At 43.0% G+C, this 57671-nt stretch carries 44 protein-coding genes and 3 pseudogenes; 30 read left to right on the top strand and 17 right to left on the bottom strand.

Annotated elements, in window-relative coordinates; translation table 11 throughout:
• Positions 1 to 483: 483 nt before the first annotated feature.
• From F8R90_RS06710 to aepX, 4 genes and pseudogenes are all read left to right on the top strand, one after another.
• Positions 484 to 1083, top strand: a complete 600-nt coding sequence (locus F8R90_RS06710; RefSeq protein WP_196510101.1) for a helix-turn-helix transcriptional regulator — start codon at positions 484 to 486, stop codon at positions 1081 to 1083.
• Positions 1084 to 1237: 154 nt separating this feature from the next.
• Positions 1238 to 1420: pseudogene (locus F8R90_RS06705) on the top strand (IS4/Tn5 family transposase DNA-binding protein); the annotation flags it as partial.
• A gap of 380 nt (positions 1421 to 1800) precedes the next feature.
• Positions 1801 to 2556, top strand: coding sequence for a phosphocholine cytidylyltransferase family protein (locus tag F8R90_RS06700; RefSeq protein ID WP_196510100.1), 756 nt, complete (start codon positions 1801 to 1803; stop codon positions 2554 to 2556).
• A 42-nt stretch (positions 2557 to 2598) separates the two neighbouring features.
• Entirely contained in the window at positions 2599 to 4254 is a 1656-nt protein-coding gene (gene aepX, locus F8R90_RS06695; RefSeq protein WP_196510099.1) for a phosphoenolpyruvate mutase, read from the top strand.
• Between the two features lie 31 nt (positions 4255 to 4285).
• On the opposite strand, the gene F8R90_RS06690 is transcribed toward aepX, so the two are convergent.
• A complete protein-coding gene (locus F8R90_RS06690) occupies positions 4286 to 4549 on the bottom strand; it encodes a hypothetical protein (RefSeq protein ID WP_196510098.1) in 264 nt (87 codons plus the stop codon).
• Positions 4550 to 4611: 62 nt separating this feature from the next.
• On the opposite strand from F8R90_RS06690, the gene aepY reads away from it, so the two are divergent.
• Both aepY and F8R90_RS06680 read left to right on the top strand, forming a co-directional pair.
• Complete coding sequence (gene aepY, locus F8R90_RS06685; RefSeq protein ID WP_196510097.1) at positions 4612 to 5772, top strand: phosphonopyruvate decarboxylase; 1161 nt, start codon at positions 4612 to 4614, stop codon at positions 5770 to 5772.
• A gap of 78 nt (positions 5773 to 5850) precedes the next feature.
• Entirely contained in the window at positions 5851 to 6942 is a 1092-nt protein-coding gene (locus F8R90_RS06680; RefSeq protein WP_230966154.1) for a 2-aminoethylphosphonate aminotransferase, read from the top strand.
• Between the two features lie 124 nt (positions 6943 to 7066).
• On the opposite strand, the gene F8R90_RS06675 is transcribed toward F8R90_RS06680, so the two are convergent.
• Together F8R90_RS06675 and F8R90_RS06670 are read right to left on the bottom strand one after the other, a co-directional pair.
• A complete protein-coding gene (locus F8R90_RS06675; RefSeq protein WP_196510096.1) occupies positions 7067 to 8311 on the bottom strand; it encodes a cytochrome P450 in 1245 nt (414 codons plus the stop codon).
• Between the two features lie 192 nt (positions 8312 to 8503).
• Positions 8504 to 9391 (bottom strand): pirin family protein, encoded by an 888-nt coding sequence (locus tag F8R90_RS06670; RefSeq protein ID WP_196510095.1) that lies wholly within the window; start codon positions 9389 to 9391, stop codon positions 8504 to 8506.
• Positions 9392 to 10179: 788 nt separating this feature from the next.
• On the opposite strand from F8R90_RS06670, the gene kdpA reads away from it, so the two are divergent.
• The 5 genes and pseudogenes from kdpA to F8R90_RS33795 form a co-directional block, all read left to right on the top strand.
• Positions 10180 to 11946 (top strand): potassium-transporting ATPase subunit KdpA, encoded by a 1767-nt coding sequence (gene kdpA / locus F8R90_RS06665; protein WP_196510094.1) that lies wholly within the window; start codon positions 10180 to 10182, stop codon positions 11944 to 11946.
• 330 nt (positions 11947 to 12276) lie between these two features.
• A complete protein-coding gene (gene kdpB, locus F8R90_RS06660) occupies positions 12277 to 14418 on the top strand; it encodes a potassium-transporting ATPase subunit KdpB (RefSeq protein WP_196510093.1) in 2142 nt (713 codons plus the stop codon).
• Between the two features lie 6 nt (positions 14419 to 14424).
• Entirely contained in the window at positions 14425 to 14694 is a 270-nt protein-coding gene (locus F8R90_RS06655) for a potassium-transporting ATPase subunit F (protein WP_196510092.1), read from the top strand.
• Positions 14694 to 15332, top strand: coding sequence for a K(+)-transporting ATPase subunit C (kdpC, locus tag F8R90_RS06650; protein ID WP_196510091.1), 639 nt, complete (start codon positions 14694 to 14696; stop codon positions 15330 to 15332). Before F8R90_RS06655 ends, kdpC begins: the two co-directional genes overlap by 1 nt.
• Positions 15333 to 15347: 15 nt before the next feature.
• Positions 15348 to 15491, top strand: a pseudogene (locus F8R90_RS33795) (DUF7219 family protein); the annotation flags it as partial.
• On the opposite strand, the gene F8R90_RS06645 reads toward F8R90_RS33795, so the two are convergent.
• Positions 15490 to 17121, bottom strand: a complete 1632-nt coding sequence (locus F8R90_RS06645) for a DUF655 domain-containing protein (protein ID WP_196510090.1) — start codon at positions 17119 to 17121, stop codon at positions 15490 to 15492. The pseudogene F8R90_RS33795 and the gene F8R90_RS06645 overlap by 2 nt on opposite strands.
• Positions 17122 to 17338: 217 nt before the next feature.
• On the opposite strand from F8R90_RS06645, the gene F8R90_RS06640 reads away from it, so the two are divergent.
• From F8R90_RS06640 to F8R90_RS06605, 8 genes are all read left to right on the top strand, one after another.
• A complete protein-coding gene (locus tag F8R90_RS06640) occupies positions 17339 to 18529 on the top strand; it encodes a cysteine desulfurase family protein (protein WP_196510105.1) in 1191 nt (396 codons plus the stop codon).
• A gap of 351 nt (positions 18530 to 18880) precedes the next feature.
• Complete coding sequence (locus F8R90_RS06635; RefSeq protein WP_196510089.1) at positions 18881 to 19732, top strand: STAS domain-containing protein; 852 nt, start codon at positions 18881 to 18883, stop codon at positions 19730 to 19732.
• A 10-nt stretch (positions 19733 to 19742) separates the two neighbouring features.
• Complete coding sequence (locus tag F8R90_RS06630) at positions 19743 to 20156, top strand: STAS domain-containing protein (RefSeq protein ID WP_196510088.1); 414 nt, start codon at positions 19743 to 19745, stop codon at positions 20154 to 20156.
• On the top strand, positions 20143 to 20541 hold the full coding sequence (locus F8R90_RS06625; protein WP_196510087.1) for an anti-sigma regulatory factor: 399 nt from the start codon (positions 20143 to 20145) through the stop codon (positions 20539 to 20541). Before F8R90_RS06630 ends, F8R90_RS06625 begins: the two co-directional genes overlap by 14 nt.
• 1 nt (position 20542) lies before the next feature.
• Positions 20543 to 21553, top strand: a complete 1011-nt coding sequence (locus F8R90_RS06620) for an ATP-binding SpoIIE family protein phosphatase (protein WP_196510086.1) — start codon at positions 20543 to 20545, stop codon at positions 21551 to 21553.
• 62 nt (positions 21554 to 21615) lie between these two features.
• The gene (locus tag F8R90_RS06615) at positions 21616 to 23766 is read left to right on the top strand and encodes an ATP-binding protein (protein ID WP_196510085.1); all 2151 of its coding nucleotides are present in this window, start codon (positions 21616 to 21618) and stop codon (positions 23764 to 23766) included.
• A complete protein-coding gene (locus tag F8R90_RS06610) occupies positions 23759 to 25750 on the top strand; it encodes a hybrid sensor histidine kinase/response regulator (protein ID WP_196510084.1) in 1992 nt (663 codons plus the stop codon). The genes F8R90_RS06615 and F8R90_RS06610 overlap by 8 nt, the downstream gene beginning before the upstream one ends.
• A gap of 291 nt (positions 25751 to 26041) precedes the next feature.
• Positions 26042 to 26776: a DUF1995 family protein gene (locus F8R90_RS06605; RefSeq protein WP_196510083.1), complete on the top strand. Its 735-nt coding sequence runs from the start codon at positions 26042 to 26044 to the stop codon at positions 26774 to 26776.
• Positions 26777 to 26980: 204 nt separating this feature from the next.
• Here the strand turns inward: F8R90_RS06605 and F8R90_RS06600 are convergent, their stop codons facing one another.
• Entirely contained in the window at positions 26981 to 29992 is a 3012-nt protein-coding gene (locus F8R90_RS06600; RefSeq protein WP_196510082.1) for a zinc-dependent metalloprotease, read from the bottom strand.
• 533 nt (positions 29993 to 30525) lie between these two features.
• Here F8R90_RS06600 and F8R90_RS06595 point away from each other — a divergent pair.
• From F8R90_RS06595 to F8R90_RS06580, 4 genes are all read left to right on the top strand, one after another.
• The gene (locus F8R90_RS06595) at positions 30526 to 32295 is read left to right on the top strand and encodes a pentapeptide repeat-containing protein (RefSeq protein WP_196510081.1); all 1770 of its coding nucleotides are present in this window, start codon (positions 30526 to 30528) and stop codon (positions 32293 to 32295) included.
• A 446-nt stretch (positions 32296 to 32741) separates the two neighbouring features.
• Positions 32742 to 33812: an LOG family protein gene (locus F8R90_RS06590; protein ID WP_196510080.1), complete on the top strand. Its 1071-nt coding sequence runs from the start codon at positions 32742 to 32744 to the stop codon at positions 33810 to 33812.
• Between the two features lie 433 nt (positions 33813 to 34245).
• Positions 34246 to 35568 carry a D-alanyl-D-alanine carboxypeptidase gene (locus tag F8R90_RS06585; protein WP_196510079.1) on the top strand — a complete coding sequence of 441 codons (1323 nt, stop codon included), beginning with the start codon at positions 34246 to 34248 and terminating at the stop codon, positions 35566 to 35568.
• Positions 35569 to 35914: 346 nt separating this feature from the next.
• The gene (locus tag F8R90_RS06580) at positions 35915 to 37129 is read left to right on the top strand and encodes an HhoA/HhoB/HtrA family serine endopeptidase (RefSeq protein WP_196510078.1); all 1215 of its coding nucleotides are present in this window, start codon (positions 35915 to 35917) and stop codon (positions 37127 to 37129) included.
• A gap of 185 nt (positions 37130 to 37314) precedes the next feature.
• Here the strand turns inward: F8R90_RS06580 and F8R90_RS06575 are convergent, their stop codons facing one another.
• From F8R90_RS06575 to F8R90_RS06550, 6 genes are all read right to left on the bottom strand, one after another.
• Complete coding sequence (locus tag F8R90_RS06575; protein ID WP_196510077.1) at positions 37315 to 38217, bottom strand: MBL fold metallo-hydrolase; 903 nt, start codon at positions 38215 to 38217, stop codon at positions 37315 to 37317.
• An 11-nt stretch (positions 38218 to 38228) separates the two neighbouring features.
• A complete protein-coding gene (gene panD / locus F8R90_RS06570) occupies positions 38229 to 38612 on the bottom strand; it encodes an aspartate 1-decarboxylase (protein WP_190896252.1) in 384 nt (127 codons plus the stop codon).
• A gap of 113 nt (positions 38613 to 38725) precedes the next feature.
• Positions 38726 to 39238, bottom strand: coding sequence for an inorganic diphosphatase (locus F8R90_RS06565; protein ID WP_094349222.1), 513 nt, complete (start codon positions 39236 to 39238; stop codon positions 38726 to 38728).
• A 402-nt stretch (positions 39239 to 39640) separates the two neighbouring features.
• Positions 39641 to 39829, bottom strand: coding sequence for a hypothetical protein (locus F8R90_RS06560; protein WP_196510076.1), 189 nt, complete (start codon positions 39827 to 39829; stop codon positions 39641 to 39643).
• Positions 39830 to 40795: 966 nt separating this feature from the next.
• Positions 40796 to 41767 carry a DUF362 domain-containing protein gene (locus F8R90_RS06555; RefSeq protein WP_196510075.1) on the bottom strand — a complete coding sequence of 324 codons (972 nt, stop codon included), beginning with the start codon at positions 41765 to 41767 and terminating at the stop codon, positions 40796 to 40798.
• 73 nt (positions 41768 to 41840) lie between these two features.
• Positions 41841 to 42923, bottom strand: coding sequence for an ATP-binding protein (locus F8R90_RS06550; protein ID WP_196510074.1), 1083 nt, complete (start codon positions 42921 to 42923; stop codon positions 41841 to 41843).
• A gap of 177 nt (positions 42924 to 43100) precedes the next feature.
• Between F8R90_RS06550 and F8R90_RS06545 the strand changes: the two genes are divergently transcribed.
• Entirely contained in the window at positions 43101 to 45848 is a 2748-nt protein-coding gene (locus tag F8R90_RS06545) for a cation-translocating P-type ATPase (RefSeq protein ID WP_196510073.1), read from the top strand.
• A 129-nt stretch (positions 45849 to 45977) separates the two neighbouring features.
• On the opposite strand, the gene F8R90_RS06540 is transcribed toward F8R90_RS06545, so the two are convergent.
• The gene (locus F8R90_RS06540) at positions 45978 to 47393 is read right to left on the bottom strand and encodes an aspartate ammonia-lyase (protein WP_196510072.1); all 1416 of its coding nucleotides are present in this window, start codon (positions 47391 to 47393) and stop codon (positions 45978 to 45980) included.
• A 341-nt stretch (positions 47394 to 47734) separates the two neighbouring features.
• Complete coding sequence (locus tag F8R90_RS06535) at positions 47735 to 49546, bottom strand: calcium-binding protein (protein WP_196510071.1); 1812 nt, start codon at positions 49544 to 49546, stop codon at positions 47735 to 47737.
• A 316-nt stretch (positions 49547 to 49862) separates the two neighbouring features.
• Between F8R90_RS06535 and F8R90_RS06530 the strand changes: the two genes are divergently transcribed.
• The 4 genes from F8R90_RS06530 to F8R90_RS06515 all read left to right on the top strand — a co-directional run bounded on the left by F8R90_RS06530 (position 49863) and on the right by F8R90_RS06515 (position 53629).
• A complete protein-coding gene (locus F8R90_RS06530) occupies positions 49863 to 50993 on the top strand; it encodes a helix-turn-helix transcriptional regulator (protein ID WP_196510070.1) in 1131 nt (376 codons plus the stop codon).
• A gap of 201 nt (positions 50994 to 51194) precedes the next feature.
• Positions 51195 to 51722, top strand: a complete 528-nt coding sequence (gene pgsA, locus F8R90_RS06525; RefSeq protein WP_196510069.1) for a CDP-diacylglycerol--glycerol-3-phosphate 3-phosphatidyltransferase — start codon at positions 51195 to 51197, stop codon at positions 51720 to 51722.
• A gap of 36 nt (positions 51723 to 51758) precedes the next feature.
• Positions 51759 to 52664 (top strand): S66 peptidase family protein, encoded by a 906-nt coding sequence (locus tag F8R90_RS06520; protein ID WP_196510068.1) that lies wholly within the window; start codon positions 51759 to 51761, stop codon positions 52662 to 52664.
• Positions 52665 to 52825: 161 nt separating this feature from the next.
• Positions 52826 to 53629, top strand: coding sequence for an FkbM family methyltransferase (locus F8R90_RS06515; protein WP_196510067.1), 804 nt, complete (start codon positions 52826 to 52828; stop codon positions 53627 to 53629).
• A gap of 47 nt (positions 53630 to 53676) precedes the next feature.
• Here F8R90_RS06515 and F8R90_RS06510 read toward each other — a convergent pair whose 3' ends face one another.
• Positions 53677 to 54426 carry an SAM-dependent methyltransferase gene (locus tag F8R90_RS06510; protein WP_196510104.1) on the bottom strand — a complete coding sequence of 250 codons (750 nt, stop codon included), beginning with the start codon at positions 54424 to 54426 and terminating at the stop codon, positions 53677 to 53679.
• 542 nt (positions 54427 to 54968) lie between these two features.
• Between F8R90_RS06510 and F8R90_RS06505 the strand changes: the two genes are divergently transcribed.
• Positions 54969 to 55157: a nuclease A inhibitor family protein gene (locus F8R90_RS06505; protein WP_331000611.1), complete on the top strand. Its 189-nt coding sequence runs from the start codon at positions 54969 to 54971 to the stop codon at positions 55155 to 55157.
• On the opposite strand, the pseudogene F8R90_RS33790 reads toward F8R90_RS06505, so the two are convergent.
• The 3 genes and pseudogenes from F8R90_RS33790 to F8R90_RS06485 form a co-directional block, all read right to left on the bottom strand.
• Positions 55138 to 55399: pseudogene (locus tag F8R90_RS33790) on the bottom strand (transposase); the annotation flags it as partial. The gene F8R90_RS06505 and the pseudogene F8R90_RS33790 sit on opposite strands and share 20 nt — an antisense overlap.
• 651 nt (positions 55400 to 56050) lie before the next feature.
• Positions 56051 to 56587, bottom strand: coding sequence for a hypothetical protein (locus F8R90_RS06490; protein WP_196510064.1), 537 nt, complete (start codon positions 56585 to 56587; stop codon positions 56051 to 56053).
• Between the two features lie 197 nt (positions 56588 to 56784).
• Positions 56785 to 56991 (bottom strand): hypothetical protein, encoded by a 207-nt coding sequence (locus F8R90_RS06485; RefSeq protein ID WP_196510063.1) that lies wholly within the window; start codon positions 56989 to 56991, stop codon positions 56785 to 56787.
• Between the two features lie 466 nt (positions 56992 to 57457).
• On the opposite strand from F8R90_RS06485, the gene F8R90_RS06480 reads away from it, so the two are divergent.
• The coding region (locus tag F8R90_RS06480; protein ID WP_442946740.1) for a hypothetical protein at positions 57458 to 57671 on the top strand (214 nt) is incomplete at its 3' end.

The raw sequence follows: 57671 nt of genomic DNA, 5'->3' as shown, positions 1-57671 counted from the left end.
GCGTACTTGGTGAATACTTACATATAAAAAGAATTTATATGTAAATTTTTATCTCAATATGAATAATTATTGCGTATTGGGGCGATCGCTATTTAGCAGAAGCGGCTTCAATAGGCAATGCAATGGCTCCCCTTAAAAAGGCTTGCTCTTTTATTTCCTCCTTATAGTGCATTTTGAAGAGGGTCACTACAGGCGGGGAGAAATTATCCAAGGTTTATTAGAAGTGACTTCCGAAATAGGCAATTTCAAAGTTGTATTTAAAGTATGTAACTGAAACGGGTGACAAAGAGGCTACATAATTTGTGAATTAAGTATTATAAGAAAATAGTGTTAAAAATAATATTTGTATTTACTGGTACTAGCATGATTGACCTGTAATATTCACTCAATTATTCAGTTAATCATGCAAAAAATAGATGATGCGTCTTTTAACTCCCATGTATCTAATAAACAAGGATTATTTTATACAATAATATAACTACTATGATCGCCCTAAAAAAAACATTAACTGAACCACAACAGCTAGATAATATTGATTTACATAACTCGAAGCGAGCTGATTTTTTACAAGAAGTAATTGAAGGCTTAGAAGACGGAATATTAATTTTAAGCCAAACTGGTGAAGTAGTTCATGCTAATGCATCTGCTCATCGCCTTTGTTGTCAATTCCATCAAGGCAATTTTAATCAGAATTTTGTCCCCCCAGCCATCTGGAATCTTTGTAAATCGTTACTCAATAGTCGGTATTTGTTTTCTGATAAACTTCTGATTCTGTCGGATGAGATTGTGCTTGATAAGTTAAATATTTTTCGGATTAGGGTGAGACTGCTAGATTTAGATGGGTTTGAAGCGCCTTGCTTATTAGTGACCATAGAAAACCAATATGAGTCTGTAAAAAATGCAGCACTCACTGAAGTTAAAAAATTTGACTTGACACCGCGAGAATCTGAAATTTGGTTTCTCTATAGAAGCAACTACAGCTACAAAGAAATAGCGACTAAGCTTTACATCACCATAAACACCGTGAAGAAGCACATGAAAAATATTCACACCAAGCGACAAGCAAACATGTCCTATAATTGAATGGTAGTATCGCATTTTTGAAGGGCTTTTGCCCCCCTTATAAAGCTATCCATTATAAACATCTTTCTTAACAGAAAGATGGACAAATACGAGAAGTTATGTATTGTCTATACAAAGAGCAAGAAGCATAGCAAAGTTAACAATGGAATAATGGATCACACAAGAACTAGAAAGAACGGAATTAGGTGATGCAAGAAGAACCAAGCGGTTGATCAAAATAGTCGAAAATTTAAGTGCTAAACCAGAAGCGAGTATTCCACAAGCCAGTGGGACATGGGCAGAAACTAAAGCCACCTATGACTTCTGGGATTCACCATACATCAAACCATCGATGATTAGACTGAGATATTTATGAGAAAGTCACACTTTTTCAAACTTTCTTACTTCTGACACCCATTTTCTCCAGTCACTGGTACTTTTTCCCCTTCCTTCCTCCTACATAACTACTCGTTTTTGTCAACCTTTCTGTTAAGAAAGATGTTTATAATGGATAGCTTTATAAAGGGGGATTAAGGGGGGTAGTAATTCGATTAAAATCACAACATACCACTTTTCAAACATCCTCTCAGAACAAAATGTTGGTGGTTGAGAACTTTCTCCCTAACTCCATGTTAAGAATTAATTAACAAATATTGTCTTGAGCAAAAAACAGTCATTATAAAATACTGGGAAAATTTCCAGATTTCCTGGTGTTTTAGCTTTGTTGGTGACTTGACGATGAAGGCAATTATATTAGCTGCTGGCGTTGGACGACGCTTAGGTAAAGACGGGCAAATCCAACCCAAATGCTTACTGAAATTTAACGGTAAATCTCTATTAGAGCGCCATTTGAACTATCTTCGTCATTACCACATTGACGAAGTGGTAATTGCTGTAGGTTACCAAGCTGAAAAAATTCAGGAGGAAATCAAAGCATTGGGAGCCGAAAATTGGGTTAGTACAGTCTATAATCCTGACTACACTAAAGGTAGTGTCATTAGTCTTTGGACTTTACGTCAACAGCTAGTTGCTGGCGGTGACATATTATTAATGGATGCAGATGTTTTATACGATCGCAGCATCATCGAACAACTGATAAAGACAAATGTCTCCAACTGCTTCTTGCTGGATCGGAATTTTGAACCTGGGGATGAACCCGTGAAGCTTTGTGTCAGAGATAATTATCTAGTCGAGTTTCGCAAACAAGTAGCTCTTGGTTTGACTTATGATTTTGCAGGCGAATCAGTAGGATTCTTTCGTTTTGAAAGTGCTGTTGCTCACCGTCTTGCTACTCGCACAGAACAGTATGTTGCTGATGGACTGGATGATGAACCTTATGAAGAAGTAATTCGGGATCTGCTGTTAGAAACTCCAGCAACATTTGGCTACGAAGACATCACTGGATTACCTTGGCTCGAAATTGATTTTCCCCAGGATATTCAACGTGCCCAAAACGATATTTTACCTCAGATAGAAGTCGCAGAAAATGTCTGAAAATATCTTCGTTTATTATATAGGTTGAGAAAAGCAGGATAGATGCATCAAATATTTGCACCCATTGATACCGCTGCAAAATTAAATAAGTGTGCCCAATTGCGGCTATTACTAGAATCGCCTCAACTCGACTTCATTATGGAAGCTCACAATGGGATTAGCGCCCGTATTGTGGAAGAGGCTGGATTTAAAGGAATTTGGGCGAGTGGATTAGCCCTTTCGGCTCAATATGGCGTTCGAGATAATAATGAAGCCAGTTGGACTCAAGTTGTGGAAATGCTAGAGTTCATGTCTGATGTCACGAGCATCCCCATTTTATTAGATGGAGATACCGGTTATGGCAACTTTAATAATATGCGCCGTCTGGTCAAAAAGTTAGAACAGCGAGGTATTGCTGGAGTCTGTATTGAAGATAAGCTTTTTCCCAAAACTAATAGCTTTATCAACGGTAGTCGCCAAGCTTTGGCTGATATTGATGAATTCTGCGGCAAAATTAAGGCAGGTAAGGATAGTCAGACAAACCCAGATTTCTGTATTGTCGCCCGACTCGAAGCTTTGATAGCTGGGTGGGATCTTTCGGAGGCAATGCGCCGAGCTGAAGCTTATCACGCCGCAGGAGCAACCGCAATCTTGATTCACAGTAAATCATCGCGTCCTGACCAAGTGCTAGCCTTTGCCAAAGAGTGGGCGGGTCGTTCCCCGTTAGTGATTATACCGACTAAATATTACAGCACTGCCACCAATGTGTTTCGCAAAGCCGAAGTTAATTTGGTCATCTGGGCAAATCACATGATTCGAGCTGCTGTTGCTAGTATGCAAGCGATCGCCCGTGAAGTAAAAGCCAGCGAAACTTTAATCAACATTGAAGATGATATTGCTCCCGTAAAGGAAATTTTCCGGCTACAGGGCGCAGATGAACTGTTAGAAGCTGAAAAACGCTACTTTAGCAATGGACGACAACATACCCAAGCTATCGTTTTGGCTGCTAGCAGAGGACAAGAATTAGCAGGATTGACGCAAGATAAACCCAAAGTGATGTTACCCCTTGGAGGTAAACCACTGCTCAGGTTGTTGGTGGACAAATTCAAAAAACTTGCCATCAATGATATTACCGTTGTCGCAGGTTACAAAGCAGAAACTATAGATGTTGTGGGAACTAAAGTCATCCGCAACCCAGATTATGAAACAACGGGAGAATTAGCATCCTTAGCCTGCGCTCAAAACAGCTTCGGCGACGAGATGCTAGTGCTTTATGGGGATTTACTATTTAGAAGCTACATTCTGCGCGATTTATTAGAATGTCCCGGAGAAATTGTGGCTGTGGTTGATTCTGTGGCGAACAGTAAGTCTGTTAGCGGTTCACCTGACTACGCCTATTGCTCAATTCCAGATGACCTTTCTTTGTTTGGACAGGATGTCAACCTGTTGAACGTTTCTAAAACAACACAAACGCAATTGGGTAAATCTAGCGGCCGCTGGATTGGGATGCTGCGCTTGCGGAGTCAAGGTAGACAGTGGCTAAGTGAAGCACTCAATGAGTTGCAAAAACGGCCGGAATTCAACAGTTTGGGTTTGCCAGAATTATGTAATTATTTAATCGAACAAGGAAAACCGATCAAGGTGCTTTATATTCGCGGTAATTGGTTAGATGTTAATTCTTTAGATGATCTTGACCTTGCTTTTCAATTAAAACAATAGGGGATTGAGGATTGGGAATTGGGGATTGGAATTATAAGGCTGAAGTTTTGAGTTCTGAGGCTGAAGTTCCGAGTTCTGAGGTTGAAGTGTTGAGTTCTGAGGTCGGAGTTCCGAGTTCTGAGGTTGAAGTTTTGAGTTCTGAGGTCGGAGTTCCGAGTTCTGAGGTTGAAGTTTTGAGTTCTGAGGTTGAAGTTCCGAGTTCTGAGGTTAAAGTTCCAAGTTCAAAGGTCGAAGTTCCGAGTTCAAAGGTCGAAGTTCCGAGTTCAGAGGTCGAAGTAATAATCTTTCTTCTCAATCTCCCAGTACAGACGCGATTAATCGCGTCTCTATCTCAAAAATTACTGTAAATTTTTAATTATGATTCAGGCAGAGGAATTTGTAGAAGCTGCACGTAATTTTGGCTTTGGGTGTTACACTGGCGTACCCTGTTCTTTTCTCACGCCCTTTATTAACTACGTCATCAATGACGTTCAACTTAGATATATCTCCGCAGCCAATGAGGGAGATGCTGTAGCGATCGCAGCCGGAGCCGCAATTGCTGGTAAACCAGCCGTGGTGATGATGCAAAACTCTGGTTTGGGAAATGCAGTTAACCCGCTAACCTCCCTCACTTATATCTTTCGGATTCCGCTGCTGCTGATTTGTACCTTACGAGGCGATCGCCATTTACAAGATGAACCGCAACATGAATTAATGGGACAAATCACAGATAAATTGTTGGAAACAATATCTGTACCTTGGGAATTTTTTCCCACAGACGCAGCAGAAATAGAACCCGTTCTGAAAAGAGCCACAGCTTATATGGAACAAGAGCGCCGACCTTATGCTCTAATTATGCGTAAAGGAACAATTGCCCCCCATGCACTCACTCGTTCTTCTATGCCCGAACGAGAAAATAGTAGTATTTCTCATATTCAGCAAAGCTTTTTTCGGGATAACAAAGAGCAACGCATTTCTCGCAGCGAAGCATTAGCTCGGATTGTGGAACTCATTGATGCAGAAAACACAGTAATAATTGCCACTACCGGATACACGGGACGCGAACTCTTTGCTAGCAAAGACAGCGCCAATCATCTTTATATGGTTGGGTCGATGGGCTGCGCTTCTTCAATGGGATTGGGACTATCTTTAGCACGTCCAGACCTCAAGGTAGTAGTGATTGATGGTGATGGGGCAGCACTGATGCGAATGGGTAATTTTGCTACCATCGGCACTTATGGCGGTGCTAACTTTACCCATATTCTCTTAGATAATGAAGTCCACGATTCCACAGGCGCACAAGCTACCGTTTCTGCGGGTATCTCCTTTGCCAAAATTGCCGAAGCCTGCGGTTACGGCGTTACATTAGCCGGAGATGACCCTTCGCTTTTAAATACATTATTTACCGCAGATGCTAACACTAGACCTAAATTCGCTCATTTAAAAATCCATCCAGGAACTTTAGAAAAGCTACCGCGACCCAACGTCACGCCGGAAGCAGTTTTACAACGCTTTATGAAACAGATTGGTAATTCGTAATTCGTAATTCGTAATTCGTAATTAATAAATTCAAAGTACCAGCTCTTAAATTTATTAATGCCTAATGACAAATGACAAATGACAAATGACAAAATGATTTTACTAAATCCCGGCCCCGTCAATTTGAGCGATCGCGTCAGAAATGCCCTGTTGCGTCCCGATTTGTGTCACCGTGAGGTGGAATTTTCCCAACTTCAAAGCAGAATCCGCGAACAATTACTTCAAGTTTATGGTCTTGGAAGCGATCGCTGGGCAGCAGTTCTCCTCACTGGTTCTGGTACCGCAGCAATGGAAGCGATGATCAGCAGTTTAGTTCCAAGCGATGGGAAATTGCTGGTCATTGAAAACGGTGTATATGGCGAACGACTATCCAAAATTGCCAAAATCCACGGCATTAATTACATCACACTTTCCCATGCTTGGGATGCCGAAATAGATATCAACGCTTTAGTCAAACTTTTAGATGAAAACGCCGACATCACCCACCTTGCTGTCGTCCATCACGAAACTACTACTGGTCGCCTAAATAATTTGCTGGAACTTGCGCCAATTTGTCAAGAACGCAGCATCAAACTACTAGTGGATGGAGTCAGCAGCTTTGGTGCTGAGGAACTAAATTTTGCAGATTGGGGAATCACGGCTTGCGCTGCGACAGCCAATAAATGTCTGCATGGTGTCCCCGGAACGTCCTTTGTTATCCTGCGACGGGATGCACTGCCGTCAGTAGACACAATCCCCCGCACCTTATATTTAGATTTAGGAACCTATTGCCAGCAGCAAGACCGAGGCGGTACACCTTTTACACAATCAGTACAGACATTTTATGCTTTAACAGAAGCTTTGCAAGAAATGGCAGAAGCAGGAGGTTGGCGTGCTAGACACAGCCATTACAACCAACTTGCCAGCTTAGTCAGAGACGGGTTAGCCTCAATCGGAATTAAACCCCTACTTCCTCTTGGCAGCTCATCCGTTGTCTTGAATGCCTACTACTTGCCAGATGGTTTCAGATATGAAGAATTTCACGACCAACTGAAAGCACAAGACTATATAATTTATTCTGGACAGGAAAATTTAGCTCAATCTATTTTCCGAGTATCGACAATGGGAGCTATTACCCACGCTGACATGGAACGCTTTGTTGGTGTAGTTAAACAAATAATTCGTAATTAATAATATTCTCTCGTTCCCATGCAAAGCATGGGAATGGCTGATTAGGGGCAGCAGCCCCCAGCAGGGTAAGAGAAGGCATCGCTTGTTTTTGATCCAACCTGACAAAATCGCGTTGCTTCCCATTTCATGCTATTTTGTCGAATTCAATATGGAGGTACTTCACTGTGCGCATGAGTATGTTCGGCAAGTACTGGTAATTTTCTTGTGCCAAGCGGATGTTCTTAAGCCTTAGCAGTAACCGCTCATAGGCGATCTGCATTTCCTTACGAGCAAGCATAGCGCCCAAACAAAAATGAATGCCATAACCAAAAGATAGGTGGTTGCTGGCATTATGGCGGCACACATCGAAACGCTCACCCTCAGGAAATTTTATGGGGTCGCGGTTAGCAGCATCGAAACGGATCATCACCAAAGACCCAGCTTTGAGAGCAACGTCTCCTAGTTTTGTATCTTGCATCACAACTCGCCACATTCCCGCTGTCGGACTTTCCATTCGTAGAACTTCTTCAACAAAGTTCTCTAGCTGGGAAATATCTGTTTGTAGCAACTTCATTTGCTCTTGATTGTTTGTCAGCAATAACATCCCACCCGCGAGTGCACTGGTGACAGTCTCATTGCCTGCCACTAATATTTGCTGAACTATACTTAGTAATTCAGCAGTGTCGAGCGATCGCTCTCCAGCCACCTTTGCCTGTACCAAGTCAGTAATCAAATCATCTTGAGGCTGTTTTTGGCGTGAGTCTATGACATCATGAAAATAGTGCTGGAAAGCAACAACATCTTTAGCACACTCGATCTCCTGGTCTCTAGAAAGTGTGTGACCTAAGCGTGCAATAAAAGAATCAGACCATTGCTTGAACTTCGGCAAATCTGCTTGCGGCACACCTAACTGTTGAGCAATAACTTTGATCGGTAAGGGTACGGCAAACTCACTGACGAATTCACACTTGCCGCGCTCAATGAAACTGTCAATAAGTTCATCAACAATCTGCTCAATCAAGTCACGCATTTTGTTGACACGCGACGAGGTGAACGCCTTATTCACCAGCGAGCGAAATCGCTCGTGTTCTGGCGGATCTGCCGTGAGCAGGGTGTTCATCTGAGGCCAGCCTTGAGCAGAAATTTTCTGCAACTCATCATCCTGTTCTCCTTTGCCAGCCAGTAAAGTGGAGAAATTGCTAGAGAATATTTTTGTATCCTTAAGAATTTCTATCACCAAGTCATAGCGGGTAACGAGAAAGAGTTTGGTGTCAGGTCTGGGACTAGGTAGCTCCATAATTGGTGCTTGCTCTTGTGCCAGCTTGTAGAATTCATAAGGACACACAAGCAGTTCCGGGTCAAAGAAGTTGTAGTCCGACAGATGCTTCATGCTTCTACTGGTGGTCAATGATGGTTTGCTTTGAGTAATTATGCAGTCAATATCATCTTAACAAGATACTCACCGTTCGCTGTCCTAAAGCGCACTGCCTTTGGTTATGCCGAAACTAATGCGCGACGGCTCAAAGAAAAAATTCTCCAGGAGAGTACAAAGTTATTTATGTAACAATGGCCCTTCAAACGCCTATGAAAAAGGATTAGCTTCTGTCACCACTTCTGGTAGTGGAATAAACTCTGTTTCATCTGGCACGGTAGCAAAGCGGGAGTTGCGCCAATCAGCTTTAGCTTGCTCTATTCGTTCTGGTCGGCTAGAGACAAAATTCCACCATTTGTAGCGTGTACCTAACGGCTCACCGCCAATAACAATACATCGAGCAGGCGCAGTAGCAGAAACGCTGATCTGATCACCTGGCTCTAGAATAGCGAGACGATATTGCTCTATCGGTTCATCATTAATCCTCAATCCCTCTGTGACACTATATACTGCCCTTTCTGAATAATCAGTAGGGATAGTGAAGTGGGCATTGGCAGATAACACCCCATCTAAATAGAGGATAGGTGAGAAAAATTCTACAGGTGAGGTATAGCCAAATATTTGCCCAGCAATAAGTTTGATGACAACGCCATTCTCTTCCCAAGTGGGAAGGGTTTCAGCAGGATAGTGAATGAACTTTGGATCGGTTTCTTCGTTTTCAACAGGTAGGGCGACCCAGGTTTGAATGCCATGAATAGTAGTTTCTTTGTGACGGTCAGAGTCAGGTGAGCGTTCTGAATGTACAATCCCCTTTCCTGCTGTCATCCAGTTCACTGCACCTGGTTTGATTTCCTGCACAGTACCCAAACTATCCCGATGCATCAAAGCACCATCAAATAAATAAGTTACCGTTGCAAGATTGATATGAGGATGTGGTCGGACATCGATGCCTTGATTGGGGGGCATAACGGACGGGCCAAGATGATCAAAAAAGATAAACGGCCCAACCATTTGGCGATTAGGATATGGCAAACTGCGGCGGGCAAAAGACCCACCCAGATTTTTAATTTCGGGTTCAATCAGTTGAAGGATTGCCATAAATCATAGAGGGTGATTGGTAAATGCTGGAATCATTATAAGTATATCTACTGCCAAACAAGTTAACCTTTATGAGTTATCTGTTTAAATCAAAGACTCTTTGACTAATTAATGTATTTTGCGATCGCGGTAGTCTGGAAGTAGTAAAAAGAGCCGATGCGATCGTACCCCGCTTGAGTGCAACTATCTGCCGAGGTTATCGTGTTGCTTAAGTTAAAAATATTACATATAAATCTAAATGAATCGTAAACTTCTTTGCTTATTTTCTTCTCTTCGTTCACGCAACGCGTTGGCAAAAGCCGATGCACCAGAAGGCGGTTAGATAATTTTTACAACTCAAATAAGATTGCTATAGCTATTTGTTTAGAATTTAGCTGTTCTTCTATATTTGCAGATATATATCGAGATAAACGCTTTGAATGCTTGTATATATCAATAAATATATTTCTTGTATAGGCTAGTTTAAATATTAATTTATACCTTGTTTTCTTTAACGAAAAGCTCCATGATTGATAGAGAAAGCACATAGTTAGAGGTTATACAAATTCTGCATTAAGATACATAAATATAGACGCAGAGCAGCTTGCCGCAGCTACTGCAATCGTGCAGCGTGTCGCAAATACACAAATAATGAATTAAATCAAAAGTCAATCAAATTTGGCGCAGTCTTAAAAATAAATTGTATTAGCTAATAATAATGCCAATATATTTCATTGTTTTTCTGTTATTTCTAAGAGAATATCTGATATACATCTGAACTTTATTTATGTCGGAGTTCAACTAATTAAATGCTAGAAGGATGGATTCAAATTGTATTAACGCTATTAATTGTAGTAGTGTTAACTCCATTTTTTGGGCGCTACATGGCGCGTGTCTACCTAGAGCAAAGTACTTTTCTCGACCCAATTTTGAATCCGGTTGAGCGAGTGCTTTATGCCTTGGTTGGCGTTAAAAGCAAAGAAAATATGACGGGCTGGCAGTATGGGCGGGCAATCCTATACAGCAACTTAGCAATGGGGTTGCTGATTTTCTTGATCATTATGAATCAGGGATGGTTGCCCCTCAATCCGGCGGGGATAAATGCCCCAACTTGGGACACAGTGCTGCATACTACCATTTCCTTTATTACTAATACCAACCAGCAGCATTATTCTGGTGAAACTTACATGAGCTATGGTAGCCAAATGTGGGGTCTTGGTTATCATATGTTCACCTCTGCTGCGACTGGTTTAGCGGTGGGGATTGCTTTTATTCGGGGATTAACGGGTAGATCGTTGGGCAACTTTTATGTAGACCTAATTCGCTCGATTACCCGAATTTTGCTGCCTATTTGTATTGTGGGCGCGATCGCCTTGATGGCATCTGGCGTTCCCGAAACACTGGCGGGTGCAGTTGTATTCCCTACCTTGGAAGATCAAAATCTTAGTCAGGCGATCGCTCGTGGCCCTGTTGCCCATTTTGAAATTATCAAGCTATTAGGAGAAAACGGCGGCGGCTTTTTCGCCATCAACTCAGCACACCCCTTTGAAAATCCCAACGGATTTTCAAACTTGATTCAGATTGTGGCGATGCTTTCAATTCCCACTTCCCTAATCTACACCTATGGTTTGTTTGCGAATAATATCAAGCAAGCTTGGTTAGTATATGGCATGGTCGGTGTACTTTATGTTGTATTTATCATCGTCACTGCCATTGGTGAATACAACGGTAATCCGGCTGTTAATGCACTGCTAGGTAGTCAGCAGCCGAACCTAGAGGGTAAAGAAGTCCGGTTTGGTTGGGTACAATCTGCATTATTTGCAACGAGTACAACTGCTACTATGTGCGGCGCAGTCAACAGTTTACACGACTCCTTTATGCCCAACGGCGGTTTTATTACCCTTTCCAATATGTTCCTGCAAATTATCTGGGGTGGACAGGGTACAGGAACCGCTTATTTGTTCGCTTACCTGATTCTGGCTGTGTTTGCTACAGGGCTGATGGTGGGGCGCACACCAGAATTTCTCGGACGCAAGATTGAAAAGCGCGAAGTTGTTCTTGCTAGTTTCCTGATTCTGCTAGTTCACCCGATCGCAATTATGATTCCCGCAGGTATCACCTTGGCATTTCCCGATCAACTATCAGGAATTAGCAATCCCGGCTTCCACGGCTTTGCTCAAGTAATTTATGAATACGCCTCCGCTGCTGCTAACAACGGTTCTGGGTTTGAAGGCTTAGGCGATTCACAACCGTCTCCTTTTGCGATGTCTGCGACGGGCTTCGCCAACGCCACAGGTACAGAACCAACTTTAACTGCTTTGTGGTGGAACTTGAGTACCTGCTTCAGTTTACTGGCTGGACGTTATATTCCAGTTTTGGGTTTGCTGTTTTTAGCAGATAGTATGTCTCGTAAGCAAGCTGTTCCCTACACCACTGGTACATTGCGAACCGATACCGGACTATTTATAGGCGTTACCGCAGGCGTGATTTTAATTTTGGGCGCACTTACATTCTTCCCAGTATTAGCATTAGGCCCCATTGGTGAAGCTTTCTTTATTGCCAAAGGTATCGGCTAGGGATTGGGGAGCGGAGGGGTAGGGGAGAGTTAGAACACCATTCATCGACCTCGGAACATCGTTTATCGACTTCGGAACACCGTTCATCGACCTCGGAACACCATTCATCGACCTCGGAACACCATTCATCGACTTCGGAACACCGTTCATCGACTTCGGAACACCGTTCATCGACCTTGGAACACCATTCATCGTCCTCGGAACACCATTCATCGTCCTCGGAACACCATTCATCGTCCTCGGAACACCATTCATCGACTTCGGAACTCCATTCATCGTCCTCATCGTTCCATGCCCAATGCCCAATGCCCCATTCCGAAGATTTAATGTATGCCAATTACTACTGATTCTCCCTCCCCCCGTATTCCATCTGGAACTCGTGACTCGCGCAAGCACACCCCTAAAACAGATATGCGGGGGCTTTACCAGAGAGCAATTCGTGAGTCATTTGTCAAGCTCGATCCGCGAATTACTGTCAGAAACCCAGTTATGTTTGTTGTTTGGGTGGGCACAATTGTCACCTTTCTTGTTACCCTTAACCCAAATCTATTTGGCACAATCCAGGCAGATGCCAACCAACAACGCCTGTTAAACGGGTTGATTACCTTCATTCTCTTTTTCACACTCGTTTTTGCAAATTTTGCCGAAGCTGTAGCTGAAGGACGCGGTAAAGCACAGGCTGATTCACTGCGATCGACGCGATCGGATACGATCGCTAATAAAATCCTCCCAGATGGTTCGATACAACAAGTCAATTCTACGGAACTGCGACGGGGCGATTTGGTAAAAGTGGTTGCAAATAATATGATTCCCGCCGATGGGGATGTAATTAAAGGCATCGGCTCAGTGGATGAGTCTGCAATCACTGGGGAATCTGCCCCGGTACTGAAGCAACCAGGTACAGATATTGCCAGTTCGGTGACAGGCGGTACACGCCTATTATCAGACGAATTGACAATTCGTATTAGTGCTGACCCTGGTCAAGGCTTTATCGATCGCATGATTTCCCTGGTTGAAGGGGCAGAACGCAGCAAGACTCCCAACGAGATTGCTTTGACGGTATTGTTGGCAGTGTTAACGCAGGTATTCCTGATTGTGGTGGCAACTATGCCGCCATTTGTTGGCTACATTGCCAACTTTATCAGCACAGCCTTTGGGGCTGAGGCGGCCAACAGTTTGCGGGCGGGTGCTAGCGTTGCTATCCTCATCTCGCTACTGGTAGCTTTAATTCCTACAACTATCGGTGGTTTACTCAGTGCGATCGGTATTGCAGGGATGGATAGGGTTGCCCAGTTTAACGTCATTGCTACCTCTGGTCGAGCAGTAGAAGCCTGCGGTGACATCAATACCCTGGTGCTGGATAAGACAGGCACAATCACCTTGGGTAATCGGATGGCTGACGAGTTTATTCCTTTGAATAATCACTCAATCAAAGATGTGGCGCAAGTCTCCCTTGCTGCTAGCTTGTTTGATGAAACGCCAGAAGGCAAGTCAATTGTGATATTGGCAGAAAAGTCTCAGGCTGCGGTAGACTTCAATATTGACAAAGCCGAGGGTGTGGAATTTTCCGCAAAAACCCGGATGAGTGGCACAAATCTACCCGATGGCAAACAAATTCGCAAAGGAGCAGTGGATGCCATTAAAGGATTTGTCCGTTCCCGTGGTGGCGACGTTCCTGATGATATAGACGCAGCTTATGAGCGAGTTTCCCGATTAGGGGGTACACCCTTAGCTGTTTGCCAAGATGACAATATTTATGGTGTCATCTACCTCAAAGATATTGTGAAACCTGGACTGCGAGAAAGGTTTGACCAACTCCGCCGTATGGGTGTTAAGACTATCATGCTCACAGGTGACAACCGAATTACCGCTTCGGTAATTGCCCAAGAAGCTGGGGTTGATGATTTCATTGCCGAAGCGACTCCAGAAGACAAAATTGAGGTGATTCGTTCTGAACAATCTCAGGGTAAATTGGTGGCAATGACCGGAGATGGTACTAACGATGCACCTGCTTTGGCTCAAGCAAATGTCGGTGTGGCGATGAACTCTGGGACGCAAGCTGCCAAAGAAGCTGCTAACATGGTGGACTTAGACTCTGACCCCACGAAGCTAATTGACTTAGTAACCATAGGTAAACAGTTGCTAATTACCCGTGGAGCATTGACAACGTTCTCCATCGCTAACGATATTGCCAAGTATTTTGCCATCATTCCCACTATCTTTGCAGCGGCTGGAATCGGCGCACTTAATATTATGGGATTAAAGAGTGCTCAATCTGCGATCGTCTCGGCGCTGATTTACAATGCTTTGATTATTCCAGCATTAATTCCGCTAGCACTCAAAGGGGTAAAGTTTTTACCTTTAACAGCAGATCAACTGTTACGTCGCAACATCTTCATCTATGGCGTTGGTGGTATCATAGCTCCCTTCATTGCCATCAAACTGATAGATATCATCTTACCTTTGTCTTAATTTACTATGAAACCCGTTAATATCCGCCGCGCGCTCGCTGCATCTCAAGTATTAGAAGAAATAACTGAAATCTGGTGTCAATGGCGTAGACAAAAGCTACCACTGTATTTGTTCTTGGCGATGTGTTTCAACCTAGTGGTTGCACCTCTAGTTTATGCGGCTACTGGTGAACAGCTTTCCCGCAGTCAATCTTGGGGATTGGGGCTGTTAGGACTGGTGACGCTAGGGCTTTCCATCTATTTATTTTTTGTAATGTTTGTACCGGAGAAATTCTAATGAGTTTTGCACGCGAAGCTAGCAGGGCTATTCGTTCTACCCTAGTACTCTGGGTTATTGGAGCGATTATTTATCCTTTTGCGATGATTGTCATTGGGCAGATTGTGTTTCCGTTTCAAGCAAATGGTAGTTTACTAACAAATAGCACAGGTCAAGTTGTCGGTTCTGCTTTGATTGGTCAACCTTTTAGTAGCGATCGCTATTTTAACAGCCGTCCCAGTACCACCAGTTACAGCACAGCCGACCCCAAAAAGGACGATGCGGGAGTTTTAAAAACCGGGGTTTCTGGTGCTAGTAACTTGGCTCCTAGTAATCCCGCATTACTGGAACGCATCAAAGGTAAAAATGACCCCGATCCTAACAAAAAGGTTGAAGGTGACTTCAATCGTTTGAAAACAGCAGGTGTACAGCCGACTGCTGATCTAGTCTACACCTCTGGTTCCAGCCTTGATCCCCACATCACCCCCAAAGCTGCGATCGCTCAAATTGCACGAGTAGCCAAGGCGCGAGGAGTTCAGCCCCCCCAACTGGAAACTTTGATTGCCCAAAATACCGATGGTCGTTTTCTCGGCATCTTTGGTGAGCCTGGAGTTAATGTGTTGAAGCTGAATCTAGCTCTCGATAAGATCAAAGGATAAAGGCATAGGCTATTTCTGTTACAGCCTAATCATGAAGATAAAAATAGCTTTATTTACCCTCGCGATCGCTACTAAGATCAAGTTAAACCAAAAAACTTAGTCTTTAATGCCAACCTCCAAGAATTTGCTCAAAAAGTTAGTGAACATCTGTGCGCCCTTACCAAATAAGGCGCTCACCCCATTTTTCTAATGTCTTAGCACTAACTCCTGGAACTCTTTCCAAGTCTTGTAAAGATGTAAATTTTCGCTGTTGACGGCTAATAATTATCCGCTGTGCTAACTTCTTGCCCACGCCAGGGAGAGTTGCTAATTCTTCCATACTTGCAGTGTTGATATTTATTTGTTTAATTGCTTGTTGTTTACTTGATGAAGAACTTTTTATCTGGGGACAGCGTGTTTGTTCTAACTTAATTTTCTCTTGAATTCCTGGTGGTAAGCCGGGTTTAACCTTGGTATAAAGACGAGCAAATTCCCGCACATAATGGGCAGCAACGATAGGACTTTCAATTACTACAAGCGTCTCATCGTTACCATTATTAGCAGCATCTGACCAATTATGAGAACCTGTAATTACTGTTTGACTATCAATAACACCAAATTTGTGATGTAATAAATCACCCTTGGGTAACATAGGTACACCTACGGTTGTAATTGGATTTTGCCAAGGATGATTGTCAACTTCATATTTACATTTGTTACTAAGAGCAACCCCCATCATATCCAATGCTTCGCTATAGGGACGATAGGCAAATTGTGGTTCAATTAAACCGCGAATTTGCACACTTTGTTGATGGCGTTTTTCTAAAATATTGGCAATCCGCTGTTCGGAAAAGACAAATAATGCCATATCAACAGATTTACTTGCTGAATCTAAAGTTTTGCCAATTAAACCATTACTACTGTTACTCCAAGGTTGAGTTGGAGAAGTAGGCGAAAATTGCACAGTAATTTGGGTGCTACCTAAAGTTATTTGTTTAGGTAAACGCATCGGTTTTTTCAAACCAAATTGACTATCTAGCTTACCTCCTGGGCCATCTCCCCACATGATATTAAACTCTTCTGTAAATAAAGATGCTAATTCTGGGCTGTCAATCTGCAATAAGTTATTGACATTGCCTAAACTGCTAGAATTTGTGAAATCACCATAAGTATCACTTAAAGTAAAATTGGCCGAAGTTATAATTACAATGCGATTATCCACAATCACAAATTTGTGGTGCATCAAACTGCTACCAGCTGAACCATCTGCTTGATCATCTATCCAGAGAGTTTTGGCATTTTGCAAAATTATCAAAGCATCTCTTTGATTGATTTCTGCTGGAGTGAGTTGATTATCTTGATTAATATCGATAAATTTGCGAAATTCGTTGTAGCGTTCCTGTTCCCTTTTATCTAACTTACTTACTTCAGTAGATGTTAAGTTGCTCCAAGGTCGGCTATATGTATTTTCTAAAATTATCCTGACTTTTACGCCAGCTTTTTGTCTATCAACCAGTGCTTGGGCAACTTTGGGTAAACGTAATTCTTGCACCGCCACATCTACTGTAGATTTAGCTTGCGTAATCGCATCAACAATCTGTTTTTCTAAATCATCCCCAAGGCGAGTTTGCTGACGGTAAGGTTCTTTGTATTCTGAAGACTCAGAATGGTTAAAATAAACTTGAACTAACGGGTCTTGTGGTAAAGGTGCTGGACGCTGATTGAGAGACTGGACTCGTTGACAACCAGCAAGGGAGAATATCAGTAAAAAGATATATAAAAAATACCTTTGTCTAGATAAAAGTTGCACTGTAATCTGTTAAAAGTGGATTGGGAGTGGACATATTTATAATTCCCAAAATTTTGTGTTCTGAATGAAGTAGAAAATAACTTTCCAAGTAAAGGGAAAAATCCACTGCTAGAGGCAGAATTACAGAGATTTTTTTCAGGAATTGTCCACTCAAAGTATATATGCTGGCAAGATCAGCAGCCTACTACCAACGTGTGTTCTCACCATTATCGGTTATATGCAAATTTATCTAGATTACAGTGCCACTACTCCCACTCGAAAAGAAGCGATCGCAGTTATGCAAAGAGTCCTCACCCAAGAGTGGGGCAATCCTTCCAGCTTACATGAATGGGGACAACGCGCTGCAACGGTTGTAGAACAAGCCAGAGTCCAAGTTGCTGGACTAATTAATGCTGTCGATCCAGCATCAATAATCTTTACATCTGGTGGTACAGAAGCAAATAATCTCGCAATTATGGGTGTGGCTCGGTTGTATGCTGTTCCTCAACATATAATTATCTCCAGCGTCGAGCATTCCGCAATTTCTGAGACAGTAAAGCTTCTAGAAATGTGGGGTTGGGAAGTTACGCGCCTAGGTGTAGATATTAAAGGCAGAGTCAACCCCCTAGATTTAAAGGCAGCATTGCGACATAACACAGTTCTTGTTTCCATAATTTACGGTCAAAGTGAAGTTGGCACTGTGCAACCAATTGAGGAACTGGGCAAAATTGTGCGATGCCTGCGGCGGGCAGAGCCATCACACGGTGCTTTGTTCCACACAGATGCAGTGCAAGCTGCGGGACGCTTACCCATAGATGTGCAACAACTGCCCGTAGACTTAATTAGCCTTTCTAGTCATAAAATATATGGTCCCCAAGGTGTAGGGGCGCTGTACGTGCGTCCTGGTGTGGAGTTGATGCCCTTACTGGGTGGTGGTGGGCAAGAAATGGGGCTGCGTTCTGGTACGCAAGCAGTACCGATAATTGCCGGGTTTGGTGTAGCAGCAGAATTAGCAGCCGAAGAATTAGCCACAGAAACACCACGGTTAATTGAGTTACGCGATCGCGCCTTTGCCCAATTAGCTGAAATTCCTGGTTTAATTGCCACAGGGGATGGCTGCGATCGTTTGCCTCACCATGTAAGTATGTGCTTAGAAAACGCCGATGGCAAAAAACTCAGCGGTAAAACCTTGGTACGGCAGCTAAACCTTGCAGGTATCGGCATCAGTGCTGGTGCTGCCTGTCATAGTGGTAAACTTAGCCCTAGCCCGATATTATTAGCGATGGGTTATTCTGAAAAAGCCGCTTTGGGAGGAATTCGCATCACATTGGGGCGTGATACCAGTGAAGCTGATATAGATTGGACGGTAATGGTATTAAAGCAAGTTTTGCAAAGGCTGACACCGGATTTATCTTTAGTTAAGCGTTGATCGCTCATACTAAAACTTAGATACAGCATTGGTCACTGCCTAATGGCACAACAGCAGAGAACAAAAAAGTTGAAATCTCACTGACTGACCAGAATACTATTGTCTTCATTGCTTTGATTAACACAAAAAGCTGACACAAGGCTGAAACTAACACCTATGTATTCGCAGGCTGGGCAGAGGCTATTTCGAGCCAGTTTGGTCAAAAGAAATTAATCAAGAATCACGATCGCCAACGGCAGGTATTGCCCAGTTATCCTAAAAAAATCGCTCTCCAATATCAGCTTTCACGTTGGACTGAATCGTCATACACTGAATTTTGGACTAATGAAAGCGGTTGCCCTTATAGGAACGATGAGCGAAAGTAAGATACCAGAGATCCTGGAAACCTTTGAGGCAGACCTGCTGTCGGAGTGGACTCAGGAGTTAGCCACTATCAATATTCGGAGAGGCTTGATTAAAGAAGCCGAGCTAAAGGAGGAGTGCCGGGAATTCCTTAGCCTGTTTCGGATTGCTGTTGGGCAGGGCAAGTTGGCCAATATTCAAGCAGCAGTGTGGGAGGATATGCGAGAGATCCTAAGTAGCATTTCTCGATCGCGATCGCAAAAAGGCTTCACCCCATCGGAAACGGCTACATTCGTCTTCTCCTTCAAGCAACCCCTGTTCAAGCGGATGCGTCAGCAATTGAAAGACCCCGTTGAGTTGGGTGAAGAGATATGGCTAGCCACAAACTTACTGGATCAACTAGGATTGCTGACAATTGAAGTGTATCAAAAGGCGCGGGAAGAAGTAATTTTGCGGCAGCAGGAAGAGTTAATGGAGCTGTCTACCCCAGTAATTAAACTCTGGGAGGGAATTTTGGCATTGCCCATTATCGGCACCCTGGATAGTGCCCGCACTCAAATGATGATGGAGTCGTTATTGCAGAAAATTGTTGAAACCGGGTCAGAAGTTGCCATTATTGACATTACCGGGGTTCCCACCGTCGATACCCTCACAGCTCAACATCTGCTCAAGACCGTTACTGCTGCCCGTCTCATGGGAGCCGATTGTATGATCAGTGGCATTCGTCCTCAAATTGCTCAAACAATCGTTTATCTCGGCATAGATTTGGCAGATGTAATCACCAAAGCGACGTTAGCCGATGCCTTTCTCATGGCGCTAAAACGGTTGGGAGTAACCATTACCCGCTCTCAACCTCAATAGGTAGGAACCAATGGAATGCATTCCTATACTCAAAATGGGCAATTGTCTGCTTGTGACGATCCAAGTGGATATGCACGATCACCTTGCCATGACATTACAGGACGACCTAACCAACCGTATAACTCAAACCAACGCTCACGGTGTATTAATCGATATTTCGGCATTAGATATTGTTGATTCCTTCATTGGTAGGATTTTAGCCAACATTGCCAGAATGTCACGAGTGCTAGATGCGGAGACGGTTGTCGTTGGGATGCAGCCTGCTGTGGCAATTACCCTGGTGGAATTGGGGGTGTCGCTGACGGGCATTCGCACTGCCCTAAACGTAGAAAAGGGCATGGCACTGTTGCGATCATCACTCAATGAAACCACAAATCCGGTCGCTGCCACCAAACGGAGTGCAGATGACAATGCAGAAGACTGAAACGATCAACATTCAATCTTCTATAGATGTAGTCTTAGTTCGGCAAGCCGTGCGCCAGCTGGGCGTGGAAATTGGCTTTGGCTTAGTAGATCAAACTAAAATTGTGACCGCCGCCAGTGAGTTAGCCCGCAACACCCTAGAATACGGGGGAGGTGGCACTGTCAAGTTAGAAACGCTTCAGGAAGGGAGACGACGAGGACTCCGGCTGACCTTTGAAGATCAGGGGCCGGGAATTCCCGATATTGATCTGGCGCTGAAGGATGGGTTCACCACGGGGGGCGGGTTGGGTATGGGACTGGGCGGTGCCAAACGACTTGCCAACGAGTTTGAGATTCAGTCTGCGGTGGGAGAAGGAACACGGGTAACAATTGTACGATGGAAATAAAATGAGAGAATCTGTCATCATTACAATTACTGAATCTAGCCAGACCGGGGAAGCCCGACGGGTAGCGATCGCTTTAGCAACTCGGCTCGGCTTTCAGGAAACTCAACGGGGCAGGGTTGGCATTGTGGTGACAGAGCTTGCAAACAATCTGATCCAGCACGGTCAGGGTGGAGTGTTGTTACTAAGATTGATCGAACACGATTCAGCCATCGGTATTGAAGTCTTGTCACTAGATAAAGGACGGGGAATGGTCGATGTGGATGAGTGTTTGCAAGATGGCTTTTCCACAGCCGGAACCTTAGGCAATGGACTGGGCGGTATTCGTCGCCTCTCTGGTTTATTTGAAATTTACTCAATTCGCAATCAAGGGACGGCGCTCCTCGTCCACCTCTGGGCAAACTCGGCACCCCATCCGCCTGAAAAGACCTTAGAAATTGGGGTGATCTGTTTGCCCAAACGAGGGGAGGAGGTTTCAGGAGATGCCTGGGCATGTCAAGTCGATCAATGCCGCAGCCTGTTGCTAGTAGCCGATGGCTTAGGGCATGGGCCTGCGGCTGCCAGTGCTGCTTCACAAGCCGTAAGAATTTTTCAAGAACATCATCGTTCTCCTGGTGCGATCGTCGAAGCTGCCCACGCCGCCTTGCGAAGTACACGAGGAGCGGCACTCGCCATTGCCGAAATTGATTTTGAACAACAGTCTGTCCGCTTTGCCGGAATTGGCAATATTGCTGCCAGGATTTTCTCATTTACTGAACACCACCATCTGCTGTCTCACAACGGCACGGTCGGACATGAAATTCGTAAAATTCAAGAGTTTAGCTACCCCTGGTATGCCAACGGACTTTTAATTATGCATTCTGATGGATTAGACAGTAAGTGGCAGCTTGATCGCTATCCAGGCTTGAGTCAAAAACATCCCAGCCTGATTGCAGGTGTGTTATACCGAGACTTTAACCGAGACCGGGACGATGTGACGGTGTTAGTGGCTAAAGGAATGGAAAATAATAACTAATTCGTAATTAAAGGTACAAGTCCCAAAGAAAGTGCAATTTTTTTGAATTGGAGCGAAGCGACTTGACAATTCTTTTCACACTCGAAATCCACTACGAACAGGATGTTGTCCAAGCTAGACAACGAACTCGTGAGATAGCCGAGCAATTGGGCTTTGATGCTCAAGATCAAGCACGATTGGCAACGGCAGTTTCCGAAATTGCCCGCAACGCCTTTCAGTATGCCAGAGGTGGAACGGTTGAATTTTGTGTGGCAGGAGAACCTCAGGCTTTTCTGATTCGGATTCAGGATCAGGGAGGGGGCATTCCTCATCTAGCAGAGGTTTTGGCAGGACGCTACACCTCTGTTACAGGAATGGGGCTAGGCATTATGGGCAGCCGCAAGCTGATGGATTTCTTTGAGATGGAATCGCTGCCGGGACAGGGAACAACGGTGGTGATGAGCAAAAGGCTGTCGAAGCGCACACCTACTTTCAGCGATTCGCAATTGCAGCAGATTCGAGAAACCGTGATGAAGCGATCGCCCCAAAATCCCTATGAAGAAATCCAGCGCCAAAATCAGGAATTACTGCGGGCAATGGGAGAATTACGGAAGCGGGAGGAAGAACTGACCCAGCTTAACCGAGAACTAGAAGATACTAATCGTGGTGTAGTTGCCCTCTACGCGGAACTGGATGAGAAGGCAGATTCTCTGCAAAAGGCTAACGAGCTAAAAACCCGCTTTCTCTCGAACATGAGTCATGAGTTTCGCACACCGCTCAACTCTATTCTGTCCCTATCTCGGATGCTGCTGGCACGGATGGATGGCGATTTGACCGCCGAGCAAGAAAAGCAGGTGACATTCATCCAAAAGGGGGCGAGCGGATTATCAGAACTAGTCAACGACTTGCTGGATTTGGCAAAGGTGGAAGCTGGAAAAATTGAAGTGCGTCCCAGTTCCTTTGAAGTCAGTGACTTGTTTGCCACGCTGCGGGGAATGCTGCGCCCATTATTGGTTCAAGGTTCCTCTGTCGCGCTGAATGTCGAGGAACCTGATGGCATTGGGCAGATATATAGCGATGAGGGCAAAGTCGCTCAAATTCTGAGAAACTTTATCTCGAATGCCCTCAAGTTTACCGAGCAGGGAGAAGTACGTGTGAGTGCCGTGCAAAGGGGTCATACTGTCACCTTCTCCGTGTCCGATACGGGCATCGGCATTGCTCCAGCCGATCAAGAGCGCATTTTTGAGGATTTTGTCCAAATTGAGTCTTCTCTGCAAAAGCAGGTGAAGGGAACCGGGTTAGGATTGCCGTTATCGCGCAAGCTAACGGAGCTACTCGGCGGCAGTATTTCAGTTAGAAGTAAGCTGGGTGAAGGCTCCACATTTACGGCATCGATTCCGATCGTCTACCCACATGCAACTGAATTTCCCACCCTCCTGCAACCGATGGCATCACTTGAGCCAGCTCGCCTGCCCATTCTGGCAGTTGAAGATCATCCAGAAACACTATTTATTTACGAAAACCACCTTCAGCAATCAACTTATCAATTGATTGCCACCCGCACCTTAGCTCAGGCAAGGCAAGTATTACAACAAGTTCAGCCGGCAGCGATTATGCTAGATATTATGCTAGAAGGGCAAAACGGCTGGACGTTCTTGCGAGAAATCAAAGGTGATGAAACGACCAGTACCATCCCTGTACTAGTTATTACCATCATTGATAACGAGAAGCAAGCACTAGCGTTAGGAGCCAACGGTTTTCTAATTAAGCCGGTAGACAGATTGCCGTTGTTGAACAAACTTAATACGCTAATTAATCAGAACAAGCTTCAAAAAATCTTGTTAATTGACGATGACCCCGCCTATCGGTATTTGGTGAAACAGTTGTTAGTAAATACACAATTGAGTATTTTAGAAGCCATGAACGGATGGGAAGGATTAAATTTGGCACAATGCGAGCAACCGAGTGTGATCGTGCTTGACCTGGAGATGCCAGAGTTCAGCGGGTTTGATGTACTCAAGCAGCTTAAGAGCAATCCCGTCACTCAGTCGATTCCTGTGATTATCCACTCATCTGCACAACTGGATGCAGAAGCGCAGAGCCAATTAGCAAAAACAAGCATCGCTATTCTTTCCAAAGAAACAGGCTCTCAAACGGCAGCGAACGCCCAACTTCAAGATGCACTGATCAAAGCCGGGCTTGTTCTAGATATTTGCGGGCAAAGTCATGTCTGAGCCACGGATTATCATCCTGCATGTTGACGATAACGAAGCAAATCGTTACATTGTTACCCGGATTTTGCAAAATGCAGGGTTTACCGTCGTGGAAGCGGCAACCGGAGCAGCAGGATTAAAGGCTGCTGCTGAACATCAGCCTACTCTGGTGATTTTGGATGTCAAATTACCAGATATCAGCGGCTTTGAAGTCTGTCGCCAAATTAAGGCAAATCCCGAAACTGCGTTTATTCCGGTGCTACACCTTTCTGCAAGTTTTATTCAAAGCCAGGATAAAGCAGAAGGCTTAGACAGTGGAGCCGATGCTTATCTGGTGCAACCTGTTGAACCCATTGAACTACTTGCTACGGTGCGATCGCTGCTGCGAATTCGCCGAGCCGAGGAAGCTGCTTTATCCTCAGCACGGGAGTGGCAAACCACCTTTGACTCTATCAAGGACAGCGTATGTCTGGTAGACCGAGAAGGTATAATTCTGCGCTGTAATCTAGCGATGATGCAGCTTTTTTGCAAGCCCTCCCACAAAATTTTAGGTTGTGTTCACCATGAGTTGATGGGCGCAGAATTGGGAATTGGTGATGGCACCTGCTTTCGCCGTGCTAAAGAAACTCACCAACGGCAAGTTTTAGAATTTCAGTCCACAGGACGGTGGTTTGCCAAAACCATTGACCCAGTATTTGATGGGCATGGGACTCTCACGGGTGCCGTTTTCATCCTGTCCGATATCACCGAACGGAAGCGAGCATCAGCCTTGCTGCAAGAGCAAAACGATCGCCTCAATCAGCTGATGATTTCTTTGCAGCAACAAACTGAACAAGCGCAACAAGCCAATCGGATTAAAGATGAGTTTCTAGCAGTGCTGTCTCATGAATTGCGATCGCCCTTGAATCCTATTTTGGGATGGGCAAAAATTTTGCAAACGAGCCACCAGAACCCAGCCAAAACTCAGTATGCACTCGAAACAATCGAGCGTAATGCCAAGCTGCAAGCGCAATTGATTGAAGATTTACTCGATGTGTCGCGCATTCTCCAAGGCAAGTTGAGTTTGCATACAGTTCCAGTCGGTCTAACTTGTACCATCAAAGCTGCTCTGGAAACCGTGCGGCTCGCTGCTGAAGCTAAATCCATTCAGATTCAAACAATATTTGAACCGAACGTTGGGCAAGTGTTGGGTGATTCTGGTCGCCTGCAACAGGTTGTTTGGAATCTACTTTCCAATGCGATTAAATTTACCTCACAGGGTGGTCGAGTAGAGGTGCGGTTAGAAAGGATCAAGGATGAAGGTAAAGGGAGGAATGAAGTAGATACTCATCCTTTGGAATACACTCAAATCTCTGTCAGCGACACTGGTATGGGGATCTCTGCTGACTTTCTGCCCTACGTCTTTGACTACTTCCGCCAAGCCGATGGGACAACAACCCGAAGATTTGGAGGATTGGGGTTAGGGTTAGCGATCGTGCGTCATTTGGTTGAATTGCATGGAGGAACTGTTGAGGTAGCAAGCCCTGGAGAAGGTCAAGGAGCAACGTTTAAAGTCAAGTTTCCACTGATCGCTGCGGCAAAACTGAATCAAGATGATGCTGCGTTTCATAATCACTCAGACTTCAATCTGAATGGATTGCAAGCGCTGCTTGTAGATGATGACAGAGATTCGCGGGAGTTCATCGGCTTCCTGCTAGAACAGTACGGGGCGCAAGTGACTGAAGTGGAATCAGCACATGATGCTCTCAGCAGTTTGAAGCAAGCAAAATTTGATTTGTTAATCAGTGATATTGGTATGCCCGATATGGATGGCTACACACTAATTCGTCAAATTAGAAAGCAGTCACCTGACCAGGGTGGAGAAATTCCGGCGATCGCTCTCACTGCTTATGCAGGAGAAATTGATCAACAACTTGCACTAGCAGCCGGATTTCAACAGCATATTTCCAAACCAATTGAGTTAGAGGTACTAATGCAAGCTATTTTAACAATAGTAGGGGTATAGCAACGATTGGTGAAAACTTCTGCCATACTTGCGATCGCAAGTAAGCAATGAAATTTTTGACCTCGCTTTTAAACGAGTCTTTTAACAATAGGTAAAATTTTGAGTGTGTCTTCTATGCGATCGCACTTCTTCAATTGAGCTTTATGCTTACTCCTATGAACTTTCCTCCTCACGGGCTACGCCTACCCAACACCCATTGCGGCTATCCTGGGGTTGATCGTCATCGCCTGTCTACTCAATCAGAGCTAATACTGGAACAATGGGAGTAATGCTAAAACGACATAATAAACCATGAATGAACTTCCAAATACTCTTGAAGATGCGATCGCCCAATCTCGTGTAGCCGTCCAAGCCGCCCTTGCAGCTGGCTGTACTCGCATACAAGTTGATTTCCTGTTCCCAGAACTCAAGTTTATGCCGGTGGCGGAACAATTTCTGCCAGTGTTTACAGAATATGATTCCCGTTTGAAGATTTTCTTTGCTGACGCTGGTGCTGCGGCTTTAGCCCGTCGTAATTGGGCAGATACACCATTTCAAATTTTGGATATTGGTACGGGAAGGGCTGCTTCTTTGCAGACAAAAATTCAGCCAGAGGATGAAATTTTCTTGTTCATCGCCCCCACTTCTGTAGAAGTACCGCAGGTGGAAAAGTTATGTCAAGAAATAGGCGATCGCCCTTTAGTCTTGTTAAATCCCCGCCTAGAAGATTCTGGAACTGTGGGCATTGGTTATACAGCTAGAAAAATCCGCGATCGTTTTATCAGCACCATTGAATCCGCCTATTATCTCCGCCCTGTAGACGATGAAAGTGCCCTATATCGCTGCTATCCAGGACAGTGGGAGGTTTGGCTGGAAATTAGCGGCGAATATCAAAGAATTGCCGAATTACCTACAAAACCATCGGGTGATGAGTTGGATCTCATCCTCTTGAAGGGACAACCGCAAACAGCAACAGACGCGACACCTGCGAAAAAGCCCAATGTGTTTAAGAGTTTGCAACGCTTTTTAAAGGCGTTGAGTAGTTAAAAGAAACAAAGGGTAGCAGGAGGAAACTTTCTCATCTGCTGCCTCATTTTGAGTTTTTTATATATAAACTTGATGCTGAAATCGCTGAAAGTCCTAAGCGCTAACGATTTAAGCGTTTTGGAGTTTCCTCCGTTTCCACATCAGAATGAGAGAAGAAGAATTAGGAGTTAGGAGTTTTAATATTGACTCCTAACTCCTAACTTTTTAATTCGCTTGCAATGGAGCGTTTAAGACTTTCTCGATGCGATCGCGCGTTTCTAGTAAGTGCGCTTTGGTGTATTCATCCTCGGAATTAACCCCCTTGAGTTTATCATTTAGTTGTCTGAGTTTATACCAAGCCAGAGTGCGAGCATCTTCTGGAACATATTCTTTTCGCAACACCATACCAGTCAAAATATCCAGGTATTGCCGCTGTAAGCCTCGCCGCAAACTGGTAATCTTCATTGGTTGACCTTTTGGTTTGATTACTTCTGTCCAGATACCTGATTGCAAAGTGTCAAATAGTTCCGGCAGAGTCAGTGCATTTTCTGGCTTGGTTTTCAGTTCAATATCCTTGAGGCGAGAGAGGCGATCGCCTGAGAGTAAATCCCGCAACACAGAACCTTGCATCAACAGCACCAAGTCATGAATTGGAAAATCCAAACGACCAACTTGCGGAGAACTACCCCAGTGTCGCCAACGGGAAGGAGCTAATTTATTCAGTAGTTCTGGTGAAAACTTCAAGGCATCTTCTGCAAATACATATTTTTGCAGCGTTTCTAAAGCCTGCCGTTGTTCTTCAACTGGTACCGGTTTAAATGGTAATCGCTGTTGGTTAACTCCAGAGGTGATTTCGCTAGGGTGGATGCGATAAAAAGACTGTCCCCCAATATATTTTGTGGTGTAATATATTTGCTGGAAATAGTTACCCAATACTGTACTAAAACGTTCGCTCACATCGCTGTAACTATCACCAGCCATTGGGTAACGCTTATCAAGACGTTCCCACATCACCCGCGAATTATTTAATTGCCACTGAGAATAAAGCAGGACATTGCCGCTGTTATCCCAAGCATCGGCTGTGGGGTCAAGGTCATAGACATCTTCATCTGTGGAATAACTCAATTCTGGCTTATAGGATTGTGCAGCAATTTCTTCCAAAATCGGCTTTTCTGCTATGGGAGTTGATGTCTGAATTGGTATGTAGCCATATTTAATCGCCCACTCATCATAAGGCCCCACCATATTGGGAAAATAATCTCCCTGTTTTATCCCTTGAGGGGCAATATTTGGGGGAATATAATCCATCACCGAAGTTGTCAGACCTTTAGTTTTGGTAATTTCGGTATTATTCATCTCGTCTGGTGATAGCAGTGTACTACCACGGAAGTTATGGCGCAAACCAAGAGTATGGCCAACTTCGTGAGCGATGATTAAACGTAAATATTGATTGATATATTCTTTCAACTGGTCTGGAGTGGCCATAGTATCTGGCAGCAGTGACATCGCCAGTGAACCAAGGGCAAACTGGTTAGCAGCTTCCATCCCGTAGCATAAATCGTACTCGCCAGCCATTTTAGATAAACGATTCAACAACCCTTGTTGCCCTTGCATTTGCTGGGGTACACCATTGTTTTTTGCATCTAAACCATTAGCGCAAAGTAGACGATTTTGCATCAAAGCTGATAGAGTGGTGCGATTTTCTGTTTGGCTGGGTTGGACGATTTTGCGATACTCACTCTTGAGTACCCGCACAAAGCTAGCATCTACGAGAATGTCTGCATCCAAAATTTCTCCAGTCAAGGGGTTAACGCGGGATGGCCCCATTGCAAAATAACCATCGACTGTGTTAATCCAGCGAATCGTGTTGTAACGAATATCTGCTGGGTCCCATGTGGCATCATCTGGCATTTGGCGGACTTCAATTGCATCCTTGAATCCCGCTTTGAGAAAGGCTTTGTTCCACATCAGGACACCTTCTTTCATGGCATCGCGGTACTCTAAGGGCACAGCGTTATCAATCCAGAACACAATCGGTTTTTTGGGGCGAGAAATTACTGCTTTTGGCTCTTGTTTTTCTAAATCCCAGCGATTGATGTAGCGGACAAAAGAATCGCCGCGATCGTCTTTGGATAAATCTTGGTAGGCGGTGATGAAATAGCCGACGCGATCGTCAGCAAGGCGCGGGCGATAATTTTTATCGGGTAGTTGGGAGAGACTGTAGTGGACGCGCAGGGTAAAGCCACGGTTATCAGCTAGCGACGCAAAGCTTGCTATTTCACTGTCACGGCCAGTGCCACCAGAGAAATTTAAAACTGATTCAATTTCTAAATTTTGGGGAAACGCTTTAGCAGTACCAAAATAAGACTGGTCTGTGCTTCCTGGAACTCCTAAACTTACAGACAATCCAGCCAAGTCTGTGAGTAGCAAATCTCCCAAGTCGATGAGAAGAGTTTTGCGTTCTGGATGAATGCTTTTAAGAGAAATGCTGTAGAGAACAGAGTCACTAAAAGATCGGGCTAGCGATCGCACTTGAGGATCTCCCTCACGAGTGCGAAAATTAACATTGCGGATGACGAAGTTTAATTTATCATCGACCCGCTGGAAATAAAATAAAAAATCTTGCAGAGGCATACCGCTGTAAATACCTCGTTCGCCAATGCCCGATTCCAGAGTTGCCGTAGCTAGGTAATTTTTATTGAGTTGCTCTGGCTTAATTTCTAGATAAATTTTATTCTTTTCTTTATTGCGATAAAGGGTAAACAAACCCCCTGACTTTTGGGTGTCTTTGATTACTTCGTCAAAGGCTTCTAACTCATCCTTTGTTGTTGGTGTTTTGCTAGGTTTAGGCTTTTCTGGGGGTTTTGCAACTTGTAAAAATGGTTGCTGTCCTACTTTTTTTAGGTCTTTTACTACCCAAATAAACGGTTGAGGCTGTACGTCTTTATTTTTATTAACTACCCAAACTTGCCCTGAAGGTAGGCTCTGTTTCTGGGGAATATTGATATTCCTTGACGATAACTCTGAGATTTTCGTTGAAGAAGTTCCTATCGTTAACTTACTATTGGATTTCTCTCCACTTCTGGCTGTAACCACAGCTTCGACAACCCGCACAGCCCTATGCTTCGCTGATAACTCTGTACCAATGTTAACAGACGGTGACTTGGCGCTAGCCGTTGCTATTCCTAAAAACAAACTATGTAACAAAATCATATAAAAGGTTAATCTGTTGTTCATCGCATCAATCCCCCAATAACTATCCCGTAATTAATTTTTAACTTTTGCAAAGCTATATAGCCGACTTTTTGCCGATTTTCTCAGATGCTTGATATCAAGCACCAAACTTTAGACTTTAATTTTAGTTGCCATTTTTCAACTTTGTTACGCTGTTGTACAGTAAGATTTTTCCTAATAATTCCGTCTCTTACAAAGAGTAAGTATTATTTTTACATCAGATTAGTAAATATCTTGAGAAAAAAGTATAACAAATTAGCCAAAATAGGAAAATTACTTGATTTTTAAAAGAATTTTGCCGATGACATTTTATTTGCATCAGCAGAAGAAGCTTGAGGTTAATACGAGTTAGCGATAAGTCTCCCTCCAGGAACGCCGTCGGTGTAGTCAATTGTAGACATCGCCAACGCATGTTATTTTTCGTGTAGTATTTATTGATACTATTAATTTTTGACAATGATAAGCAAATTAGCACAGAAAAATTTTTAATTCAGGATTATCAAAACAGTAATTTAAATGTAACAACGGACACAGAAATGTCAACATATTTATCTCAAGTCTGGCAACTGCTGAGAAATTATGTGAAGGATATAAGGTTGCAAGAGATGTCAAATACCACAGCTATGGGAACTGAATCAGTTTTACCTCTAGGAAAAAGTATTAAAGAACCAGACAAAAGCGTTAAATTGGCTAAAAATAATTTCCAGGAAGATTTATGGTCTCAAAGGCTGCAAGAAAGCTTAGAAAAATGGACAATATCAAGGAGCAGTTTGACTTCTAAAATAGGTGATCAGACATCGGGCACACTACCATCAGAGTTCTGCTTGAGAGTGTGCGATCGCCAGATGCACGAAGAGATTTATGATTTACTGGGCAATGGGGCGCTGAAACCAGAAATAGTCAACCAAGTAATGGAATTGGTAGTGACTGGTAAAAAAATTCGCCCAGAACTGCTTTTCTGGCGGTTAGAAGATTTTTATCGTCGCTGGTGTCAAGGTGAATTTATCGATGGGACACCAGATGATAACCTACCTCAGAAAACAAGGTTAAAGCTAGCGGCACAAAATATTGCGATCGGGCTGAGACAGGTAGACATATATACAGGGCTGAACGTATTAATTTTACTGTTAGAGTTACACCGCTACGCCCAAGATCAAGATGAACTCAAACAAAAAATCACCTTCTATCCATCTGCTCAACCAGACACAGACAATTTTTTCACATCTCAACTGCTGCGGATCATCAACTATAGCGATGCCCTAGAAATTGGTAATTTTAGTAGTATAGTCGGGCAATTCCTTAAAGGCGGCAACTTTCGGAATGCTTACCTGGGTGATGCCAACCTCACCGGGGCAGACTTTAGGGGTGCTGACCTCAGCCTTGCTTATCTCGGCGATGCCAACTTAACTGGTGTAAACTTCAGCGGTGCAAACCTTAGCGGCGCAAACTTGGGCGATGCCAACCTCAGCGGTGCAAACTTCAGCGGTGCAAACCTCAGCGGTGCTGACCTCAGCAGCACCAACCTCAGCGGTGCAAATCTTAGCTGTGCAAACCTGAGCCGTGCCGACCTCAACCGCGCCGACCTTAGCTGTGCAAACCTGAGCCGTGCCGACCTCAACCGCGCCGACCTCAACCGCGCCGACCTCAGCAGCACTAACTTTAGCCATGCCGACCTAAGTAACGCCATCCTTTTTGGTGCGAATATAAGTGAAGCCAACCTCAGCAGCGCCAACCTTAACCATGCCGACCTCTGTCGTGCCGACCTCAGTGGTGCTGATTTGAGTCACGCCATCCTCAACGGTACGAACCTCAGCGACACAATTCTTTTCAGTACCAACCTTAGTGATGCCGTCCTCATCGCCGCTGACCTCAGCTATGCCAAACTTAACGGTGCCAAGCTTAATGATGCCAGACTCAACGGCGCAATGTTCTTAGGCGCAGACCTCAGCGGCGTAGACCTGAGTCGGGTAATCCTCAACGAAGCCGACCTCAGTGGGGTGCTTCTGTGCGAAGCCGACCTCAGTGGTGCCGACCTCACCGACGCTATCCTTTTCGGCACAGACCTCAGCTATGCCAACCTTAACAGTGCTAACCTCAGTGGCAGTAACCTCAGTGGTGCTATTCTCAACGGCGCGAATCTCAGCTACAGCAACCTCAGCTACGCCATTCTCGGTGGTGCTGACCTCAGCGACACCAATTTGGAAAAAATGACCTGGGGAAAAAAGCAGCAGTGGGAAGGTGTGCGGGGATTAGAGACAGCGGTTAATGTGCCAGAGACGTTGAAAGAAGAACTGGGGCTGAATTGAGATGAGGGAATAGGGGGACACGGGGACGCGTTGACATTTTTATTCTTTGCGTCCTTTGCGCCCTTTGCGGTTCGTTATTCTCATACACCACCTTCCGAGTTCTGAACACGACTTTCCAAGTTCCGAACACCATCTTCCAAGTTCCGAACACCATATTTCGAGTTCCGAACACGACTTTTTGAGTTCCGAACGCAACTTTTCAAGTTCTGAACACCAACTTCCGAGTTCCGAGCACCAATTTCCGAGTTCTGTACACCAACTTCCGAGTTCCGTACACCAACTTCCGAGTTTCAATCTTAAAAGATGGGGATCTCAGCTTGACTAATGATCAATACTACCTCAAAACCAGTTCTGAGAATGCTAACTGCACATCAGAGGGTTATATCCCGCTTGCTAGAGTGTGAGTCATTCACGTAAAATATAGTGCCATTGTTGCGGCAGTTCTCATGACCTCATCTGCGTCGTTTGACACATTAGAGTCTTTACAGGCGGATATCGCTGAATTGATCGCTCGCTTACCGACATTAAAAAATCGGCAATTTATTCAGCAAGCACTTGCTACTATTGTTCGCCTAGCTGATACCGAAATTGAGCGTCTCGATTGGAAAATCTTATCGGCTGCGTTAGCAGATATGGAGCGCGGTTTCCAGCTATTTTATGATTACCGACACGTTCGCAAAGTCACTATTTTTGGTTCTGCTCGTCTAGCGCCAGATACACCAGAGTACCAAATGGCCCTTGAGTTTGGTCGCGCTGTTTCTCAATTAGGATTTATGGTGATGACTGGCGGTGGTGGTGGAATCATGCAGGCGGGACACGAAGGGGCTGGACGAGAAAATTCCTTTGGATTAAACATTCAGTTACCCTTTGAGCAGGAAGCAAACCCGTTTATAGAAGGTGATCCCAAGTTAATACACTTCAAATATTTCTTTACCCGCAAGCTGTTTCTCCTCAAAGAAAGTGATGCTGTAGCCTTGTTTCCTGGAGGCTTTGGCACTCAAGATGAAGCTTTTGAATGTATGACATTAAGCCAAACTGGTAAATTTGGCCCAGTACCTCTAGTTTTAATTGACCACCCTGGTGGCGATTACTGGCGGTCTTGGAGCGAATATATTGATAAGCAACTAGTGCAAAATGGACTTGTCAGCCCTGAAGATCCCAGCCTGTACACGGTGACAGACAATTTGGATGTGGCTTGTGATGCCATTACTCGTTTTTACCAAGTTTATCACTCTTGTCGATATGTAGCCGATCAGTTAGTCATCCGTCTGAAGACAGATATATCAGACGCTCAGGTAGAGCAACTCAATGCTGATTTCAGCGACATTATTATTCAAGGACGGATTGAAAAAAGTCAGGCATTACCTCAAGAAGCACAAGATGAAACTATTGAATTACCCAGGCTCATTTTGTACTTTAATCAACGCGACTTGGGGCGCTTATATCAGATGATTGCCACAATTAACAAGATGGGTATTCTTTCGCCAGAGGATGCAGCACATCCAGAAAGAAAGTAGGTATTAACTAATTCGTAATTCGTAATTCGTAATTCGTAATTCGTAATTTTCGGGTTTGAGTCCCGGACTAAATCTTAAAACTGCTGGTCTATAATTAGTTGGGATATGATTCCTTAACTAATTCAATTACGAATTGCGAATTATATTTTTCAGAACTATTTTGATGAGATGCGATCGCCTCATGCTTGGCCATAAACTTTTATCATAACTAATTCATATGATTGCCTCAGTTGGAGATTTTTTATTTCCATGCGTCTCTCTTCATGAGCAATGGGCATTTTGGCATTGTCAAAGCAGGCACGAAAACAATATTATTCATCCTACTTCCAGATGAGAAAAACACCAGCTATTATGACTCAATACTGATTATCGTAAAAAAGCTTGTATATTAGCACAATAAACAACGTATCAGATCCTAACAGAGGAATAAAACATGCTGGAATTATTGGGTTCAGGTTTGGTGTCGCTTTGGCTGGAGATGGCCGGGGTACAAATCAAGCCTCTAGATGCCTTAGATGCTTTGACTTGGCAAAGTAGTCCTGGCTTGGTTCTTGCCCCTGATCCAAATCCAACTGGGGCAACTACGGTGCAAAAATATCTGAAAGAGCTAGTAACATCGAAACTGATAGCACAAAATCTGGCTGAGAGTCAGGGGATTTGGATGCAGTCGGGGCCGATGCTGATGGCAAATCACCAAGGGACAACACCTCTGCCGGCTGCCTCTTTAACCAAAATTGCCACTTCATTAGTTGCTTTGAAAACTTGGGGGCCAGACTACCAGTTTGATACTTTGGTGAGTGTCACTGGGCCAATAGTCAAAGGGGTTGTGCAGGGCGATTTGGTGATTACAGGCGGTGGCGATCCTTTGTTTGTTTGGGAAGAAGCGATCGCTCTTGGTAATACTCTCAATAAAATAGGCATCAAGCAGGTAAAGGGAAATTTGATTATTAACGGCAGTTTTGCCATGAATTTCCAACGGCAGCCAATGCTGGCGGGTCTAATGCTCAAGCAAACACTAAATCATGGGACTTGGGGTCGCCCCGCTGTTTATACACACTCAATCATGCCTAAGGGAACGCCCAAGCCTCAAGTCGTGATTGCGGGCGCTGTCAAAGTTGCAATGCAACCCAACGCTCAACAAATCTTGTTACTGCGTCATCGCTCATTACCCTTGAAGCAACTAATCAAGGAAATGAATGTTTATAGTAACAACGATATGGCAGAGATGCTGGCAGAGTCAGTGGGAGGAGCAACTGTAGTCCAATCAACTGCTGCTAACCTTGCTAGGGTGCCACAAGTGGAAATTCAGTTAATCAATGGTTCTGGATTGGGGCAGGAAAATCGTATTTCTCCTAGAGCTGCTTGTGCCATGTTGATGGCTATTCAAGGTGAAGCAGCGGCCCATCAACTGAATCTGGCTGACTTGTTCCCCATGTCTGGATTTGATCACCGAGGGACACTACACGCCAGACACATTCCCGCCGCTACTGTGATCAAAACTGGTACTCTCCGGGATGTCAGTGCTTTAGCGGGAGTAATGCCCACACGCGATCGCGGTTTGGTTTGGTTTGCTATTATCAACCGTGGGACAAATCTCTGGGGTTTGCGGACTGGACAAGACCAACTACTGCAACGCGTTGTCCAACAATTACAAGTCCCTCCAACTGTTCCCACTAATCTCACTCCCCACTCAGCCATCAACTCTTTACCCCAGTTAGGTGCAGCCAGTCGGAATGAAATTTTATTCAAAAGTTAGTTCATTAACAAGGTTTTGAACCAAAAGTGAGCATGGGTGTCCACTATCCCCTATCTCCTTTTTATGGATGTCACTACTTTGAAAGGTATATTCTTATTAGCAATCCAAAAGTTTTATTGATGGGTAAAAACCGAACTTGTAAAGGGTAAATGTCCATAATAGCTTTTGGGTTAAATTTTACATTAAGTTGATTACAGGTAGTTCGCAAAATGCCCTAACCCCATTATTGGAAAGAGCAGGCGAAACCCCAAGTAAAAAGCCAACGTCAATTTTGTAAAAATAACTGTAAATAGATTTGTCACGACTAAGCAACAATTAGGCTTGGCTTATAAATTAGGTTGTGATTATGCGATTTCCCAAATCATCCCGGTCTCTACGTCAACTCAGTACTCATGTTTTAGCGATCGCGCTAGGAGTATTGATAACGGTTAGCACACTGCAAGTGTTGCCCTCCCAAGCCGAACCAGCACCCCTAGTAACTACTGGAGATACTCCACAACTGATTGCCCAACGGCAATCACCAGCCACTGCTGCGATCGGTAGTACTAGCTTTGTCACAGCAGCAGTTAATCGTGTGGGCACAGCAGTTGTCCGAATTGATACTGAGCGCACAATTACTCGTCGCGTTGATCCATTTTTTGAAGACCCATTTTTCCGTCGGTTTTTTGGTGAGGGTTTGCCTCAACAGATGCCTTCTGAGCAGTTACGCGGTTTAGGCTCAGGTTTCATTATTGACAAGAGCGGCTTAGTTATGACTAATGCTCATGTGGTCGATAAGGCTGATAAAGTAACAGTCCGACTCAAAGATGGGCGAACCTTTGAAGGGAAAGTTCAAGGTATTGATGAAGTCACAGATTTGGCAGTAGTCAAAATTAACGCTGGTAACGATTTACCTGTGGCACCCTTGGGTTCTTCCAGTAATGTACAAGTAGGAGACTGGGCGATCGCAGTTGGTAATCCTTTGGGATTTGATAACACCGTTACCTTGGGAATTGTCAGTACCCTCAAACGTTCTAGCGCCCAAGTTGGTATTAGCGACAAACGCTTGGACTTCATTCAGACAGATGCCGCCATCAACCCTGGTAACTCTGGCGGCCCACTATTAAATGGTCAAGGTGAAGTGATAGGTATTAACACAGCCATTCGCCCTGATGCAATGGGTATTGGGTTTGCGATTCCTATTGATAAAGCCAAAGCGATCGCAGCACAACTACAACGTGATGGCAAAGTTGCTCACCCCTATCTAGGTGTGCAAATGCTAACTTTGACACCCGATCTTGCCAAGCAAAATAACACCGATCCCAACTCTCCTATTCAGATACCAGAAATTAATGGTGTTTTTGTAATGCGAGTTGTCCCCAATTCTCCAGCTGCATCTGCGGGTATCCGGCGCGGGGATGTAATTCTTCAAGTTGATGGTAAAGCTATTACCAGTGCTGAACAATTGCAGAATGTTGTAGAAGATAGTCGTCTTGGTCAAGTATTGCAGGTGAAAGTGCAACGGGGTAATCAGACACAGCAGCTTTCAGTCCGCACAGCCGAGTTGCAAAATGCTTCGTAGAGGCGCATATCTGTTACTGGTATCAACTTAAACGTGAAATATAGTAGGGGCGCACAGCTAGCTGTGCGCCCTTTGTCTGCAAACGAGATCCGCTACCATAACTCATAAATGTAAAAACTGGATAACTTTTGTGGTGTTTTACTCCCCCTGTTACCCCTTAACGATGCTCTGCCAACTAGTCTAAATCACTTACTAACAGCTAATACTAAACCTTCATGGGCTATTATTGCTTCAGGAAAGGCAGATTTAATATCGACTTGAACCTGATCAAGAAAATCATCATGGTCATCTGGGTGATGATGAGAAATGGCTAGCCGTTTAACGCCAGCATTCAGGGCTGCATTCACCGCAGCTTGCCAGAGTAAATCAGCAGAGTCATGGTTGTGAGAGGTAGGGGGAGTGTAAGTAGCATTGGCAATCAGCAAGTCAACGCCTTGAATGAACTGTAAAATCCGCTCTCGCTCCACTTGATCGGCATTCTGGTGCAAATCCGTGACGTAGGCAACGCTATACTCTTGCCAAGTAACTCGGTAACCAACTGACCTCTGAGTTTGATTGATTAATGCGGTTGTAATAATCACATCATCTAGCTTCACGTCACTGTCTGGAGTCAAATTGTAAAATTGCAATTCCGACTGCATTACCTGTAAAGGGTAAGGAAAGTGTGGTTGGAGCATCTGATCGTACAGACATTGTTTGATTGAGGCTCCATTTGAGGCAGCTGTGCCGTAAATATGGAAACAATTTTCCAGAATAAATGCAGGAGCAAAAAAGGGAAACCCTTGAATCCGATTTGATTGGCAGTTGGTAAAAAATAAATGGGCTTGTAGTGGCTGTTGCAGTTCTTGCCAAGTTTTACCCAGTATGCGTAAGCCAGTACCGCCATCAAAAATCAAGCGTTTTCCAGCTACATGCATTTCTACACAAGCGGTATTACCACCATAACGGTTGGTGTTGCTACTTGGGGTAGGAATCAAACCTCTTACACCCCAAAATTGCACTAGAAATTCACCTGCTAGACTACTTGGCATGGTAGCTGACTTTTCAGGTATGTAGCTCTGGGAACCCGACAACTCAAAATTTGACATTTTCCTTGAAATTAGACCTTACTAAGCAAGTCATCGTAGCGCCGCACTTCTAAGAGTTGGTTTTTTTCGTCCACAATGACTACTGTAGGAGAGTAACTTTTTAACTCTTCTGGAGTGAAATGCCCGTAAGTCATTATAATCAAGCGATCGCCAATAATGCCTAGACGTGCCGCACCCCCATTTAGTTCAATTACTCCTGAATGGGCTGGAGCCGGGATCGCATAGGTAATAAAGCGCTGACCGTTGGCATTATTAACTACTTGCACCTGCTCATAGGGTAAGATACCAGCTTTTTCCAAAAGGATTTCATCGATGCTGATACTACCCACGTAGTTAATATTCGCCCCTGTGAGGGTGCAGTTATGAATTTTTGCCAAAAGGAGAGTACGCTGCATTTGGGTTTGGGGTTGGTGGCAGATTTTAAAATCCGTGACAAGCGAAAGTTATCAAAGTGAGGAGTTAGGAATAAAAATTTATAACTCTTAACTCCTAACTCCTAACTCCTCTATTATCCTCTATAAGCTTTGACGGATTTTTCTACTAAAGCTGCAACCTTATCCACATCTTGCCAACCGAGAATTTCTGTCACCTTTTTTTCCAAATTTTTATAACTACGGAAAAATTCGGCAATTTCATCTAAGCGGTGTGGCGCTACGTCTTTCAGGGATTTTACCTGAGTGTAGCGTGGATCTTTGTCAGGAACACAAAGGATTTTTTCATCGCGATCGCCACCGTCAATCATCTCCAAGAAGCCAATTGGTCTTGCAGCAATAATGCAGCCTGGAAAGGTTGGCTCGTCAATTATGACCATACCATCTAGGGGATCGCCATCATCAGCCAAGGTATTGGGTACAAAGCCGTAGTCGTATGGATATTGTACTGAGGAATAAAGTACTCGGTCTAGAGCAAAAGCTTCTAGTTCCTTGTCGTATTCGTATTTATTTTTACTTCCGCCAGTAATTTCAATCAGAACGTTGATTAGACCCGGTTTCGGTTGGGCAGGAATACGAGATAAGTCCACAAAAAACTCCTCTGATAACAATGAATTATGGGGGCACTCAGTCAGCTTCGCTCCCCGTGTAGAATTTTAGGGCAATATGGATCTCTTCCCAAGGTATTCATTCCACAGCATTGCTTAACCCAAGCGTATTGCCCTATAACCTATGCCGTATTCCTTTGAATTAGCCAAAAAATGGAAAAAGCGTTGCGAATAAACTTCGCAACGCTTTTTCCAAGAGTGTATTATTCTCTCCTGCCCTTGATTTCTGCGTCTACTCTGTCAAGACAACTGAAATCTGGAGTCACACAATACAGATTCAGCTTATGCCTGATCAACTACATCCACATTTACAGAGGTTATCTAAAAATCAGTTCTCTCCTGTTTGTAGCTCTCCTGCTGGTGAAATGCTACTGGGAAGCTTTATCAATCTTTCCTTCCTTGTAGGTTTTCGATCAGGGGTTGCTGGTTATTTTGGACATCACTTGAAGAATAGTGGGCGATGACAAATACGGGTAGGGTAAGAGTCAACAGAGCGATCGCAGTTCCCACAATGTCTGCCAAACGTTGGGAATATGTGTCGGAAGAATTGGCAGACTGGCTATTTGAATTCATACAAAATTGACGTTTTTCGTATCACTGTGTAGGTCTACTCTCTGAACGAGAGCCTTAATGCTATGTTAGCTATTTTTAGATTGTAAAATGTGTAGCATTCTACAATCTAAACCAGTTTTGCAACTGTCATAACAGCGTTTTTATACATAGAGTTCTTAATACAAAGTTACAAGTAGACAAATCATGTTTTATTTTGTAATTAATATTTTCAGATGTTTCCCTGTATGGTGTAACTGCTTGCATACGCAAAACTCACTTTAACAGCATCATAAATTACATTTTTTCGCTGCTTAAAGATTAATTAGCAAAATGTATTTGTTCTATTATTCATGATTATAACATCCTGCAACGCCTTTGATAAGGTCATTTTACTGGAATTACTAATTTGTGATACAGGACACAAAACCGCAAAAGCACTGAATATCTCTCAGTGCTTTTAATTGTTATACAGTAGTTATACACAAGGATATTTGCCACCAGAGAAGAAATGGCAGGAATGATTTTTGTAACCAATGATAGCTACCGAATAAATACAGATACATTACTCGTGTTGTGCAGCATAGATTCAGTGATACCACTAAACAAATATTTAAGAATTTAAAGTTTCAAATCTATGTAATATCACAGCATTTTTGTCAATCTATATATAGGTAGAGTAAAAATGTTTTATAAGGTAGCGTAGAGGCTTATCGTTAAACTTGGCTCATCTTTGAGCAAAATACCCAATTTCCAGATTCTAAATCTGTATAACTTTTTGGATAAATCAAAATCTAAAACGGTAAATTTTATAACAAATTAATCAACTAAAAAAACCGCCACTAAATATATAGGGCGGTCTGGTTAAGCAATCGGAGGGTAATTAGAGATTACTCTGCTAATAAATAAAATTGCTGTAACGAAGTTTGCACTTGTAAATTAGGGATTGGGTATATTGGGCATAGTTATTCTCCTGATCTCCCACACTCTCTACTCCCTTCCATAAACACTTATTGGTTCCTTGATAAATCGGGTGTAAAGATGCTTAAACGTAGACTTAATTACGCGAGGCATACCAAAATCGATGGGCATTAACTTGTCGGGTAGCCGCCAATCTTCTATTTTTAATAAGTCAGGATTTAAATGCGGAAACTCTATGGCAGCAAGTTCTGGACAAACTCCTAGCCTTTGGGAAGCTGCAACTGTGGGCACTTGTTCAGGAGGAACATTGAGGATTTCTACCATTGCCCGATCTAAGGCAAATATATCTGATGCGGCTGCTAAAATGCCCAGTTGGCGAGGTTCACCATTACTGGGGCCATTTCCTTCATGAGCGATGATGCCATCTAATATGGTTAAGTTAGGATTAATTGCCCTGGCAGTTTCTACTAACATTTCACCAAATCTATTCGCGTCTTTTCCAGCTTCCATATGCCACCAAGCTTTCATTTTGCCGGGGACGCAACCAAATAAGTTTTTTACGCCCAGTGTTAATGTCAATTGCATATGTGATTTCACTTTCGGTAGGTTAATCACTACATCTGCTTCCATTGCTTCTTTAGACAGCCGCAGATGGTTAAAATTATCACTGACGGTTTGGTAACGCTGACCATGAAAATCGATGATGGGAAGATTGAGTTCTTCTAAAATAGGCAGATAGCCATTTGCTACTGCTACGCCCTTGGCACTTCCAAAAGCAGGGCTATCGCCCAAAAATGGCTTACCACCAACCTCAATTACCATCTGGGCAACTTCGTAAACTAGTTCGGCACGGGTGATACACTCTTTACCAGGACGCGAACCTGTAAGTAGATTAGGTTTGAGTAAAACGCGATCGCCTTTTTTTACAAATGCTGCCATACCTCCAAAAGGTTCCAGCAGTGTAACTAAAGATTCTCGTAAAGCCTCTCGTTCATAAGATATAGCCCGAATGAGACTGACAGATGGTTTTTGAGTCTGCATGGATAATAAATTACCAGTAATGAAGATATTCTTCTATCTTCCTATTTATACCAATTCTCTAAAATCTCGCGTACTAGCTTAACCTCTGCCGCAACCACAAAGCCAATAAAGGTAATGCTAGTTGATAACCCTGTTCAGCACTATAAATTAAACCTTTGTGCTGTAATCCAGTCAGCGATCCCTGAAGGCTACCACCTCTTGAAAGACCATGTTTTTGAATATATTCTTTACTTTGTGGTTTATCTGTAGGATCTAAAGCCAAAGATTCTAAAAGATGCACCTGATTGGCTGGCAATAACATGAGTAAAGATTCAAAAACTAAAGACAAGTCTTGGAGCAAACCTTCTATTGCCTGCTGCACTGCTGCTTCACTAATTAACCCATCAGGATAAGAAAATGTTTGCAGGCGGCGAATTATTGCCATAGCGTCGCCAATGTGTCCTTGGACAGCATCTAAAAATAATTGTAGTGCTTGGGAGCGAGAATCAAATTTCATTCCTTGTATATGCAATATCTCCCTAGCCCACAATGCCAAAACGTCATTAGCTAAGGGAGCTAACTGTATAGTTTCTAGCGGATAGTTTGTCTCATCTGGATGATGGCTGATCTCAGCTATGGTTGCTATTAAGACGTAGCTAACATGAGTTTGTACATTGATTTCTCGTCTGAATGTGGCTTCCCACAAACCATTACGATCCCAAGAGCGAATGTGCGGAAAACTCTGCAAAATCAGCACTACCCGCTTATTTAAACCAATAGCCATAATTTGAAGCAAATTGAGCAAAATTTCAAATGCTTGCCATAACTGCTTTTGGTTCAGGGAACCCAATGACTTAAGTTTGCCTTCTGGATGAAAGACAAAAAACTCTTTGCCAAAGTTGCTTACCCAGTCTTGAATTTGTGCTGCTTCCCAGTTTTGGCTAATTGTCTCTGTTAGCAATAGGATAAATCGCTCTCCATCTGTAGCGCGGATGCAGTCTATCTCCAAGACGATCGCACCAACTTCTTGAGCAGCCCCTCGCACTAAAGTTCGTCGCCCACTACCAGGTACGCCAGTAATCAGCAAGTCTCCATCTTGGGCTAGTACTTCGACAATCCGCTGAAATTCTAGCGATCGCCCAACCAATTGTAAAGGAGTAGACAAATCCAAATTCACCTAGTTTTTGCCCTTGGTTTTAATCTTCACCTAACGGCAAGCATACCCACTTGCGTGACTACTGAGCAAGCATTGAAAGTAATTATGATAATAGTCAATTTTTATTAGTTCTTATTTTTGTTTAGCACTTATTTTTAGTGCTAAAACTTATTTAACACTAAATCCAATGGAATAAATATGGTACAGGCAGCATCTCCCATTGCACCCCAAGAAAAGCAATCCACCGTTTGGCATACTTTGGAAATTTCTGAAACGATCGCTCGCTTGGATAGTGATGCTGAGAATGGTTTGAGTAGTGTAGTAGCCAAACACTTATTGTCTGAAGTGGGAGCAAACGAACTCACAGGCAAGAAAAGCAAACCTTGGTGGTTAAAATTTTTACTGCAATTTAACCAACCACTGCTGATTATTTTGTTGTGTGCGGGTTTAGTAAAGGCGCTAACTGGCAGCTTGGTGAATGCTGGTGTTATCTGGGGAGTGACTACCACCAACGCCATCATTGGATTTATTCAAGAATCGAAAGCCGAAAGTGCGATCACTGCCCTCGCCAAAGCAATTACCACTGAAGCAACTGTCATCCGTAATGGTCAAAAATTACGCATTGCTTCTGGTGAGTTAGTACCTGGAGATATTGTGTTGCTAACTTCTGGTGATAAAGTTCCAGCAGATTTACGGTTAATTAAGGTTAAAAATTTACAAATAGATGAATCTGCCCTGACTGGTGAATCTCTAGCGGTAGAAAAGAATACTCAAACTTTAAAGCCAGATATTGCTCTAGCCGAGCGCAAAAATATGGCTTATGCGGGTGGCTTCGTTACCTTTGGGCAAGGTACTGGTGTTGTAGTTGCCACAGGGAACACCACAGAAACAGGGCGAATTTCTCAGTTAATGGAGCAGCATACAGATATTTCTACTCCCTTAACTAGAAAATTCAATAAATTCAGCCAGAATTGGCTGTATATGGTGTTAGGGTTAGCAGCCCTCTGCTTCGTGGTGGGATTAAGCTTTCGAGGTTTTGAAGAAGCTTTAGAAGCAGCAGTCACTTTAACAGTCAGTGCGATTCCTGAAGGATTACCAGCAGTCGTGACAGTTACCCTAGCCATAGGTGTTTCTCGCATGGCGCAACGCAACGCCATTATCCGCAAATTACCAGCCGTGGAAACCTTGGGGAGTGCAACTGTTGTTTGCTCTGATAAAACTGGGACTTTAACAGAAAACCAGATGACAGTACAGGCAATTTATGCAGGGGGATATCAATATACTCTCACTGGTATAGGTTACACATCTGAAGGCGAAATACTTATACATGACAAACCCGTGAACCTCAACAGCCATAAAGGTCTGCAAGAATGTTTAATCGCAGGCTTGCTATGTAACGATTCCCATTTAGAAAAGAAGAATGGCAGGTGGGTAGTAATGGGAGATCCCACAGAAGGGGCATTAATTGCATCAGCAAGTAAAGCAGGTTTTAGTCAGCCTACCTTACTTAAGCAAATGCTAAAGGTAGATGCGATTCCCTTTGAATCAGACTTTCAATACATGGCGACTTTGCACGCCACACCCCAAGGTAAGACTATTTATGTCAAGGGTTCAGTTGAGGCAATTATTCAGCGTTGCACTCTGATGTTGAACACTGATGGACAATCCCGCCCGTTAGATTGTGTAGAAACATTACGGCAAAGCAGCATCGAGCGGGAAGTCAATATTATGGCACGGCAAGGCTTGCGGGTATTAGCTTTAGCGAAGAAAGTAGTACCCGATGGGCAAAATACACTAGATCATCCAGATATTGATACCGGGTTAATTTTCATCGGCTTGCAGGGAATGATTGATCCGCCGCGTGAGAGTGCTATTAAGGCAGTCCAAGCCTGTCAGGAAGCGGGAATTGAGGTCAAAATGATCACTGGCGATCATGCAATCACAGCGCAGGCGATCGCTTATCGTATGGGTATCAACAAAAATGGCTCAGTTCTGGCTTTCACGGGTGCAGAACTAGCAAAAATGGATAAAAAAGAGCTTGCCGAAGTTGCCCAAGAAGGTGTAGTCTTTGCCCGTGTTGCCCCAGAACAAAAGCTACGTTTAGTCGAAGCTTTGCAATCAAAAGGTGAAATCGTTGCCATGACAGGAGATGGTGTCAACGATGCACCAGCCTTAAAACAAGCAGATATTGGTATTGCAATGGGTGGTGCTGGTACAGAAGTTGCCAAAGAAGCCGCAGATATGCTGCTTACCGATGATAATTTTGCCTCCATTGAAGCTGCTATAGAAGAAGGACGGGCGGTTTATAAAAACCTGCTCAAGGCAATTTGCTTTATTTTGCCTGTCAACGGTGGTGAATCAATGACAATTTTAATTAGCACATTGCTAGCCAGAGATTTACCAATTTTATCTTTACAAGTTCTGTGGCTCAATATGCTCAATTCTATTACTATGACAGTGCCTTTAGCCTTTGAGCCAAAGGCGCAAAACGTCATGCAACAAGCGCCTCGTCATCCTAATGAACCGTTAATTTCAGGGAGTCGGTTACAACGAATCTTAGCAATTTCTCTATTTAATTGGATTGTCATATTTGGAGTATTTGAATATATCCGCCAAACTACGGGTAATGTTGATTTAGCTAGAACAATGGCGATTAACGCTCTCATTGCTGGACGGATATTCTATTTATTGAGTATTAGTCAATTAATCCCGAATTTGATTGCCAAGATGGACGGCACAATTAAAGAGAACGTTGATATTCCTGCTATTGGCTTTGGGATTTTAGGAGCAATTATTTTGCAAATTATTTTTGCTCATGTGCCATTAATTAATGAAGTTTTTGAAACCGCACCATTAAGCTTGCAGCAGTGGCTATTTTGTTTAGCAGTTGGTTCACCAATGATTTTGTGGGCTACAGTAGTAAATCGTTTCGATCCGCCAAATTAAATCACTCAGGTATTTTTCAAGACAAACACCATCCTAGATTTTCGGTGCGTTAGGACTAATGTCCATAACGCACCCTACCAGATTAAAGCCAATGTGAATTAAGTTTTCCGACTTGTGTGTACATCGTAGCTATTCCGCCTTGAGAGGTAAAATACCACTCATCTGTTCTAGGTTTAACACTGTGGCTAATTCTGCCTCATTCATCAATCCGCGTTCTAAAACAATCTGCCGTAAAGATTTACCAGTTTCTAAGGATTCTTTGGCGACAGCTGCGGCATTTAAATAACCGATGTGGGTATTTAGTGCGGTTACTAAGGCTAAACTACCTTCTGCATAAGCTAAACAACGTTCCTGGTTTGCTGTGATTCCTTCAATGCAACGTTCTGTAAGGACAGCGATGGTATTGCCGAGAATTTCGATACTGTGAATTAAGTTATAGGCAATTAGCGGCATCATCACATTTAATTCTAATTGTCCGGCTTGTGCAGCTAAAGCGATCGCACTGTCGTAACCCATCACCTGAAAACACACCATTGATGTCATCTCTGCCATCACGGGGTTATATTTCCCTGGCATAATTGAGGAACCGGGTTGCACTGGAGGGAGTTGAATTTCTTTCAAGCCTGTTTTTGGCCCCGAATCCATCAACCGTAAATCGTGAGAGATTTTGACTAAATCCTGCGCTAAGTTCCGTAAAGCACCAGAAACATTTACAAATGGTGCCATACTTTGCATGGCTGCCATGAGATGGGGCGCAGGTTCTAAAGGAGTTTCAATCAATTCTGAAAGAACTTCTACTACACGGGCGCGATATAGAGGATGGGTATTTAACCCCGTTCCGGCTGCACTACCTCCCAAACCCAGCACCATCAAATCACCAGAGGCGGTGTAAATCCGGTTTTGGTGTTCTGTAAGAATGTGCGCCCAAGCCCGAAAATTTTCACCCAAACGCACGGGTACAGCGTCTTGTAAGTGGGTTCTGCCAGATTTAACGATATCTTGAAATTCTACAGCTTTGTTTTCTAAAGATGCGATCGCACCATCTATTGCTGGGTGTAATGTCTTGGATAATGCCAATAATCCACCAATGCGAATTGCGGTGGGAATCACATCATTGGTAGACTGCCCATAATTAACGTGATCATTAGGACTAACACGTTTATAATCGCCCTTTTCTTCACCAAGAATTTCTAAGGCGCGATTTGCCAGAACTTCGTTGACATTCATGTGGTGAGATGTTCCAGCACCCGCCTGATAAACATCGACGACAAACTGATCGCGGAACTTCCCAGCCAGGATTTCATCAGTTGCTTGGATAATCGCCTGACTAATATCTTGAGGGATGCAATTTAGTTCTCCATTCACAATTGCTGTAGCTTTTTTGATTATCAAACAAGCATCTACGTAAGTATGCAAAGGTTTGATACCACTAATTGGGAAGTTTTCGATTGCCCGTAGTGTTTGGATGCCGTAATAAAAGCTACTAGCAATTTGGCGATCGCCCATCGAATCTCGTTCGATGCGAAAATCTATATTGTCAGTCATAGTATTGTTTGGATGATCTTTAAAGTACAGATCATGCCATGCAAATGATACTCAGGCCCTTTTTACTATGTCCAATCCTTCAGCACCAAATCGGGAATTGTCGTGGCTAGGGAATTTCCTTGGCGTACAAAAAATCTTTTTTTAGCTACGATACAAAACTAACAAATAGCACGAACCGAAGTCAAAAGTCTTATTAAATAGGCTTTTTAGCGTTTTTAAGTGATTGCTCCATTCACGTCATGATGTACTACTCAATACACTTAAGTACAGAAATCTATTGAAATAAAAAGGGAGAGGCAGCGTTACCTCTCCCTCCGAGTATTCAATGTATCTTTACTTAATTAAAGGATAATGTCGCTTCCAGGATTTCCTACCGCTACAAATAGTGCTGGCGCTCCTGCAATCTGAATTTCAAATTCAGCAGCAAGATCGAAATCGAGGTTACCTCGAAGAATGCCTCCGCTATAACTGAGATGACCGAGGCCGTTGCCACCGAATGTGAAGGCTTGGTTGCCTGCTAAAAATGGGTTAGCGTCAATGGTAGATAAATCGATTTGATCGCCTAATCCAAAACCGTTGCCAACGAAACCACTGATGACATCGCGCAGTACACCAGGTTGACTGTCTGAAATCAAGTCGAAATCGAATACATCGTTACCCAATCCGCCGATGAGACTGTCAGTTCCGGCACCACCTCTGAGAATGTCGTTGCCCAACCCACCAAATATAGTATCGTTACCACCCAACCCAGAGAGTATATTATTGCCACTGTTGCCGTTGATGACATTGTTGCTGGCGTTACCTGTGCCGTTAATTGCTCCTACCCCTGTCAAAGTTAGGTTTTCCAAGTTAGCACTCAGGGTGTAGCTGACTGAAGCCTGTACAGTGTCTATGCCGCCCAAAGCATCACCAAATTGTTCAGATGCGATATCAAATATGTTGTCTACGATGTAGGTGTCATTGTTGTCGCCCCCATCCAGGTTGTCGGCACCTGTACCCCCATTGAGGACATCATTGCCATTACCACCTCTGAGGATGTCGTTCCCGCCATTGCCGTTCAAATTATCGTTACCACCCAACCCAGAGAGTACATTGTTAGCATTGTTGCCGTTGATGACGTTGTTCTTGGCGTTACCTGTGCCGTTGATTGCTCCAACCCCTGTCAAATTCAGGTTTTCTAGGTTAGTACTCAGGGTGTAACTGACTGAAGCCTCTACCGTATCTACGCCGCCCAAAGCATCACCAAATACTTCGGATGCTACATCAAGTGTGTTGTCTACGATGTAGGTGTCATTGCCATCGCCACCATCTAGGTTGTCTACACCTGTACCCCCAAAAAGGAAATCATTGCCGCTACCACCTCTGAGGATATCGCTGCCACTACCGCCTCTGAGTTCATCGTTGCCAGCGCCTCCATTGAGTTGATCGTTACCATCCAACCCAGAGAGTATATTATTGCCACTGTTGCCGTTGATGACATTATCCTTGGCGTTACCTATACCGTTAATTGCTGCTACCCCTGTCAAATTCAGGTTTTCTAAGTTAGTACTCAGGGTGTAACTGACTGAAGCCTGTACAGTGTCTATGCCGCCCAAAGCATCACCAAATACTTCGGCTGCTACATCAAGTGCGTTGTCTACGATGTAGGTGTCATTGCCATCGCCACCATCTAGGTTGTCGGCACCTGTACCCCCATTGAGGACATCATTGCCATTACCTGCTCTGAGGGTGTCGTTGCCACTACCGCCAAAAAGGTTATCGTTGCCGTCATCGTCGCTGAGAAAATCGTTGCCACTATCGCCGTTCAAGCTATCGTTGCCACTACCACCAACAAAAGTATCATTGCCACTACCACCAACAAAAGTATCGTTGCCACTACCGCCGCTCAGGCTATCATTACCACTACCGCCACTCAGGCTATCACTGCCACTACCGCCGCTTAGTGTGTCGTTCCCACCATTACCGTTTAAGGTATCGTTGCCAGCACCTCCATCGAGGGTATCGTTGGTGTCAAGAGCGTTAAGAATGTCGTTACCGTCCAATCCATTGATCGTATCAGGTCTATCGGGGATCACAATGGTACCTAAAATGAAAAGTGGATCAATGATTCCATTCAGAGCGTCATCAAAAACTGTACCGTTAATGATTGCCATAATGAGCTTTTCCTTAAGTTAGAGGATGTTGGAAAATTATTAGAGGAATCGTTCAAGCTAGTCTTTACAAAGTTTCGTGTTTTTTTACACTAAAACTACCTATGTATAGCGTCTTGTAGACACTACTACTAGTCTTTTCACGATTCATCGCATCATTGCGACTTGCACAAATGTTTTATCTGTCTCAGGGAAATCCCTGAGCAGTATTTTGTTCGAGAAAATTACTGTTAGTAGAATGACAAAACTTTTTTACGAAAACAATACGACGATCGCCGTAGTTAATTGTGAAGCAGTAACCATCTACTTATAAAAAGCCGTGAAAAGTTTGTCACCAAATGATTTGCAGAGGATTCTGCTTTTTTTGCGATCGCTTTACGCACCTTGCAGTATTGATAAATTTCCAATACAAATACTGACAGCTTTACCAAAGTTAGTAGGTGCAGAAACATTTGCAATAGGCAGTTTCAAGATTCGCGGTACACCCTTCTTGCCCAGGTTCTACACGTTTCCCCATCCTGAAGTAGGCATGGCTGCGGAATCATTCACATCTCAACGTCAAAAATTTTTTACTCATCCAGTTGCAAAACGTTATGTCAAAACACTGGATGGACAAGCACTAGCAATTTCAGATTTTTTTAGTGAGCCAGAGTTCCAACGCAGAGAAGCTTTTTATGCTTTTTTTCAGTCCCTTGGGTTGAAGGATCAGATGGCGATTCACTTTGAGCTTCCTTCCATAGGGAATGCCGATCAGTTTCATCAAGGACAAGACCACTTAGTTTTAACAATCAACCGCGATCGCCGGAACTTCACTGAGCGCGATCGCTTGATTCTGAATTTAATTCGTCCGCAGTTAGAGCAGGCATATCAGAACATTGCCGCGTTTACTCAAGTACAGGAACAACTTAGCCAGCTAAATCAGGCAACTGAACAAGTAGGTTTAATTGCTCTATTTATTGACGGCAAAGTGGAGTGGATAAGCCAAAAAGCTGGAGACTTACTACATAAATATTGCCCACTATCAAAGCTGCCAAACTCGCTACCTGACATCCTTCAAAGATGGATAAATCATCAAATATCTTTACTAAAACAGTCAACCGAGATTCCTTCTCCTGTGCATCCACTTCACCTGGAATACAATGGAACTCAGCTGACGGTGAGACTGAATTATCATGCAGCACTTGAACGGGTTTACCTGCTGTTGGAAGAAATTCAGCCTCATGTGTTTTCAGTTAAATACTTAGAAATGCTGGGGTTAACCAAACGGGAAGCTGAGGTGCTATTTTGGGTAGCGAGAGATCGGAGTACCCATGAAATTTCTCAGCAATTGGGAATGAGCGATCGTACAGTTAAGAAACATTTGGAAAATATTTACAAAAAATTTGATGTTCAAAGCCGCCTTAGTGCGGTTATGTACGCATTACAGAAATTGGGTCTTATCAATCTTTAAATGTCGATTCAAGTGTAGTTTTTTGTGTTGTAACGTTTGAGGAATATGGTATTTTAGTATATCCGCCTCAGCAACAAGCAATCATATTTAAAAAATGAACAAGATATATTACCAGTACCCGATTTAGTCAGTGATTTACATTTGACATTAGGGTGATTATTTGCTTGGTTAAAATTATTAGATAATTCCTCAACCCAAATCATGACTTTACCTAACTGGATTACCTTCTCTCGCCTATTGGGGATACCATTTCTGCTTTACGGTTTATATAATCCCACACCTCAAGCTCAGTGGATATGTTTGGCGATCTTTCTCGTTGCTGCATTGACTGATTGGTTAGACGGCTATTTGGCGCGGAAACTCAACCAAATTAGCGAATTGGGCAAATTTCTCGATCCCTTAGTGGATAAACTTCTGGTACTTGCGCCGTTGTTGGTTTTTATTGAATTAGGAAAAGTGCCCGCTTGGGGAGTGTTTTTGATTTTAGCGCGAGAATTAGCGATCGCTGGTTGGCGGGTAAGTCAAAAGACGATTACGGGGGCGAATATTTGGGGTAAACTCAAAACTGTTAGTCAAATAGTTGCGATCGCACTTTTAATTGCACCTCTGGGTGAAGTGTGGCAAACTCCCTCTCTGATTGCCTTTTGGATTTCTGTCGCCCTGACTTTAATATCTGGGGCAATTTACCTGATACCGCAAAATCCACAGTTAGATAAAAAACTAACCTAATTCTTAACTCCTCACTTTCCACTCCTAACTTTCTTCATGCCATCCAAAACCTTACCACCGCCTTTAAAACCTGGAGACTTACTACGAGTAATTGCCCCTAGTGGTGCTTTGCGAGAATTTGAAGCATTTGAACGGAGTATAGAAATTTGGCGATCGCGTGGTTATCGAGTAGGAATCAGTCCTCAGATAGATGACAAATGGGGTTATCTTGCCGGAACAGATCAAAACCGCCGTCAGCAATTAGCCGCAGCATGGCAAGATCCTGATTGTCACGGTATTCTCTGTGCTAGAGGCGGTTTTGGCAGCACCCGCATTTTAGAAGATTGGAATTGGCAAGCAAACTCAGCGCTTCCAAAGTGGCTCATAGGCTTTTCTGATATCACAGCCCTGTTATGGAGCCTTTATACAGTAGGCATTTCCGGTGTTCACGCTCCTGTGCTGACCACCTTGTTAGATGAGCCAGATTGGTCAATTGAGCGATTATTCGATTCGGTAGAGGGTCGCCCTCTCGCTCCTCTCAAAGGTTGCGGGTGGGGCGGTGGGGTGGTTAATGGCATTTTGTTGCCAGGAAATCTCACGGTTGCCACTAACCTTTTAGCTACACCAATCCTGCCACATCTGGATGGTGTAATTCTGGCGTTGGAAGACGTTACAGAAGCACCCTATCGCATCGATAGGATGCTGACGCAGTGGCGTTTGAGCGGTGCTTTGTCACAAGTCTGCGGTATTGCTTTGGGCGGTTTTACTCGCTGCGAAGCGCCGCCAACTGTATCTAGCTTTAGTGTAGAAGAAGTATTGCGCGATCGCTTGGGTGATTTGGGTATTCCTGTTGTCTCTGATTTACCTTTTGGTCATAATAGCCCCAATGCAGCTTTACCAGTGGGTGTAGAGGTAACTTTAGATGGGGATGCGGGGATATTAGCGATCGCGCATCCATATTAAGTTAAAATCAGATTCGCTTCCGGTTAAATGTTTTAAAACCTCAAAGTAAATGACTATATCAGAAGTTTATTTTGGTAGCATTTCCATATAAAAAACTATAGATAGTGTAAAGTATTACATGTTTGAACGCTTGCGGTGATTATTCAAGGAAAATGTGATTTATGGATAAAAACTTAATAATTGATGTTGGTGTTCACACAGGCGAGGATACAGAGTTTTACTTAAAAAAAGGCTTTCGAGTTGTTGGTATTGAGGCTCATCCTGAGCTTTACGAAGCTACAAAAAAGCGACTAAATTTATATATAGAAAATGGTCAACTTACCCTTCTAAATATTGCTGTATCACCGAAAGATGAGCCAGTCACTTTTTACGCCAACTTGGAGAGAAGCTTTTGGGGTACAACTTCACCAGATTGGGCTATTCGAAACGAAAGCTCTTTTGATGCGCCTTCCATCGAGATGGTTGTAGAAGGGCGGAGATTTGAAAGTATTTTGGAGGAATTTGGCATTCCCTACTATATCAAAGTAGATATTGAAGGTGCTGATTTATTATGCATACAGGCATTACGGCACTTTGATAATAAACCACAGTTCCTGTCTATAGAATCAACCAAGACTTCTTGGAAGGAACTGCTGGAAGAATTTGCGCTGTTAAAAGAACTTGGTTATCACAAATTCAAAGCCATCAGTCAGGGACACGTACCGAAACAATTCTGTCCTTCACCAGCAAGAGAAGGTCAGTATATCACACATCAATTTGAATATGGTGCTAGCGGGCTTTTTGGAGAAGAAACCCCAGGTAGTTGGCTTTCTGAGAGTGAAGTAATCAAGGTCTATAAAGGCATTTTTTTGACTTATAAAATAATTGGAGTGAATGGGATTATTTATCGATTTCCTGTGGGGAAAATGTTACTAGACAGGCTAAACATCAAGGAACCTTGGTACGATACTCATGTTAGTTTATAAACACAGTAGTTTTTATCTTTACACATAAAACTACTGTGGGGCTTGAGTTAAACTGAATCCCATTTCCGGTAGCAACGAGCTGTGCAGTAATAAGGGTGAAAAATTTCTAAGAAATTACTCTGAAGCGTTCTGTAGAAAGTTTCTACTATTTGAGGATCATCAACGTGAAAAGGATAATCTTGATTAAAGCCTTTAAAAAAATACCAGTTCAAGATTGTTTTACCACCAGGTGTCAGTGCTTCATGAAACTTTAGTAACTGTTGGGTGGGGTCTGACAAATGTTCTAAAACATCAAAAGAAATGATGGTATCAAAAGTCTCTTTTTCAGGCATTTCTAAGCAAAAACTTATTTTGTGGCTCAAACCCATCTGTTCAGCTCGATAACGCACAAAATCATTATGAATAGGATTCAGATCGCAAAATATTACTTGCTCAACCTGTGGACAAAGGGCAGCATTAATTGCATGAGTACCAATTCCACCGCCAAAATCTAACACCCGACCTTGGGCATGGTCTACAATCAAATGTAATGTATTTTCAATATTTTGACTTTGTTCTAGATGCCAAGCTCCCAACTCAAATAAATAAACCTCTCCCACCTGGTCACGATAAAAATCCGTTGCTGTATCCCAATCAAAATCTTTATGGCCTAACTCGGCCATTTGTTCTTGTCCTACCGCTAACTTGTTTTCTAGTGTTTCTACATCCAAATGCAAAAATTTCTGTAAATGTTGTTTTAAGTTAAATGAATTTTGCCAATAATCACTTAAGAAAGCTGGAGCAGGATACTTAACCATGTATTTAACTATTTTCATTAATTCGATACATTATATTTTAAACTGAATCAAACTTTTATACTTACTTTTTTTCAAAACCTAAATTTTCATAGGGAGCAATGCGATTTTGTGAGGTCGGACAAAAAAAGTGCGATGCCTGCGGCGGGCGTAGCCATCGCTAAAAATTATATTCAAGTACGGGGTGATTTTATTTACAAACAAAATACTGTTTTGTACGAGAATTCATATTGATGAGATATCTCAAAAAGTTCTACTTCTCCATCATTACATCTTGGGCACTACCAAACTTTACTTGCAGTCTCTTAACAATACTCCGGACAGTCTTGAGTTGAGCAATTAGACAAGAAAGCTATCGATCCATTAGGGTGCTGATTAGAAGAAACGAAAACGAAAACTAAAATTTATTTCATTATTTTTTCATTATTTCTATACTGTGAGCATCGCCCTTACATTTACAAGCGCTCACGTAGTGAATGCACCAAAGGAAATTTAAGTTATTGGGAATGATGCTACATTAAAAATATTGCGTATAAATAAATTCTATGACGAATGAAATTATTGAAAAGCTCAAGCCAGTTTCTGAGAGTTTGCTAATGATGAGTGAGTCAGAATATCCTTTTGAAGTTTTTTTGTGGTCTAATCAAGCTCAAGAACCTTTGACAAATCAAAAAATTCTCCAATTAACAGAACATCCTCAAGAAACATCAGTTGAAGAAGTAGAACTAGTTTAAAGACTCCAGGATACCAATCATTAGTTTTATTAAAAATTTTTCTAATTTTTTCCTTTAGTTCATGCATTACTTTCAGAATAGAAGATACTTTTTTCAATTGAATAGGTTTATTCAATTGCTCATTATTTAAGTTATCTTCATTCTTGAGTAGGGTGTATTTACTATTTTTTAACCCTTCCAACTATTAGTTCATATTCCGCTTTATCATATGCCAATTTTGCTTTTTTGATTAACTCTTTTACATATGGTTTGAGAACTTGGATAGAATATGGTTTCAAACAGTGTAAAAATCAGCTAGGTTGGGCAGATTTTCGCTTCACTGACTACCATCAAATTGAAGGCTGGTAGGAAATTGTCGAGAGTGCTTTTTAATGGTCAGCTTGCAGTTCTCCGGTATAAACGAACCAGAAAATGTTGAAAATAATTCTTCAGATAAAGACTTGTTATTAAAATTCTGCCGACATCCTTGGTGGAATCAGATTTCTGGCTGGAATCATCGACTGAATAATTTACGTTTCTCCAACCATACATTTATTCTTGTTTACTAAAGCCTTGGATAAAACTGTTTAACAATCGGTATTTACAAATTGGTTTTCAATGGCTAATTCAGATTATGAATGAGTTCATTGGTTTCATTTTTTCTGATGCACAATCCGAGGATTTATATTTTTACTCTGCCTAGGGTGATTGAAGAGGGTTAATGGCATAAACGTCTGTAATGTTTATGGAGCATAGCTTAGAGCTTTTCTTGGTGTCATTCGATCATATCCACTTTTTGGTTGCGAAAAAACTTAAGGGAAAACATAAAATCCGACCAAGTATTCTGGATAAAACTTGAGTAAATGCGTGTTGTCAACCCAGTACGACAAATAATTTGTTATTCTACACCTTCCTTAATTATCTTTTAGTAGAGAAACTACTAAAGTAAAAACATAATCTGAAAGTTCTATTTTTTGATTACTCTTGGGATAAGGTTCAGCCTTAATAAACTCTATTAAATAATTATCAATTTTTTTGATATCTAAATCCTTCCGGCTTGCATTGTAAATCAAATTTGATTTTCCCAAATCTTTCTTATCTACTAAAATTTTAACAATAATTTGTATTTGTCCTGCCCAGAAACAATTTAGATCGGAAGGACATCTTGAATCTTCTGTTACGTCTAGTAAAGTTAGTTCAACCTTTCCAGAGTTTATACTAGCAATTTCACTAATTTTCAATTGAAACTGCTCTCCAAAATCAGCACTAACCATGTTATGTCGTGTTTCATTATAAAATGTATGAGTTAAAAAAAGATTTGTATTTAATTTTTCTGGTACATATACTACTAAGGCATGATTATTAGCCAAAATCACGCTAATAAAGAGAATAAAAATCAAACTCAAGACAATCAATATTTTTGATTTTAATTTTGTCGATTTAAAGGTCATTTTTTACAATTGAAGGTAAGCTAAATTTTTCCAGAAAATCTCAAAACTCTGAACTCCATGAATCGCGGAACTCCAAAGTGTTGCGTCACAAACAAATATGTTAGCCGCACGGGATGCACTTGGTAAAATCCACAAAAGTGCACTGAGGTAATGATTTCCTGCTTCTACAAAGGCATGACTTGAAGCGGTTGGATTAATCAGTTGTTTTGCACGACCGTGGGTTTTTGTTCTGTCGCAAAGTGATCCAAACTAACCACGATGAGAGTAACAGTATCCTTGAGGAGATTTAGGGAATCCATTGCTTCTAAGTATTGGGGCGATCGCTTCATCTCCTCAGTGATGTGGCTGGGATCTCCCGGATGAAAATTTCTTCGCCAAAACGCCTGATCTCGAATGGCTGCCACAACAAAGCGTTCCAATTCATCAGCATTTTTAGCTTTCGGGCTTAAAAACTATGCTTCAAGCGCACGAGTTCTTGTTCCTTGAAAGTTAGGTAACTCCTCGGTTTGGGGAAAAGTGCGGATTCCTTAAGGGGCTTTTTCAAAACCTTGACTTTGAGAGTAGCGGGGAATATTCATCAGCTTTCTACTCCTAAGAGCATTATGTAATTACATAAAGTCGAGGTTTATCAAGTAGGGGTAGGAAATGCTCCTTTACCCCTACGCCTTACCTATAAGTCTGGGGGCAGACTAGTGGTCTGTCTCATTAAATATGATCGGTAAACTCATTCTTAATTTTTCTTCCTTTGCGCCCTTTGCGTCCTTTGCGGTTCGTTTCTCAACCCTCTCAAAATTAATGGGACAGACCACTAGTGGTCTGTCCCATTAATTTTGCGGGGTTATAATCAAGTGTGATTAAATAGCAATGTGGATGCATTGGTATTCACAAGCAGACAAGCGATCGCAGAAGAAGGAAAAAGGGTGTATGAGCAAAAAGTATCAAATTAATCTGAGTGAATCACAGAGGGAAGAACTACTGGCTCTAGTCAAAAAGGGTTCAGCAAAAGCCAGAGAAATTCGGCGTGCACACACATTACTAATGGCTGCGGATGGCAAGACTGATGAAATAATAGCAGAAATATTAC

The sequence above is a fragment of the Nostoc sp. NZL genome, assembly GCF_015714705.1.
GTDB lineage: Bacteria > Cyanobacteriota > Cyanobacteriia > Cyanobacteriales > Nostocaceae > Nostoc > Nostoc foliaceum_A.
The sequence above is the reverse complement of the archived record's forward strand: the minus strand, read 5'-3'. Positions and strand labels throughout refer to the sequence as shown.

Bases quoted from the DNA above. Each gene is read 5' to 3' on its own strand.
- F8R90_RS06710 (WP_196510101.1), top strand. From the start codon at position 484: ATGATCGCCCTAAAAAAAACATTAACTGAACCACAACAGCTAGATAAT.
- F8R90_RS06700 (WP_196510100.1), top strand. From the start codon at position 1,801: ATGAAGGCAATTATATTAGCTGCTGGCGTTGGACGACGCTTAGGTAAA.
- aepX (WP_196510099.1), top strand. From the start codon at position 2,599: ATGCATCAAATATTTGCACCCATTGATACCGCTGCAAAATTAAATAAG.
- aepY (WP_196510097.1), top strand. From the start codon at position 4,612: ATGATTCAGGCAGAGGAATTTGTAGAAGCTGCACGTAATTTTGGCTTT.
- F8R90_RS06680 (WP_230966154.1), top strand. From the start codon at position 5,851: ATGACAAATGACAAAATGATTTTACTAAATCCCGGCCCCGTCAATTTG.
- F8R90_RS06675 (WP_196510096.1), bottom strand. From the start codon at position 8,311: ATGAAGCATCTGTCGGACTACAACTTCTTTGACCCGGAACTGCTTGTG.
- F8R90_RS06670 (WP_196510095.1), bottom strand. From the start codon at position 9,391: ATGGCAATCCTTCAACTGATTGAACCCGAAATTAAAAATCTGGGTGGG.
- kdpA (WP_196510094.1), top strand. From the start codon at position 10,180: ATGCTAGAAGGATGGATTCAAATTGTATTAACGCTATTAATTGTAGTA.
- kdpB (WP_196510093.1), top strand. From the start codon at position 12,277: ATGCCAATTACTACTGATTCTCCCTCCCCCCGTATTCCATCTGGAACT.
- F8R90_RS06655 (WP_196510092.1), top strand. From the start codon at position 14,425: ATGAAACCCGTTAATATCCGCCGCGCGCTCGCTGCATCTCAAGTATTA.
- kdpC (WP_196510091.1), top strand. From the start codon at position 14,694: ATGAGTTTTGCACGCGAAGCTAGCAGGGCTATTCGTTCTACCCTAGTA.
- F8R90_RS06640 (WP_196510105.1), top strand. From the start codon at position 17,339: ATGCAAATTTATCTAGATTACAGTGCCACTACTCCCACTCGAAAAGAA.
- F8R90_RS06635 (WP_196510089.1), top strand. From the start codon at position 18,881: ATGAGCGAAAGTAAGATACCAGAGATCCTGGAAACCTTTGAGGCAGAC.
- F8R90_RS06630 (WP_196510088.1), top strand. From the start codon at position 19,743: ATGGAATGCATTCCTATACTCAAAATGGGCAATTGTCTGCTTGTGACG.
- F8R90_RS06625 (WP_196510087.1), top strand. From the start codon at position 20,143: ATGCAGAAGACTGAAACGATCAACATTCAATCTTCTATAGATGTAGTC.
- F8R90_RS06620 (WP_196510086.1), top strand. From the start codon at position 20,543: ATGAGAGAATCTGTCATCATTACAATTACTGAATCTAGCCAGACCGGG.
- F8R90_RS06610 (WP_196510084.1), top strand. From the start codon at position 23,759: ATGTCTGAGCCACGGATTATCATCCTGCATGTTGACGATAACGAAGCA.
- F8R90_RS06605 (WP_196510083.1), top strand. From the start codon at position 26,042: ATGAATGAACTTCCAAATACTCTTGAAGATGCGATCGCCCAATCTCGT.
- F8R90_RS06600 (WP_196510082.1), bottom strand. From the start codon at position 29,992: ATGAACAACAGATTAACCTTTTATATGATTTTGTTACATAGTTTGTTT.
- F8R90_RS06595 (WP_196510081.1), top strand. From the start codon at position 30,526: ATGTCAACATATTTATCTCAAGTCTGGCAACTGCTGAGAAATTATGTG.
- F8R90_RS06590 (WP_196510080.1), top strand. From the start codon at position 32,742: ATGACCTCATCTGCGTCGTTTGACACATTAGAGTCTTTACAGGCGGAT.
- F8R90_RS06585 (WP_196510079.1), top strand. From the start codon at position 34,246: ATGCTGGAATTATTGGGTTCAGGTTTGGTGTCGCTTTGGCTGGAGATG.
- F8R90_RS06580 (WP_196510078.1), top strand. From the start codon at position 35,915: ATGCGATTTCCCAAATCATCCCGGTCTCTACGTCAACTCAGTACTCAT.
- F8R90_RS06575 (WP_196510077.1), bottom strand. From the start codon at position 38,217: ATGTCAAATTTTGAGTTGTCGGGTTCCCAGAGCTACATACCTGAAAAG.
- panD (WP_190896252.1), bottom strand. From the start codon at position 38,612: ATGCAGCGTACTCTCCTTTTGGCAAAAATTCATAACTGCACCCTCACA.
- F8R90_RS06560 (WP_196510076.1), bottom strand. From the start codon at position 39,829: ATGAATTCAAATAGCCAGTCTGCCAATTCTTCCGACACATATTCCCAA.
- F8R90_RS06555 (WP_196510075.1), bottom strand. From the start codon at position 41,767: ATGCAGACTCAAAAACCATCTGTCAGTCTCATTCGGGCTATATCTTAT.
- F8R90_RS06545 (WP_196510073.1), top strand. From the start codon at position 43,101: ATGGTACAGGCAGCATCTCCCATTGCACCCCAAGAAAAGCAATCCACC.
- F8R90_RS06540 (WP_196510072.1), bottom strand. From the start codon at position 47,393: ATGACTGACAATATAGATTTTCGCATCGAACGAGATTCGATGGGCGAT.
- F8R90_RS06535 (WP_196510071.1), bottom strand. From the start codon at position 49,546: ATGGCAATCATTAACGGTACAGTTTTTGATGACGCTCTGAATGGAATC.
- pgsA (WP_196510069.1), top strand. From the start codon at position 51,195: ATGACTTTACCTAACTGGATTACCTTCTCTCGCCTATTGGGGATACCA.
- F8R90_RS06520 (WP_196510068.1), top strand. From the start codon at position 51,759: ATGCCATCCAAAACCTTACCACCGCCTTTAAAACCTGGAGACTTACTA.
- F8R90_RS06515 (WP_196510067.1), top strand. From the start codon at position 52,826: ATGGATAAAAACTTAATAATTGATGTTGGTGTTCACACAGGCGAGGAT.
- F8R90_RS06510 (WP_196510104.1), bottom strand. From the start codon at position 54,426: ATGGTTAAGTATCCTGCTCCAGCTTTCTTAAGTGATTATTGGCAAAAT.
- F8R90_RS06505 (WP_331000611.1), top strand. From the start codon at position 54,969: ATGACGAATGAAATTATTGAAAAGCTCAAGCCAGTTTCTGAGAGTTTG.
- F8R90_RS06490 (WP_196510064.1), bottom strand. From the start codon at position 56,587: ATGACCTTTAAATCGACAAAATTAAAATCAAAAATATTGATTGTCTTG.